Source organism: Micromonospora sp. NPDC051141, from assembly GCF_044455765.1.
GTDB lineage: Bacteria > Actinomycetota > Actinomycetes > Mycobacteriales > Micromonosporaceae > Micromonospora.
The window spans coordinates 168,144-225,814 of the sequence record NZ_JBITFD010000005.1 but is presented as its reverse complement, the minus strand read 5'-3'; the positions used below and the strand labels follow the sequence as shown (position 1 = coordinate 225,814).

Sequence of the window (57,671 nt, the reverse complement as noted above, 5' to 3'; positions counted from 1 at the left end):
GCGCTGCGCCACGAGGTCGTCGACGAGCGTCTCGACGTAGTCCGCGGTCTCCTCCCAGCGGGTCACCGCGACGCTGCGGATGCCCATCGCCTTGACCGGGTAGTCGTTGCCGCCCACGTCCAGCCGGTCCCCCACGAACAGCACGTTGTCGATCTTCAGATCGAGGTGCTCCAGCAGCTTCCGCATGCCGTACGCCTTGTCCACGCCCTGGCGTGTCACGTCGATCGACGTCGAGCCGCCGCCCCGGACCTCCAGGTCGGGCAGCTTCGCGGCGACCGCGTCGCGCAGCCGCTGCTTCTTGCTGCCGTCCGGGTCCCAGCCGTACTTCTCCGCCGGCGGGGCGGACTGCCCGAGCGCGGAGAACGTGATCTGGCTGCCCCGGTCCTCGACGATGTCACCCCACGTCTTCGTCTCCCACAGCCCGAGCGCCTGCGCCGACTCGGTGAGCGCGGCGATCACCCGGGCCTTGTCCGCCTCGCTCAGATCCTCCGCGTAGACCAGCCGCCAGTCGCCGGACGACCAGCGGTAGTAGCGGGTGCCGCAGGTCGGCATCAGGTGCAGCCGGTCGCGCTGCTCCTCGGTGAGATCGAGGTGGGCCAGCACCTGCGACTGGAACTGCTCGAACCGGCCACCGGAGATGATCAGGACGTCCACCTCGGTGAGCAGGTGACCGAGCAGGTCCGCCATCCGACGATCGATCTGGGACTTGGAAATCGCCAGGGTGTCGTCGAGGTCGAACGCCACCACTCGAAGATCGTTCACGAATACCTCATGTGTCGTCGCGGGCTGGTCGGGACTAGCAGGGTACCGATGCGGCCTGACGCGTTCCTGAGCGCCCGGGGCCTCCACCCATTGACGGAGAGTAACAAGCAGGCCGCGTACGACGACCGGAAAGCGCTGGACACGCGGCGTTGTCGACGCCGATGGTGGGCCGATGCGCCAGGACGAGATCTGGGACGGCGAGGCCGCCCGACGCTACGACACGCCGGGCACCGGGATGTTCGCGCCGGAGGTGCTCGGCCCGACCGTCGACCGACTCGCCGCGCTCGCCGGGACCGGACGGGCCCTGGAGTTCGCCATCGGCACCGGCCGGGTGGCGGTGCCACTCGCCGCCCGTGGCGTGCCGGTCAGCGGGATCGAACTCTCCGTACCCATGGTGGAGCGGTTGCGGACGAAGGTCGACGCCGCCACCGTCCCGGTGGTGGTCGGCGACATGGCCGGCGCGACCGCGCCGGGCGAGTTCAGCCTGGTCTACCTGGTCTACAACACCATCGCCAACCTGCTCGACCAGGACCAGCAGGTGGCCTGCTTCCGCAACGCGGCGCGGCACCTCGGGCCGGGCGGCCGGTTCGTGATCGAGCTGTGGGTGCCGGAGCTGCGCAAGCTGCCCCCGGGCCAGCGGGCGACCGTGTGGCACACCGAGGCCGGCTACATCGGCCTGGACACCTACGACGTGCTGCGCCAGCGGGTGGTGTCGCACCACTTCCACTTCGGTGACGGCCGCGAGGCGCGGGTGTTCCGCACCCCGCACCGCTACATCTGGCCGTCCGAGCTGGACCTGATGGGCGAGCTGGCCGGCTTCACGCTGGAGAGCCGGCACGCCGACTGGTCCGGCGCGGAGTTCACCGAGGAGTCCCGCTCCCACGTGTCGGTCTACCGGCTGGCCTGAGCGCCGCGCGAGCGCACTGGCACCGACCCATGCGCTCCGCTACGATCAGCAATCGATACGTCACGATGAGCTGATCTCCCCTGGCTGGCCCGGGGGACGACCCGAGCCGCTTCGGGGGTTGATCCATGCCGGACGTCGCCAAGGTCACCGCGCAGCCGTACCCGTTCAGCCCGCCCGACCGGCTCCACCTCGACCCGCGCTACGCCGAGCTGCGGCGCACCGAGCCGCTCGTCCGGGTGCGGCTGCCGTTCGGCGAGGAGGGGTGGCTCGCCACCCGGCACACCGACGTGCGGACCGTCCTCGGTGACGCGAGGTTCAGCCGGGCCGCCGGCGTCGGCCGGGACGAGCCGCGGCTCACCCCGCGGCAGATCAAGGGCGGCATCCTGTCGATGGATCCGCCGGAGCACACCCGGCTGCGGCGGCTGGTCGCCAAGGCGTTCACCGCCCGCCGGGTCGAGCAGCTCCGGCCCCGCACCCGGCAGATCGCCGACGAACTCATCGATGCCATGGTGGCGGGCGGGCCGCCGGCCGACCTGGTGGAGCACTTCGCCACCCCGCTGCCCATCCAGGTGATCTGTGAGCTGCTCGGGGTGCCCTTCGCCGACCGGCATCTGTTCCACGTCTGGTCGGAGGCGATCGTGTCGACCACCTCGCTGTCGCCCGAGCGCATCCAGGAATACCTCGACAACCTGTACGCGTTCATCGGCGAGCTGGTCCAGCAGCGCCGCCGGGCGCCCACCGACGACCTGATCTGCGCGATGGTGCGGGCGCGCGACGAGGACCAGGACCGGTTCACCGAACAGGAGATCGTGCAGCTCGCCGCCGGGCTGCTCGCCGCCGGCCACGAGACCACCGTCACCCAACTGCCGAACTTCGCGTACGTCCTGCTCACCCACCCGGAGCAGCTGGCCTGGCTGCGGGCCGACCCCGCCCGGGTGCCGACCGCGATCGAGGAGTTGATGCGGTACGTCCCGCTCGGGGTGGCCTCCTCGTTCGCCCGGTACGCCACCGAGGACATCGAGGTCGGTGGGGTGCTGGTGCGGGCCGGGGAACCAGTGATCGGCTCGATCTCGTCGGCGAACCGCGACGAGACCGTCTTCGCCGACCCCGATCGGCTCGATCTCGGTCGGGAGACCAATCCGCACCTCGGTTTCGGGCACGGCGTGCACCACTGCCTGGGGGCCCAGCTCGCCCGGATGGAGCTACAGGTCGGGATCGGCACGCTCGTCGCCCGGCTGCCCGAGCTGCGGATCGCCGTCCCCGAGCCGGAACTCACCTGGAAGACCGGCATGATCGTCCGAGGTCTGGCCCGAATGCCGGTGGCCTGGTGAGCGCCGGCTGGCGGATCGCCGTCGACGCACGTCGCTGCATCGGATCGGGCGGCTGCGTCGGCATGGCGCCGGCCCACTTCCGGCTGGAGGCCGGGTCGGCCACCCCGGTCGCGGCGACCGTCGAACCGGACGAGACGGTGATCGACGCCGCCGAGTCGTGCCCGGTCGAAGCGATCACCGTACGCGACGATGACGGTGAGCTGGTCGCTCCCGCCTGACCGACGATGCCTGCCTCGACGCCCAGGAATCGTTCCCGCGCTTCGTGGGTCACTGAGAGTTTCGGAGAGCGATGCAGATTCATCAAGGTCCTGGTCAACTCTTTTGCTGGGTCAGGACCTTGATTGGCGCCCGGGCAGGATATCCAACCGAGCCAGATTCTTATGTCATGTGTCAGCTACCCGATTCGTCACGCGCCCGAACGCTCCGTCGTCGCCTACCGGAAGCCGACGTACCAGTACCCGTCACCGCTCAGTTTCGAGACGAAACCCTTTGCGCGTCCGCTGCGTGGTGGATGCTGTCGTCCCCTACGGAGACGAAGTGCCCAAGGCCCTCGCAACCACATGTCCCGCCCTGGCGAACTAATGCAGCAGAACGTCCGGGCAGTTGGCCGACATTCCACCAGCAACGGCTGAGGAGATCATCGGCTGAAGCGGGGATGGTTCTCGATGAGCGGGCTGAGCAGACTCGCCGTGTACGCCGTCACACACGGTCTCCCGAAGGGTTCCATCAGTGAGCTACAGCGCTCCGCCCCCCCGGTCATCCAGTTGTGCAGTCGCCGCAGTCTCCGAAGAGGCGCCCCATGAAGCTCGTCATTGGAGCGGCCGTCGGCGCCGTCTTGGTGCTCTGCTGCGGCGGAGTGACCATCGCTGCGGCGGTCGGCGGTGACGACTCGCCGCCCGCAAGAAGCGCCAACGCGGAGAAGACCGCCGCAGTCTCAGTTCCAACAGAAAGCCCCGCAGCGCCGGCGGTGGAGATTACCAGCGCAGCAGCACCTACCACCGCAGCGCCCACCACCGCAGCACCTACCACAGCAGCGCCGAAGCCGAAGACGAAAGCCCCCACCACGACGCCGGCCGAGCCGAAGCTGTCCGTAGAGCAGCAGAACGCCATCAGGGCCGCCTCCAATTACCTAGAATTTCAGGCGTTCTCCCGCTCCGGCTTGATCAAGCAGTTGGAGTTCGAGGGTTACCCGAGGAAGATCGCAACCACGGCCGTGGATTCCCTGAAGGTCGACTACAGAAAACAGGCCGCCAAGACGGCGGAGAATTACCTCGACACCCAGGCGTTCTCCCGTTCGGGCCTGATCAAGCAGTTGGAGTTCGAGGGGTACACGCACGCACAGGCCGTCTACGGCGTCGATCAGGTGATGTGAGAGGGGCGTGCGGGCGCCTGTTGCGGCTCTTTCCACGGCGGGGTGGCGGGCTCCAGCACGACTGGCGCACCAGCTCCCGTCGGCGACCGGTCCGTGCACGGCGTCTGTGTTGCCAGCTCAGATGGCGTTTCGGCTGTGCAGCTTGGTGCCCCCGGCAGGATTCGAACCTGCGACACACGGTTTAGGAAACCGATGCTCTATCCCCTGAGCTACGAGGGCGCGAGGGCCTAGTCTAGCGACCTGGGGGTTCACCTGGGGTGGCAGGGAGTGGCCCGCGTTCACCCACGTCACCCGGACCCCTGTTCGCCCAGCCCAGGACCACACGCCGAGCACACGAACCCCGGGTTGCGACCGGCGGCCGGCCACCGGTGGCCCGCGTTGGCATCGGTTCACCCGGGTTGGCATCCGCTGGAGAGCACACGCCGCTCACATCATCGAAGATCATGTGAGCTGCCCGCTCCCCCCGGCTGGGCACCGCCTCCCATGGGGGATCCGGCCAGGTCGCCATCAGCCGCGCGGTGGCTGGTCGTCGTTGTCGCGAGTCAGGTCCGTCGGGTCGAGGAAGACGACGTCGACGTCGCCCACGGATGACGGGTCGAAGTCGCGTCGTTCGTCAGCGGGTCACCCGCGCTCGGCTGGCTCACGGGGTGATGAGGTCGTCTACGCCGTAGTGGCTCCACCAGGTAGGCCGGTGTCTGCGGAGTTCGCCCCCGACGCGGGTCAGCAGGAGCCAGTTGCCGTTCTGGACCAGCGCCGCGTCCTCGTTCCGGGCGGCCAACACCCGGGCCGCGGCTTTCATCATGTTCGGGATCCCCTTGTCGACCAGGCCGTCTGCCTGCATGGAGAAGCCGATGTCGACGCATGTCTCCGGCTCCCACTCCCAGCGGGCACCGTCGTCGGCCTCGGCATCGAAGTAACCCTGGCTCCCTGAGGAGACGGTCAGCGCGTACCCGCGGGTGTCGTAGAGACGGGCACTGAACAGCGCGGGTTGGTGCCGCTCGGCCTCGGCCCCTCCGCGACGTCCACTGCCACGAGATTAGCCACGTTGTCCTAGGGAATGTCGCCCACCAGGGGTCAACCTGAACTCAATAGCCATCTCAACGACCTCCACCGCCTCGACCAACGGTCTGCACTATCGCGCCAACTCACCGTAACCGAACCGAGTTCCTCCGCAGCTAGGCGCAATGCTGCTGCAGACGACGCCTCGCACGGTGGCGAGCCAGAACACGCACTCGCCGCCCCGATTCATAAGCGCGTCGTACCAGCCGTCGGTGTTGTGCTCGTGAAGGGTGCACGCGACGCGGGTCAGCATCAGCACGTCGCCGTTGAGGTCAGGGCCTCGTCCTCGACCCTGCTAGCGAGGATCCTGGCCACAGCCGCCAGCATGTGAGGTTCACCCTTGGCGGCCAGGGTGTCCTTGCGCATATAGAAACCTGACGTCGACGTAGGTTTCCGGCTCTGACGTTCGGGTCGGCGCTGAGCATCCTGCCCCCGGACACTTGGACGTCTCGACCGCTTCGGAACGGCCAACTCCGCCACCTGCTCCAGTGGATGTCACCCGCCATCGTCAGCCGGTAATCGACAGCCATCTGCGCCCTTCATCAGGCTCGCCTGGTCAGTCGAACAACCGGCCCACAAGCGCGCCCTGGCCGGACTGTAGGACGTGCGCGGCCCGTAACGGTATCCAGAAGCACTCGAACCGGGTGGGCTCCTGCTCGCCGTCATGGTCTTCCTGGCTCGCCCACCGCTCGGGCGTCGCCCCGTGCAGCGCCAGCTCGAAGACGTGGCGACGTTGGATCTCGAAGCGGAGCGGGCTGATGTCGTACTCGATCTCCCCCAGCTTGCGCACGACGGCGAACCCCGTCAGTCCGGTCTCTTCGCGAGCCTCACGCAGCGCCGCGCCCGCCGGGTCCTCACCCGGGCGGACGCTGCCGCCGGGCACCTGGATGCCTACCTCTTCGTAGCTGAAGTCGGTGTGTCGGAAGACGAGCAAACGCCCTTCCCGTACGACGTAGCAGAGAGCCTTGTTGGTAATGATTTTTTCGGGCATGGTGCCTTCCCCGCTCGTTCGTGAGGTGCCTATCTGGGGTGCGGCAGGTTGCGAATCGGGCAGGCCGGAGATGGCTTCCTGGGCCGCTCGGGCGAGGGTGGTCTGGGCGGTGGAGGGTAGTCCGAGCCTGCTCCAGTGGAAGATCACGTGCAATGCGATTACTGCCCGCAGGCCCACGGTGTCGGCGACACACGGGTGGGGGCGCTTCCCGTTGGCGGTGTAGGGCTGCGCCAGCGTTCTGAAGTGCGGTGTGCCGGTCGCCGGTGGTGCGAGGTACGCCGAGCAGCAGGCGCCCGCCGGCCTTCGACGCCTACGCCACCATGTACCAGGCTGACGACGTCACCGCCGCCACCTACGAGCAGGCCCCGTCGAGGGACCTCACCACGCACACCGCCGACCAGCCGTGGTGGTTGGCCTACCTCGACACCGGCGCCCACGACGTCGTCCTCCTTCACACCCCGAGGTGTGTTCCTCTGCTGGAACTGGCCGTACGTGCCGGTCCAGGCTGGCCCCGAGCAAGCCCTCACCTGGCGCACCGACGGGCACATCCGCCACCCTCACGCCGCTCTCCCCGACCCGTTCTTCCCGCCGACCGGTCATGGCTTGTCGGGAGCGGACCCCGTGAGTCGGCTCCGGGACGATCATTCAGCTCGTGCGACTGTTTCTGTCGGCTCCGCCTGAAAACTGACCACGTGGTTCCGGCTGAATCGGGACCACCTCCTGAAGCATCGGGAGGTGCTGAGCGTGGAGGACTGGGCGGAGATCCGGCGGCTGCGGCGGTCGGAGGGTATGGCGATCCAGGCCATCGCACGGCGGTTGAGGATGTCTCGCAACACCGTGAAGAAGGCCTTGGCCAGTGATGAGCCGCCGCGGTATCGGCGGGCGGCGAAGGGCTCGATCGTGGATGCGGTCGAGCCTCAGATTCGGGCGTTGTTGGCGGAGTTCCCGGACATGCCCTCGACGGTGATCATGGAGCGGGTCGGGTGGACCCGCGGCAAGACGGTGTTCTGTGATCGGGTGCAGCAGTTGCGGCCGTTGTTCCGCCGCCCTGACCCGGCTCAGCGGACGGAGTATTTGCCCGGTGAGGTGGCGCAGTGTGATCTGTGGTTCCCGCCGGCGGACGTGTCGTTGGGCTTCGGGCAGGTCGGCCGGCCGCCGGTGCTGGTGATGGTGTCGGGGTATTCGCGGTGGCTGTCGGCGGTGATGATCCCGTCGCGGCAGTCGCCGGACCTGCTGGGCGGGCACTGGACGCTGATCTCCGGCTGGGGCCGGACGCCGAAGGATCTGGTCTGGGACAACGAGTCCGCGGTCGGGCAGTGGCGGGCCGGTAAGCCGCAGCTGACGGAGGCGATGAACGCCTTCCGCGGCACCCTCGGCATCAAGGTGATCCAGTGCCGGCCGGCGGATCCGGAGGCCAAGGGCCTGGTCGAGCGGGCCAACGGCTATCTGGAGACCTCGTTCCTGCCCGGCCGCCGGTTCGCCTCGCCGCAGGATTTCAACGCGCAACTCGGCGAGTGGTTGGTGCGGGCGAACAACCGCCGGCACCGCATGTTGGGCTGCCGGCCCGTGGACCGGTGGGACGCCGACCGGGCGGCGATGCTGTCCCTGCCGCCGGTCGCGCCGCTGGTGGGCTGGCGGCAGAGCACCCGCCTGCCCCGGGATCACTACGTGCGCCTGGACGGCAACGACTACTCGGTGCACCCGACGGCGGTGGGCCGACGGGTCGACATCGTCGCCGACGCTGACCGGGTGCAGGTGTTCTGCGAGGACCGCCTCGTCGCCCGGCATGACCGGTGCTGGGCCAAGCATCAGAGCATCACCGATCCCGCTCACCGCCAGGCCGCCGCCGATCTGCGAACAGCGGCCCGGCAGGCGCCGACGCCGGCGGTCACGACCGAGGTAGAGCACCGCCGGCTGGCCGACTACGACCGCATGTTCGGCCTGGATGTTGAGGTGGCCGCCTGATGGCCACCAAGACCAGCCGCAACGTCACCTCGGAGATCGCGTTCCTCACCCGCGCACTGAAGGCGCCGTCCCTCGCTGCCTCCGTCGAACGCCTGGCGGAGCGGGCCCGGACAGAGTCCTGGACGCATGAGGAGTTCCTCGCCGCCTGCCTGCAACGCGAGGTCGCCGCCCGCGAGGCTCACGGCGGTGAGGGCCGTATCAGGGCGGCGAGGTTCCCGGCCCGCAAGAGCCTGGAGGAGTTCGACTTCGAGCACCAACGCTCGCTGAAGCGGGAGACCATCGCCCACTTGGGCACCCTGGACTTCGTGGCGTCGAAGGAGAACGTCGTCTTCTTGGGCCTGCCCGGCACCGGCAAGACCCATCTGTCCATCGGCCTCGGGATCCGGGCCTGCCAGGCCGGACACCGGGTCGCGTTCGCCACCGCCGCGCAGTGGGTATCCCGCCTCGCTGACGCCCACCACGCCGGCCGCCTGCAAGACGAGTTGGTCAAGCTCGGCCGGATCCCGCTGCTGATCGTCGATGAGGTCGGCTACATCCCCTTCGAAGCAGAAGCCGCGAACCTGTTCTTCCAACTGGTTTCGAACCGCTACGAACGGGCCTCGCTGATCGTCACCAGCAACAAGCCCTTCGGCCGCTGGGGCGAAGTATTCGGCGACGATGTGGTGGCCGCAGCCATGATCGACCGCCTCGTTCACCACGCCGAAGTGATCTCGATGAAGGGCGACAGCTACCGACTCAAAGACCGCGACCTCGGCCGAGTCCCCGCGGCCAGCAAGACCAACGACTAAAGATCAACCAAACCGAGGTGGTCCAGTTTCAGCCGGACCACGGTGGTCCCGTTTGAGGCGGCGTTGACAGTTTCACCGGGCCGTGCCGCTCAGCAACGCGGGCTCGGGATGCAATGGTCACCGGGTGACGTTAGGTAAGGCCTCGCTCGCCAGCGCCAATTTGCGCGCGACCTGCGAGTTGGTCGCCCCGCCATCGGGAAGGATGGGCCGTGAAGCGTGGCTCGAGTCTGGGAGATGCGATCTTGAACCTGTCGTGCGTGTTCTGCTCGGTGACGGCTGGCGTGACTGATCCCGGCGTCTGCCTCGCCGTCAACAACGAGTTCGTTGTCTTTCCAGCACTTCACCAGCGGCCGAACAACCGAGGTCACACGCTGCTCGTTTCGACCGGTCACTTCGGCGGCATCGCTGACGTGCCTCCCGAGAAAGCGGTCCCCATGCTGGCGGCGCTCCAGGTCACGACACAGGCGGTGAAGGCGGCGTTCGGCGCGAGCGGGACAACGGTGCGGCTAAACCTTGGGCCACCCGCTCAGGACATCTTCCACCTGCACTGGCACATCGTTCCGCGGTACGTCGGCGACGACTTCAACAGTGCCAAGTCCACCGAGGTGCCTCTGAGCGAACGTTTGCAGCTTACGGCGAAGCTCGGCCAGCACCTCGCCAGACGGGCTTCGGCCCGAGTCCGTAAGTAATCGGCCGCCGGCGCCACCCCCATGTGCCCTGCCGGCCCACCCGACGAGCATGCACGCGCCGACGATGTAGGCGCATGTCAAGAGGATCGATCGCATCCGCCCGGTCGCCCCCGCCCCAAGCGTCATGTGATCTTGGAGCGCGCCAGTGTGGTACTGGAAGCCGCCGGTGCTGTACTGTCCGAGGGGCTTATGCACGTGCGCATGGAGTCGCTGACATATGGGAACTCGCGGGTCGCCTCAACGCTACCGAGTGGGCGCCGAGCTGCGCCGGATACGCGAGAACCTTGGACTGTCCGGCGAGCGTGTCGCAGACTCGCTCGAGTGGTCCCAGTCGAAGGTCTCCCGGATCGAGACCGGGACGACGGCTTTCACCGTTCGCGATGTAGGCAGGCTGCTCAGTTTTTACGAGGTCGACCCTGACATCCGCGCCGAGTTGCTGGCGGCAACTGCGGAGGAGAACGGCGAGGGGTCCTGGATCACCAGCGCCGGCGGCTGGGGGCGACGACAGGGTGCGATCGCGGCGCTGGAGTCGACGACGCGGGAGATCAGGCAATATCAGCCGGTCGTGGTGCCGGGCCTGCTGCAGACCCGAGCCTACGCGCATGCGATGGCGGTCGCCGTCGGGGCTGGGAGCCCGGACTACATCGCTGACGTGCGCATGGCGCGACAGCAGACGCTGGAGGGGCCTGACGCACCTCGATTCTTGGTCGTGGTGGACGCTCGGGCTCTGCTGTTCCGGGCATTCCCGGTCAAGGTAACCCGAGGTCAGATCCGGCATCTGATGGGCTTGGTGAGCCACCCCAGCATCGACCTCGGGGTCGTTCCGATCGCCGCGCAGCACACCGTTGTGGCAGCCCAGGGCTTCACGATCTTCGACTTCCGTTCCGGCCTCAGTCCTCGCACCGTATGGATCGAGTCGCCTGGGGGTGACTGCTACTTCACTGAGGAGGCTGCTGTCGCCCGCTTCGAGACGGCGTTCACAGGGCTGAAGTCCGTTGCCCTGCGTGGCAATGATGCCGTTGAATACCTCAATGTACTCGACGGTGAGGTCGAGCGCTTCGACGCCCTCGTTGCCGGAGTGGGAGGCAGTTGATGACATCTGCGGGTTTCGCAGGGGTGAGGTGGCGCAAGAGCAGCGTGAGCGGCGACACGGGCTGTGTGGAGTTCGCGGTCGTCGAGAAAGAGGTGGGAGTGCGGGACTCGAAGCTGTCTGACGACAGCCCTGTCCTAATCTTCACGCGGCACGAGTGGATGGCGTTCTTGCAGGGTGTGAACAACGGTGAACTCGGCCTTCCCTCAGCCTGAGAGCGCACAGCCAGCATCTTCGGACCGGTCGGCGGCTGCTGCCGCCGACCGGCGGCGTCAGGTCCGTCCTTTGCTGGCTGCGGTGGCTGTCTCCGTCGCTGGCGACGGAGTGTTCATCGCCGCCGCGCCGCTGCTGGCTTCGACGCTCACACCCGATCCGTTGGCAATCTCCGCGGTCAGCGCGGCTTTCTACTTGCCGTGGCTGGCGCTGGGCCTGCCCGCTGGAGCACTCGCGGACAGATGGCCACGCCGCAGGGTGCTTATGATCGCCGACTTGGTGCGCGCGGCGCTGATCGGGCTATTGGTCGCGGCGCTGGCTCTTGGCTGGGGAAGCATGCCGCTGCTGATCGCGGTCGTCTTCGCCGTGGGTGTCGCTCAGTGCTTCTTCGATGCCGCGTCGCAGGCCGTGATCCCGATGATCGTCGGCCGGGACGGGGACGATCTGAGCAAGGTTAACGGTCGATACTGGGCGCTGGACACCACCGGGAGGTCTCTGGTGGGCCCGCCTCTCGGCTCGTTGACTTTTTCGCTGGGGCGGGCCCTGCCGTTCGCCATCGACGCAGTGTCGTTCCTGGCTTCGGCGGCGCTGGTGCGGATGCTGCCCGATCTACGGTCGGAGCAGCCGACCCGTCAGCCCTTGTGGGCATCGATCCGTCAAGGCATGCACCACCTGATTAGAACGCCGGACCTTCGCGTTCTCGCGGTCGCGATGGGCGTGTTCAACTTCGGCTACTTCATGGTGATGGGGACGTTCGTGCTCTATGCCCAGCGGGCGCTCCACATTCCGAATGCGGCCTATGGGGCGCTGCTGGCTGCGATGGCGGTGGGTGGGATCGTCTCCGCGACCAACGCACGTCGCCTGATCGCGGGTACGGCGTACCGCAAGGTGCAGGCTGTCGCGATGGCTGTCCAGGCGGCGGTGTGGCTGGTGGTGGTGCTGGTGGCCAACGTCTGGGTGACAGCCGCACTGTTCGTGGTCTACGGCGCGGCGGCGAGCCTCGCGTCGGTCGCTGTTGGTTCGGCTCGGCAGGCGCTGTCACCGGACGGCTTGATCGGCCGGGTCGTCGCGGCCTTCCGGATTTTGGGTCTGGGCGGGTCGGGCCTCGGGGCGCTGGTCGGGGGCGCGGTGGCGAAGTTGTACGGGCTGGGAGCGCCTTTCGCCGTCTCCGCTGTGGTGCTGGCCGTTGCCGCGTGGTTTACCTGGCCGAGCAAGCGGCGGCCGAGTCAGGCGAACGATCACGATGAGGCGCGGTCGAGCGCCCTCACGTGAGCGTTGTGCCGCAGTCCGCGTCGAGCAGCCTTAGACCGTCAGCTATCTCGGACAGCCGTGGGTCGTCGCCGTAAAAGATGCCGTGCAGCGAGCCGATGCGGCGGCAAACCTCGGAATACGAGGCCGTCCCCTGGCGTCGGATCATCGGGATGACCGTGCTGGACATGAAGAGGACCGCGCGCTGGAAGCTGACATACGCACGCGGGACGTCGAAGGCTTTCAGCTGCGACTCGACCTCGCTGAGAAGTTCCTCGCACGCGGAGTTCAAGTCGATGCCGCCGGCACGGGGTTGCTGTAGGCCGATGTACCGCAGGCTGTTCAACACCTTCTCGCGCAGCCGTGACGCGCCCACGGTGGCCAGGGCGGCAACGCGGAGATCCTTGCCGAGCGGTGAGGACAGCAGCGCGGCGCGGACGAGGCACGGCTCGACGCCGACCGGCGCGTCGGCGAGTGAGGCACCGTTGTAGCGGGAGAGCTTACGTCCTGCTGTGTCCAGCAGCGTCCCGTGCTGAACGATCATTGCTGGCAGCGCATCGGGGTGGTTGGCGGCCAAGAGCGTCAGCAGCCACTTGCGCTGGATGTCGAATCCGGCTGCGGCCACGATCGGACCGTCCAAGCCGAGACGGCGCAACAGGCTCGGCCCGAGAGCACCGACCAGCCGCGGATCGAGGACCTCACCGTCATGCAGCGGCGAGGCGACGCCAAGGCTCCGCCGAGGGTGACCGACGCGGATCAGCGGATGGACGTTTGTGAGGCTTCGCAGACGGCGGATGCCGTAGTCGGGCACCCATTCGACGGCGGCGGCGCGACGGAACACCTCATCAAGGTTGATGGGGAGGAACCAGTCCCGCGTGGTTCGCAGACGCAGCGGATCACCGCAAGTGAAACAGTGCTCGGCACCGGCGTTCGGCGGAAGGGCGATCCGGCAGACCAGGCACCACTTCTCCTCGGCGGGAAGGTAGCGGAGGACGTCGCTATCGGCGAGCTCGGCGATGACGGCCCGGACATGCGCTCGCACGGACACGTCGTCGTCCCGCAGCGCAGTCTGGCGTGACACCACAATGCCGAAGCCCTCCAACGTGGCGACGGCGCTGCTGACAGCCAGCCCGCAATAGCGTGCGAACCCTTCCGGATCGTGGCCGAACTTCGGTTCCAGGCGGCGGCTCGACATGTTCCACGACTGAGGTAGGTGGGAATCGCCGCCGAAGTGCAGGGCAGTTCGGCGGGCAGCGTCGAGCAGCACCCACGTATAGATGCCGCCAAGGTGCGGCGCGCCGGGCGGTGACGGCGGCGCCAGCAGGACAGTGCTCGGCTCTCGGCCACCCCACGCGATCATCGCAGCACCCGCGCTTCGCCGCCCCGCAGATGGCGGGGCAGCCGCCGCCGCTTGGCGCGGGCGAATTGCTCCATGAATTCGGCGAGTTGGCCGACCGTGTCCAGGGAGATCGCGTTGAACAGCGAAGCGCGTAAGTGTCCGACCTTGCGGTATCCCCACAGTCCGACGAGCCCCTGCCGTGCGGCCTCGGCCTGAAACTCAGCCTCCAGTTCTGCGGTCGGCAGCGCGAACGTGACATTGACCCTTGACCGGTTGTCGCGGTCGACAAGGCCCGTGTAGAAGTCGCTGTCGTCGATCGTGCGATAGAGCAGCTGGGACTTGGCGGTGCTGAGGGTCTCCATGGCCGCGACTCCACCTTGCCGGCTGGTCCAGTTGGCCATGAGGTTCAGGACGAATATCGCGGTGACCGGCGGGGTGTTGAACCGCGAGCCCGCCTGTGCGTGGGTGAAGTAGCTGAGGAAGGGCGGGAGCTGGCGCACTGGTTCGAGAAGGTCGGCTCGGACCACGACGAATGCGACCCCAGCAGTGCCGAGGTTCTTGTGCGAGGTGGCGTAGATCAAGCCGTGCGTGGCGATGTCGAACGAGCGGGTGAGCAGGTCGCTGGACGCGTCACAGGCGAGCCACGTGCCCGGCGGCGCGCTGGGCGGCTGCCTGAACTGCGTGCCCATCTCGGTGTTGTTCGACGTGTAGTGCACGTACCGAGCGGTCGGCGTGAGCGACGTTTCGTCTGGCGAGGGCAGGCGCAGGTAGCCGTCTGCGTGCGTGGAGGCGGCGATGTTGACGTAGCCGTAGACCGTTGCCTCGGTGGCTGCCGCTGCCGCGAAGTGTCCCGTGACCAGATAGTCCGCGACGGCGTCAAGGCCGAGGTGGTTGGCGGGCAGCATCGTGAACTGAAATCGGGCGCCCCCGTGTAGGAGCAACAGCTCGTACCCGGCCGGGACGCCGATGAGCGCGCGCAGGCGCTCGACCGTGGTGTTGTAGAGCTGCTCGAACTGTCCGCTGCGATGGCCCAGTTCGAGGATGCCGAGTCCGGTGTCGGCGTAGTGCTCGATGCTTGCCTGGTACTCGGTCAGCACCTCGTCGGGGAGCATGGACGGCCCCGGGGCAAAGCTGCGTACTCGTGTGGGCATGACGGCTCCTCCGTAGCTGACGTGTACGGGTCCGAAGGGTCGGGGTGAGCTGAGCCCGGCTGGCCGCCGTGATACAGACAATGGTGTAGCCAGCCGGGCGGTACCTCAGGCGATGATGGCGACCTTGATGCCGTCGACGCCGCTGTCTGTGTCCGCTTCGCTGAAGACCGCTTCGTCGGCGCGGGCAGCCACGCGAAGCGGTTCGGCCAGTGCTCGGGCGGTTCGCTGGCCGTCGTCGGTGACGCCCTGCAGCACCACCTTCGCGATACGGGTGTTGCTGCCGAGCTTGAGGCGGCTGCGGAGGACGCGGATCTGGTCGAGGACCGTGGACATGTCGTCGATGAGCTTGCGGTCGGTCCGCCACTGTGGCTGCGGTGCTGGCCAAGACGTGAGGTGAAGGCTGACGGTGTTCTCGTGGGGCCGGAACATCTGCTGGTAGAGATAGTCCGTGATGAACGGGGCGAAGGGCGCGAACATGCCGAGGAGGGCGCGGAACCCGAGACCGAACGCCGCGCGGGCGCTGGCCCGCTCGGCGTCAGTGTGGTTGCCGGGATTGAGGAACCGCTCTTTGACCATCTCGATGTACCGGTCGCAGAAGACCGACCAGAAGAAGCGTGTCACGGCCTGGTAACCCTGCATGAAGTCGTACTGGTCCATCGCCGCGGTGGTCTCGTCGACGGTGGACGCCAGGTGTGACAGCATCCACTGGTCCACGTCGTTGCACAGCGCGGCGGGATCGGGTGCGGCTTGCGGGTCGAACCCGTACATGGTCATCAGCCGGGCAACGTTCCACATCTTCACGGCGAACTTGCGGCCGGTCTTGACGTCCTTCTCGTTGTAGCGCAGGTCGGTGCCGATCCGGGCCTTGGTGGCCCAGATGCGCAGCGCGTCGGCGCCGTACCGCTCGATGACGTGATCGGGGACATAGCGGTTGAAGCCGTCCTGCGTGGTGGACTGGTCGAGGTCCCGCTTGGCGATCTTCTTGCCCTGCTCGTTCAGCCCCCAGCCGGAGATCATCACAGTCTGCCAGGGCAGCCGGTCGAAGTGGTACTGCGACTGCACGATCGTGTAGAACAGCCAGGTTCGGATGATTTCGAACGCCTGTACACGCAAACTCATGGGAGCCAACTGCGGGTCACTGTTCAGCCCGTTGACCGCCCAACCGTCGTTGATCTGCGGCGACAAGGAGGAGGCCATCCACGTGTCCATGACGTCGGGGTCCGGGCTGAGGCGACCAGCGCAGACCGGGCAGGCATCCATCGGCGGCGCGTCGGCGAGGGGGTCGACGGGCAGCGCACCCAGTTCGGCGGTGACCGAGTGTCCGCAGTCGTCGCAGAACCACACGGGAAACGGCACACCGTAGTGCCGCTGGCGGCTGATGTTCCAGTCCCACTTCAGGCCCTCGATCCAGTCTTCGAGGCGGCGCCGCATGTGGGAAGGTATCCAGGTCAGCTCCTTGGCGCGGGCCAGGAACGTGTCCTGGTGCTCGCGCACGCGGATGAACCACTGCGCCCGGATCTGGTACTCCACCGGCGTCAGACACCGCTCGTGCACCCCGACGTTCTGCTTGAGCGGGCGAGTTTTAGCCAACGCGCCGATCTCTGCGAGTTGGGCCACGATCGCCGCTCGCGCCTGGGTCAGTTGCAGACCCGCGAACTGCCCGGCGAGCTCTGACAGCCGGCCGTCAGGGGTGACGACGAGCCGCAGGTCGAGCCTGTCGCGTCGCCACTTCAGGACGTCCTCGCCGTCACCGAAGGTGCAGGCCATCATCAGCCCCGTGCCGAAGGCGGGATCCACGGAGTCATCGGCCTTGATCGGAACCTGATAGCCGAACAGCGGCACGGTCGCCTGGGTGCCGAGCAGATCCTGGTATCGCTCGTCGTTCGGGTGGAAGTACAGCGCCACGCAGGCAGGCAGCAGCTCGGGGCGGGTCGTCGCGATAACCAGCGCCCGACCGTCTGCCGTCGCGAAAGCAATGTCGTACATCTTCCCGGTGCGTTCGAGGTCTTCGACGTCGGCTTGCGCCAAGGCGGTCCGGCACTCGGTACACCAGATGATCGGATCTTCCACCCGGCGCAGATGGCCCGCCTGGTGGAGCTTGATGAAGCTGGTCTGCGCGGTGAGCTGACACCGCCTGTCGATGGTCGAGTAGAGCAGATCCCAGTCGACCGACAGGCCCACCCGGCGCCACAGATCCTCGTACCGGGCCGCCGTCTTGCGGGTTTCGGCCAGGCACAGGGCCACGAATTCCGACCGCGGCATGTCGACGGCTTTGACCCCGTAGGTCTTTTCGACGTAGCGCTCCGTGGGAAGGCCGTTGTCGTCGAAACCCATCGGGTAGAAGACACGGTCGCCTTGCATCCTTCGGTACCGGACCACGAAGTCGGGCTGCGAGTAGCTCATTGCGTGGCCCACGTGCAGGTGGGACGCCGACACGTACGGAGGAGGTGTGTCGATGCTGAACACGGGGCCGGCCGCCGAGCGGTCGAACCGGTAGATGTCGTGCTCCTCCCAGAGTGCCCGGACCGTCGCCTCGACGGCGAGGTGGTCGTACTCAGTGGTGTCCATGTGCGGCATCCTTACTTTCTGTGTTGGTCGTTTTCAGTAGCGGTGTGCCTTGTTGAGCCGGCGCTCGAAGATCAGGCGGGCCTCGGGGGTGAGATCCATCGACAGCACTTCGCCCACGTCGACGAACCGGTAGTTCGAGTGTTCGGTCAGGTGGGGTGCGATGCTTTCCGGCAGTTCCACCTCGAACGAGAACGCGGCCAGCCGGCTACTCACGACGGGCTGGCCGCCGAACAGGCGGCTGACGGCGAGGTAGGTACCGGTCTCCTCCCACACCTCGCGGGCCGCTCCGTCGCGAGGATCCTCCCCGGCCTGGAGGTAGCCGCCCGGGATGGTCCATTGGCCGGGATAGAGGTAGTCGTCGGGACGGCGCTGCACGAGCAGTGCCTGGTTCTCAAACCACAGGATGCTCATCGCTGCCGCCTGCGGCAGCTCGATGTTCCAGCGGACCGCGCAGTCCTGCCCATCCCACCGCACGTCGCTGACGCCCCGGCGGCGGAAGTCGTCGAGCATGCGGCCGTGGATTGCGTCCAGGAAGGTCGCGCCGCGCAACGCGAAGGCCGCGTTGACCCCCTCGAGCCGCGACGCGGCCTTGCGGGTCGCGCACTCTTCCAGGAACTCGATCTCCTCGCCGGTAAGCCGCCCGGTCGCGGTCAGATGGTCGAGGCCGTCGCGGTAACCCAGGCTGAGGTAGCCGTAGAACGCCGCGATGTATTCCAGGCTGATCAGCGGCGTCCGCACGAACTCGGCCTCGCCGTGGGGCGCTATCGAGACATCAAAAAGGAATTTGCGCAGGAAGTAGGAGAAGGACGCGATGGTCCGGATCGCCTCACGGCGGGTGCGCGACGGGGCGGGGTCAGTGAACTCGGCAAAGATGTTTCGTCCGAACAGTTTCACGCTGGTGTATTTTGCCTGGTAGATGAACAGCTCCGCGCGGTTCTTGTGCTGGAACAGCTCGTACCGCCCCAGCGAGGGATGCGCGTCGGCCAGGGTGTGCACGTTGACGCTGATCGGGATGTCGAGCTGCGCGGCCAGTTCGTCGCGGGCATTCGCGATGCCCTCGGCGGCGCTGGTGTCGAGACGTCCGATGATTATTTGGATGTCGACGTTGCTTCTGGCATGGGCGATGCCTCTAGAACGCGAACCCATCAGCATCGCGCCGACCACCGCCGGGACGCCGCCGAATGCTCCACGAATGGCTTCCACGAGATCGGCGTCGACACGACGGGTGATCAGCCGGTCCGACATGAGCAAGTCGGTCATACGAGAGCCGTCCTTTGCACAGCGGCGAGGGAGGGACCGCCGGAAGGCCGATCCGGATCGACACCGATCGACACCTTTCTCAGTGCGAGGGTGAGGTCGATCCAATCGCCGCCGAGCGCAGCCGAAGCGGCAGCGGCTTCCAGGACGGCCACGACCATCGCGCCGTGGATGCCGTCAGTCTGCGGACGCTCACCAGTGCGGATGCAGTCGACGAAGTGGCTCAGTTCGATGTCGAGGGGACGGCGAGGATCGCCGGCCGCCAGGGTCCGCGGCTGCACCCTGCTGCCGTTGACGTGCAGCCGGACGGCCCCTTCCACGTCGTCGTAGACGATGCCACCCGCTGTGCCCGCGACCGTGGCTCGCCGGACCTTTTCCGGGTCGATGCAGCTGAGATGCACATGGCCGAGGAAGTCTCCGAAGTCGAGCGTGAGAAAGGCCAGGTCGGAGATGGTGGGCCGGGTGAACATGTACTCCACGCAGCGCACCGCTGTCGGCGGACGTCCCGCCCAGCGAATCAGGATCGAGACGTCATGCGGTCCGAGATTCCAGATGACGTTGGCGTCCTCCCGGAACCTTCCGTACGCCAGACGTTGCAGGCTGACGTAGCGCAGATCGCCGACCTGTCCCTCCCGGAGAGCACGCTCGACGTCGATAACGTGCTCGGAATAGAGGAAGGTGTGGCCCACCATGAGGATGAGGCCGGCTGTCGCCGCAGCCTCGGTCAGCGTGAACGAGTCCGTGGTCGTCATGGCCAGCGGCTTCTCGACGAACACGTGCTTGCCCTGGCGAATCGCCGCCATGGCGAGTTCGTAGTGGCTCGCAGCGCCCGTCACGATCAGCACCGCATCGAGCTGCGTCTCACTCAGCATGTCCGGTGGCGACAGCACCTCAGGCACGGACGCCAGACGAGCAGCCAGCCTCATCGCAGTCTCGGAGCTTACGTCTGCTACGGCAGTTAGCCGGGCTCCGACGCTTCGTTCAACAGCCGCTGCGACGTTGGCGCCCCACCGCCCGCATCCGATCAGACCGAGTCTGATCGGCTCGGAGGTTCGGCAATCTCGGTCTGCAGCGTCAGGCGTGGCCGCAGCCTGGGGGTGTGGCATCGAACTGCCTCCTACCGCTCTAACAAGATCTGCTATTCATGCACGCATGAATAGCGTTCCATCGAGATCTATCTGATGTCAAGGGAGTCGCTGTGTGGTGAGTGGACTGGCCAGAAGGGAGAATGTCGCGGCCGTCCGACTCGCCGCGGTCGGGCGGCCATCCTGCCGCCTGAGTCGAGATCCCCCGAAGCTGGACGGCTCGCGACATCGCCCGCAGCTCGACTCTGCTGGGGCGGGGACCAGGAGAGGTCATACGGAAGGTGACAGCCTGCGCGTGCGGCAAGTAGCTGTCTGGGCAGCGGTGCCAGGTGGCTAGCGCGAGCAGAGGGTCCGCCGGGGAAGGACGCCGCCCCGGGTTAGCTCCTCCTCATCGGTACGGCGTCCAGGCAGCGTCGAGGTCACCGTTGCGGAAGGTCCTCAGTCGATGCCGCCACTGGTCGGTAAGAGATGGATTCCCTTGCAACACTGGAAGGACGCTGGTCACTAGCTGAAGTTCACGGAGTTCGCGAAAGACGGGAAAGCCTGGCCAGCCGGTGATGTCGAAGCCGTATGTCGTCGCCAACTTCTCTTGCGGGTTGTCGGGGTAGCGGAAGCGCAGCTCTCCGACCGCTACAGGCGTCAGGTCCCATTCACGCGGTCCGTAGGCCGCAGAGTCGAAGTCGCAGATCACTGCACCCTCGGGCCCCGGGATGAGGTTTCCAAGGAAGCTGTCGCCGTGGATTGGCCCGGGCGGAAGTGCGTACACAAGGCCAGCAAGCGCCTCTTCCAGTTGCTCGCACTTCGTCTCGAGGAACGCCACGTCGTGCTGTGGCAGGCCGTCGGTCTCAGCGATGCGCTGTCGGATCGGAGCTAACGGTCGCCACGGTGGGAGCGGCGTCTCCGGTGGCGGAAGGCTGTGGTAGCGGCGCAGGATCCGCCCAAGATCTGCTCCGGTCGGTGCACGTCCCGTCGCGGGAACGCGAGTCCAGAGGGTTGCCAGATGCCCATATGCCTCGACTGGCTGGCCGACCCCCGGAAACAGCTGCACGGCGGGCATACGATGCTCGGCCAGCCACGAAGCAACGGCTATGACCTTCGACACCCGATCGCGAACCGTTCGCGAACCAGCGATCCGGACGACAACCGGTTCGTGGGGCAGATCCAGAACCGCATTGTTGGTAAACTTGATCAGTCTCGCCCCGGAGGGCTCAAGGCCAACCTGGCCACAAATTGCTCGCACGACGGTGCTGACCATGTCGCGGCCGAGGGCGGAGGAAGCACCGCCAGCGCCGAATGAGTTGGTCACGATGCGGTCCGCAGGGTGGTGACCTTGTCCGCAAGATCACGTAAATCCCCATGCTGACTTCGCGCGAGGCGTCGGAGGGGTTCCATTCTGTCTATTGTCCGGACCGACCTCACCGTTGCCGCGCTGGCTACCGCCTCACGACCCGCGTCAAGGCCCCGGTCGCGCTCCCCGACCCGCAGATACGCAACGGCAAGAGCTGTCAGCTCGAAGATCTTGCTCCGGGCCATTCCCGGTCCCCGCATCGCGACCGCCTGTTGTAGGTAGAAGACGCTGCCGTTGAGATCCGCTTCACTGGGCGACAGGAGGGCGGACAAGGTCACACCTATGGAAGCATTGAGATCCGCCTGACCAAAGAACTGGACCCAAGCTGGCACATTCTCCCGATTTGCCCGAGAGAATTCGTCCTGGGCGCGACCGATCGACCGGTGCATCTGCTGCGAATCGTCGAGTAATGCGTATGCCCACGCCTCGTTGACGCAGAGCATGGCGACTGTCAGTTCGGATCCGGAGTCTTGCGCGGCGATCTGACCAAGCTGGAAGAAGCGTAAGGCTTCACGATGCATGCCGCGATGCAGATGAAGACGTCCCATTCGGTATAGGATGTTGGCTGCCAATGAGAGGTCGTCGGCATGCTTTGCCTGTTCGAGGGCGCGAGCGAAGTGCTTTCGTGCAGCAGAGTACATTCCGACGTCGAACGAGGTCCACCCAGCGAGATTGTGAAGATCCGCTAGAGCTAGGTGCAGTCGCGTCAGGGTTTGGTCGTTGCATGTGGCCGTAAGAAGCTGCTGAGCCCATCGGACCTGGGCTGCCACGGCGTCCCTACAGGATCCACCGCCATGGCGATAGTCCAAGGTGCGCATGGTGGCTGTGAGCGCCTCGATTTGCTCAACGTCCCACGTGCCAACGCGAGCCGGGGCAGGGGCGACCTGCCGATCGACCGGCTGCCACCAACGGGCGACCTCGTCAGGAGCGGTTCCCATCGTGACGTTGGCGGCATGGGAGAGGAGGCGCCGCACCTCCTCTCGTTCGTCGACGTAGGTTGAGCATGTGGCAGCGGCGAGGTCGAGCGCGGTCTCGGTCGACTCGTCGTAGGCCACGCCCATGTAGCCGCGGGGGATGCCGAGGCCGTCGGCGATGCGGACCAGGACGTCGTGTGCCATGACCCGCCGGCCCTTGAGCACCTCGTACACCTCGGACGCCGTCTGCCCGGTCAGGCGAGCGATTCTCCGCTGGGAAACTCCGACCCGCTGCAGCCGCTGGTAGGTCGTCCTCAAATCGCGGGCTGCCAGGGCCAGGCGCATCTCGCGGTGTTCCCACACCGCAGGGGATATGGCATCCGTAGGTGCCTGGTCAGCGTTCATGTCGGTCCTCGTTGGCTCGGAAGGCGCGCCCGTCTTCGCAGGCTAGCCGCAGCCCGCTCCGGATGGAATCCCGACGTGTGACGACGACTAGCGCGACTAGGCATCCACCCCGCCTATCGAAGCAGATAGGCGCCCATGCTTTCACGCTGCGTTATCTAGGTGAATCCTGAGGTCGCAACCGGCGGTTGAGTGGTGGGGTTGCTTACGGATCCGGAAGGAGGGCAAGTGAAGCATCCGCCGACCCGGTCACTTCTGGTGCCGTTCTTTATCTAGGGGGTGGCGATATCTCGCCGTCCTCTCGCTCTTACCCCGATGGCCATCGGGGCACCGCCGACGCGGGATAGCTTCGATTGGAGCAGGTGAAGGGCGGCAGGAACTGTCGGTTCGCCCGGGAGTCAATTCTCCACCGCTGCGGTCGCTACTCGGTTTCAGTCGCCAACGGCCAGCCCGTCGCCAGAGTGCATACCAAGCGTTTAGCGCTCGCGCCACAGCGCACCTACGGGCGTGGACCAGACCGGCGGTCGAGACCGTAGCGGCGGCAGCAGCATTAGCTGGATGCGTGAGGGTTGCGCTCAAGATCTGCAGCGGTCGCCGATGGGCGACGAAGGTTGCGGACTGACAACTCACCGAATCCACAAACCTCTGAATACTGTAATCCGAAAGGCTTGCGCAATGTATGACCAAGATGAGCTAGCCCGCTACGGCTATCGCCAGGAACTGGCCCGGAGGCTTCGATTTCGAGACCTGGTCGCCTATGGCCTCGTCTACATGGTCCCGATCGCGCCGATGGCGATCTTCGGCAGCGTTTACGTCGGCTCCGGCGGGATGGTGGCCCTGGCGTACACGGTCGGCGTAGTCGCGCTGGTGTTCACCGCGTTCTCGTACGCGCAGATGGTCAAGGCGTTCCCCATGTCCGGCAGCGTCTACAACTACGCCGGCCGGGGCATCAGCGCGCCGGTCGGGTTCCTGGCCGGCTGGGTGATCCTCCTCGACTACGTCCTCGTACCGGGCCTGCTGTATTTGGTGGCGTCGGTGGCGATGCACTCCACCGTGCCGGCCGTACCGGTGTGGCTGTGGCTGCTCGGGTTCGTCGCGGTCAACACGATCGTCAACTCGGTCGGCATCCGCATGACCGCGATGGTGACCCGGGTGATGCTCGTCGGCGAGCTGATCGTTTTGGCGATCTTCCTCGCCATCGCCGGCTGGGCCCTCGCCTCGGGCAGGGGCCGGCTCAGCTGGGAGGCGTTCTACAACGCCGACACGTTCACCTGGTCCCTGGTAGCCGGGGCAGTGTCGATCGCGGTGCTGTCCTTCCTCGGTTTCGACGGCATCTCCATGCTGGCCGAAGAAACCAAGGGTGGCTCTCGGCAGATTGGCCGGGCGATGGCCGCTGTCCTCGTCCTGGCCGGTGTGCTGTTCATCGCGCAGACGTGGCTGGCCGCGATGCTCGTCCCCGAGCCGGCCTCGTTGCTCAGTGACGGGGATCCGAACGGCACCGCCTTCTACGACGCCGCGCAGGTGGCTGGCGGAGGTTGGCTTGCGACGTTGTGCGCGGTCGCGACCGCGATCGCGTGGGGCCTGCCGAACTCGATGGTCGCGCAGGTCGCCACGTCCCGGCTGCTGTACGCGATGGCCCGGGACCGGCAGCTTCCCGGCTTCCTGGCGAGGGTGTCGATCCGCCGCAACGTGCCGATCAACGCGACCCTGCTCACTGGTGCCGTGTCCCTCGCGCTGGGCCTGTACATGGCGACCCGCGCGGACGGGATCACGCTGCTGTCGTCGCTGATTAACTTCGGGGCGATGGTCGCGTTCCTGGTCCTGCACGTCTCCGTCGTCGTGCATCACCTCATCCGCCAGCGCAGCCGCAACTGGTGGGCGCACCTGGTCATGCCCGGGATCGGCTTCGCGATCCTCGCGTACGTGGTGGTCAACGCGAACATCGCCGCGCAGCGTCTTGGTCTGGCCTGGCTCGCCCTCGGCATGGTCGTGCTCGCCGGCCTGTACTTGACCGGCCGCCGGCCCGCACTGTCGGGCCTTGCGCCGGCGCAGCCGCAGGCCCGCCACGTCGAGCGGGTGTGACGACCATGGATGCGATCAGCTACCGGCCCGCTCGCGACGAGCTGGCCTACACCTTCGGCGGCCGGATGCCGGTGGCCCACGTCCGCTCCGGCGACGTACTGCGGGTGCACACCGAGGACTGCTTCGGCGGGCTCGTGCGCGGCCCGGCAGACCTGCCGTCGCAAGTGTGCCGCGTGCCCTACCTGAACCCGGTGTCCGGGCCGTTCTTCGTCGAGGACGCCGAGCCAGGCGACACCCTCGCCGTCCACTTCGCCTCGATCGTTCCGGCCCGCGACTGGGGAGTCTCCTCGACGTTCCCGCACTTCGGGGCACTGACCTCCACCTCGCACACGGCGACCCTGCAGCCGCCTCTCGATGAGCGGGTGTGGGTGTACGACATCGACCAGCAGGCGGGTACGGTCCGCTTCCACGCCACCGACAGCGACCACACGGTCGACCTGCCGCTGGACCCGATGATTGGCACCATCGGCGTGGCGCCGGGCGGGTTCGAGGCGCGTTCGACCATCGTGCCCGACAGCCATGGCGGGAACCTCGACACCCCGGAGCTGCGCGCCGGTACCACCCTGTACCTGGGGGTGAACGTGCACGGGGCGATGCTCGGCCTCGGCGACGGCCACGCTCGCCAGGGCGAGGGTGAGGCCTGCGGCGTTGGGGTGGAGATCGCCACGACCACCACCCTGACCATCGAGGTCGTCAAAGGCGTCCCGACGGTGTGGCCCCGCCTGGAGACCGACAGGTCGATCATGTCGGTTGGCTGCGCCCGCCCCCTCGAAGACGCGTACCGAATCGCGCACCGCGACATGGTCGGCTGGGTGGGTGAGCTCACCGGCCTGGAGCAGCTCGACGCGTACCAGTTGGTGTCGCAGGCCGGACGGGCGCCGATCGGCAACGTCTGCGACCCGAACTACACGGTCCTCGCCGCCGTCGACAAGCTGCTGCTTCCGCAGCCGCAAGCCGCCTACGACGGGGTGCACGCCCGCCTGCGGCAGCACGTCGGCGGGCCACGGTAGGGGACGGAATCCAGATGACCTCGTCCATCCCGCAGTTGTCGTTGCGGGACGAGTTGTTCCTGCTGGGCCACGACGACGACACCGGCCAGCCGCACATCCACCGCCAGACCCTCGCCCTCGGCCTGGCCGGTGCGGTGCTGATCGACCTGTTCCTCGCCGGTCGGATCGCCCTCGACACTACCGACGACACCGGGCCGGGCGGCGAGCAGCGGCTGCGGCTGCACCTGGACCGGCCGGTCGGGGACCTGATCGCCGACACCGCCTTGGCCTCCATCCGCTACGCCCATCCGACCCCACCCCTGCGGGGGTGGCTACGCGGGTTCGCCGCCGACCTGTACGACCGTACCCGCGCCGGCCTGCAGGCCGGCGGGATCCTGCGCCACGACGTGCGCCGACGCCTCGGCGGACTCGCCCGCACCAACCGCTACCTGCCCACGGACCTGAAGTGGCCGGTCGTCGCCCGCGCCCGGCTGCACTACATCGCCACCGGCCGTAGCCAGCCCGACAACCACACCGCCGCCCTCGGCGGCCTGATCGCGACCCTCGGCCTGACCAACCACCTGTACCTCGCCGACGACACCGCAGCCCTCACCGTGCAGCTACGCACCATCGCCGCGCAGCACCACCAGCAGGTACGCGACATCATCGCCGCGGTCGACGCCGCCGTCGGTGACCTCGCCACCGCCGCCTACCGGTGAGCCCTCACCACCCCACCCGTTTCCGCCGCCCTTGGAGAGACACCTCATGCACGTCGTTCCGCGTATCCGTGCCGCCCGGTGGGCGGACAAGGACCTGGTCGCCGCGCTGATCGCCGACGCCCTGCATGCCGGGCCGCTCGCCCAGTGGCTGGTGCCCGACTCGACCTGCCGGCGGCGGATCCTCACCGACGTGGCGGCCATCTGGGTGGAACACGCCATGTTCTTCGGCGACATCCAGATCACCGACGACCTGAGCGCCGCCGCGATGGGGTTTCACCGCTACCGCAGCATCCCGCCACCGCCGAACTACCGCAGCCGACTGGCCGACGCCGCCGGCCCGCACACGCGGCAATTCGAACTCCTCGACCAGATGCTCACCCCGGCCCGACCCACCGAACCCCACCACCACCTAGCAGTTCTCGCCGTCCTTCCCACCGCAGGGCGGCGCGGTATCGGCACGGCGATGCTCACCCACCACGAGAGCCGCCTCGACCGCATCGACATGCCCTCGTGGACCGAAACCCTTCCTGGCAGCCAGGACGCCTACCGGCGGCACGGCTACCTTCCGAGACCCACGCTCACCCTGCCCGACGGGCCAGTCATCACCCCGATGCGCCGCAACCCTCACCCGACTCGCGGGTCCTGGCCCGTGAACATCGCCAGACCGGCGACCGTCACAGCGCCGACGCGCCCACAGTGCGATGCACAACGCTAGACAAGGTGCGGACGCCCAGGTCACCGCTTCCACCGACCTCCCGCCAGCGGCGGGAGGGTCGGGACGCACGGAGCCGGTCGCCCGCCCGTAGAGGGACGGCAGCGGCGACCGACGTGGCCGGCGACGACGCTCCCCCGCCGTCGTCGCCGGCCACACCCTCCGCCCGAATGCGCAGCCCTCGGCCGCGAACGCCTGCACCAGCCCAGCCGAGCTACCCGCACCCCACGACCCGGACATCAACAGCAGGAAGGAACGCCGATGCCGACGCGGACCCCGGTCCTCGCCGCGTGGACACCCGCCTTTGTCGCCGAGGTCGTCGCCGCGACCCTCGAGCACGCCGCCGTCCACGGCCTGCACCACGCGGCCCGGGACGCCGCCCGCAGCCACGGCCTGTCACCGGCGACCGTCGAGGAATGGGTCTCGCGCGCCCGCGCCGTGCCGGCCGCGCCCGTGCCACCCGACCTCCTGGCCTGCCACACCTGCAGGCGATCCATGATCCTCATCCATCTGCCCGGCTATGACAGGGTCTATCTGTGTACGCCGTCCTGCGGGCGCACACCGGTGTCGGCCGACGAGATCCGCGAAGCCGTCGCCGCGGTGGTCCTGCACCACACTCCACACCTCGTCCCGGCTGGCAAGACGAGCCAGGCCGCCTCCTACGCGCTCGGCCCGATCCAACGCGTCACCGTCGGCGCGACCAGCGCAGACCTGCACATCACCTGGAGAGCCGTCTCCCGGCAGGTCACCGGCCCGATGATGGCCATGGCCCAGCGTCTGCACCTGGCCCAGCGCCACGCCGCCGACAACACGCCCGAGCGTGCCATCAACGTCCTGCACAGCGGCCTCCTGCACATCGACCCCACCAACGGCAGGCTCGCCCTGGAGACCGCGACCGCCCGCGCCGCCGCGCTCCTGGCCGCCCTCACCCTCACCGGCGGCGACCCGGCCGCCGCGCTGCCCTGGGCCCGGTGGGGACACCGCAGCCTGCGCCACCTGCTCCGCGACCCCACCAACCCGGACGTCCGCGCCGCCCTACGCGTCCTGGCCGCCACCCACCGCGCCGCAGGGAACCTCACCGCCGCCGCCGACTGCTACAGCGACCTCATCCGCCACCACACCCAAGCCGACGGACCCTACGCACTACCGACGCTCGCCGCCCAGGCCACCCTCGCCGTCGTCCTGCACGAACACGGCCGCCAGGAACCGGCACGGCAACTCCTCGCCCGGACCATTTCCGATCACCGCCGCGCCCACCCCCACCACCCCGGCATCGCGCGCATGACAGCCGCCCTGCACCGCATGCACACCACAGCTACCGGCCCGCCCGGTCATCCCACACGCAGCGCGACGTCCGCCCCGCCCGACCCCAGCCAGACCACCCGCACCTGACCACCCACCAGGACAACCAGCCCAGGCACACCCGCACCAAACTCCGAAGGACACGAGACACCTTGCTTCGCACTATCCCCGACACGCGCCGCTGGTCGGCCGGCCTGGTCGCCGGTCTCCTCCTCACGGGCTGCCAACCCGGACCCTCCGGCCCGACGTCGACCGCACCAACCCTCGCGGCGCCTTCGGCGCCTGCATCCCCGGCACTCGTGGCGACCGCACCCGGCCTCACCCCACAGCAGCGCCTGCGCCTGCTCGCCGGCGCCATCACGGCCGCCCCTGCCGACCGCACGGTCAATCTGCCCTACACCTACGTGCACATCCAGTCCTGGACCCGTGCCACCAACGTGATCACCCGCTCGGACCTGCAACGCTGGCGCCGCGACGCCGATGACTCCGGGCGCGAGGTGACGCGCCGGCTCCCCGACGGGCGTGGCCTCGCCCACCGCCCGACACCTGACGAGCGCCGCCGCTTCGCCACTGCCGCGACCAAGACGACGCGATACGCCAGCGGCGATCTCGAGCCCTACCTTCCCGAACCGCTGACCACCGACATCGCCGAGCTTGCGGCTGCGCTGGCCCCACGCGAACTGGCCGGCGAGCCCGCATACCCGCGCATCCTCGTTCAGGGCGTCATCGACATCGCCACCAGCCAATACCTCAACCAGAAACAGCGTGCCGCCACACTCGGCGTCCTCGCAGACGTGCCGGCAATCGCCTACCAAGGCGAGCAGACCGACCTCGCCGGACGAACTGGCCTCGGCTTCACCGTAAAAGCCGACAACTCCCAGACGCAGCTCATCATCCACCCCACCACAGGCGAGATCCTCTCCGCCCAAGAACACGTGCACGGTGCGAAGCCTGGCCTGTTCTCCTACGTGCTGATCCTCGAGCGCGGCCACACCAGCACCGACACCGGAACGCCTGGCGGGCGGCCCTGACCTGCCCCGTCTGCCAGGAGCGCGCACCGGCGCGCCGACTCTGTTCGGGGTGACGTCACCTCGACAACGGCCACGTCGTGGCCGGTCAGGTTCGCTCGCAGCCGGCCGTCGAGTTCCACCGCCAGCACCGACGCGCCGGCGGCCACGAGCGGCCGATGCCCGATCCCGGGCCGCTCCCCAGGACGCGCGCACCCAGTCGCAGCTTCCGCTCGGCCAGCACCTCGACACCCGTTGCGAGTACCTCGGCCGGGCCGCGTAGTCGTTGTCCGGGCCCTCGTCGAAACTGCCTCGTCAGCTCCGCCGCTGGTCATCACCGCCCACGTCGCGAGCGCTTCGCACGGGTGATCGGGACCGATCGGGCCGCACACGGTCGTCCGCTGCCGATCCGGTGAGGGCGGGTCTCACCCTGCGGTGCGGCGCCTCTGATTGATCTTCTTGGCGACGGCGTCGGCGGCGTCTTGGTGCAGTTGTTTGGTGACGCTCTGGTAGGTGTCGCGGGTCAGCGTCGTGGTGGAGTGGCCGAGTTGGTCGGCGAGGACCTTGATGTCGACGCCGGCGTCGAGGGCGATGGTGGCGGCGCTGTGGCGCAGGTCGTGCAGCCGGATCGGCGGTAGGCCGGCCTTGCGCACGAGTCGGCGGAAGCGTTGGGTGACGGCGTTGGGGTGCCACGGCTGCCCGTCGGGGCGGACAAAGAACAGTCCGGTGTCGGGCCACGCCGGGCCGGCGGCGAGTTGCCACTGAGCGCGGCGGGCCTTGTAGGCGGTGAGGACCTTGACGGTGTCGGCGTCGAGGGCGACGTCGCGGTTTCCGGCCCTGCTCTTCGGGGGTTTCTGCACGGGGGTGTAGCCGTGGGTGGCGATCTGGTTGTTGATGGTGGTCTCCCGGCGGTGCAGGCGGACCTCGCTGTCGCGCAGTCCGCAGGCCTCACCGCGGCGGGGCCCCCGGTAGGCCATGTAGTGCCACATAGGGTGCAGGTCGGGGGCGTGCCGGGCGGCGTGGTCGAGGAAGTCAGCGACTTGCTCGTCAGTCCACACCATCACCGGTCCGGGCACCGCGCCGGTGTCCTTCCAGCGCTGGACGCGTTCGTCCTCCCACACGATCGGCAGCGGCCGGTCACCCGGGGTTTTGACCAACGCGGCCGGGTTGGAGCCGACGATGAGTTCGTCGGCGAGGGCGTCGTTGATGGCCTTGCGCAGGCAGGCGCGGATGCGCTGCCGGGTCGTGGGGCCGGTGGGCCGCACCCCGGCCGCGGACCTGCGCACCGCCGGGTCGGGGCTGCTCTTCGCGGCGCGGATGTCGTCGTTGCGGCGTTCGATCGCGGCGAACATGGCACGGACGTGGCTGGTGCGCAGCTTGTACAGCGGGACCTCGCCGAGGTGCGGGATCAGGTGCACCCGCACGATGGACTCGTAGCCGTGCAGGGTGTTGCCGTCCACGCTGAGGTGGGTCAGCCAGCCGGTGAGGTAGTCGGCGACGGTGGGGGCGTCAGCGAGAGGGCCGTCGCCGCGCAGCCGCTGGCGGATCCGGTCGACCTCGGGCAGGGGCCGTTTGGCGCGTGCGGCGTTCTGGAGCAGGTCGCCAATCTCGGTGCGGCGGCGCCGGTCACCCTTGGCGAGGGCGAGCAGATCGCGGGCGTGGTCGAGTTCGTCGGCGGCGGCCCGCCGGGTGGGTAGACCGGAGCGGCGTAGTTGCCGACGCCCGCCGTCGGCGGTGGGCGGGAGTTCGAGTTGATAGGTCCAGTGCCCGTGCTCGGAACTCCAGGCGCGGTTAGGGCGGCGCAGCTTGGGACAGTCGTTTCCGAAGGGCTTGCCGGTTTCCGGGTGGCGGCAACCGCAGCGTTTGAAGATGCTTCCGTCAGGCATGGCAGGTGGTGCTCCTCGATCAGGTGGGCGCATCGGTTTCGTCGATCGACATCCACGCGTGATCCGCGGACACGATCAAGTCGCCGGGACCGTCGTACGACGGTCCCGGCGCAAGGTCGGGGCTGAAAGAGAACCGCGGGCGTTGGCGCGGCGTGAGAACTGGGGCGGAATGGGCGCCCGCCAGCGCGCGAAAGGCGCCTACGGTGGGGCACTCGTGGCACCGGCGGCGCGCTCCGGGGTGGTCCCCGGTTCGTGCAGGTGCAGGGCGGCAAGCAGCGGCGCCGTCGGTATCCGGTAGTGGGCGCCGACGCGGAAGTGCGGCACCGGGAACGCGTCACGGCGAATCAGCTTGTAGGCGGCGGAGCGGGACATTCCGAGCACCGACGCGGCGGTGGCCAGGTCGGTGCTGACGCCGAGAGCGCGGATCCGCTCGGCCGTCCACGCGAGCTCCGCATCACCGGCTGCCGTTCCTTTCCGGGACGGCGGTGGCACCATTCGAGTGCGTCTGGACGTTCTCATGGTCAACTCCTCAACGCTGAGTACGGGAATACCGAATTCAGGCGCGGCGCACACGACCGGTCGGCCGCTTGTCTGGAGGCGGACTCGGCCCAGCCACCGGATCGCGGGAGCAGCCCAAGAGGTGCTCGACCCGGACGACATCCAGCCACGCCGGACGGTACGACCGAAGCGGTGCCTACTTGATTGCTCGCACATGTCGATGTCGGCTCCGGGTCGCGTCGGTGGTGCGCTGACACCGGTAAACCCGTCTTTGTGTGCTCAGGCGAACGCCTGCCCGACTCACCGCCGCTCACAGGGGCTCACGCGGCCGTCCGAACGCTCGCCCAGGTGTTCTTCGCCTGCTCAAGGTTCGCCTGCTGCCTGTGCGCGGGCGGGGCGTGAGGTGACCGGAAGGCTCTCCGTCCAAGGGCTTTACCTTGGCGGGCGTCGCTCGCGCATCCACCGGACCACCGCATCGGGGCACCTGGTCTCTGACCTCACGGATCGAGCTGCCTCACAGGGCCAGCCGCAGCGGTGTCGCCGACGGCATCTATGGCCGAGCCGCGGCGCGCAGGGGGTCGAGAAAGCTGGGGCTTCACGTCGACACGCGGCCAGTCAGCGCGGCGTGGCCGACCTGCCGTCCGCGTCCCACCGCCTGATCCGCTGCGCCGCACGCCTGCAACCAGGGCCGAACGCCGCGAACAGCAAGCGCGGTCACCCGGCCGCCATCGTGTCATCAGTCATCGTCGATGACACAGATGATGTCGAGGTGTCCGCGGCGCAGGGACGCGTCGGTGTCATGGCGCTCACCCTGACCGCCTCCCTGAGGCTTGCCGCAGGGCGACCCACGGCTTGACCGCCATGACCAATCCGAGCGGGGCCCGCCGCCGTCACCGCCGTCGGCGCTGCCACCCTCGCCCGGTCGAGCCACGCCGAGCGCCCTCAGCCCGTGTCAAAACGCTGGCCAGCGCCCTGAGCGGACAGAATGTCAACGAGACCAATCGATGTCATCATGATGCGGCGCGGCCGGCGCATGTCCTGCACGACGACCCCGGCCCGGACATGCGGCAGCACCGTCGTCGTGACCGCCGGAGGTATCACTATGGCCGATGACAGCGACACACATCGCTGCCACTGTCATCGCGACGCGGCGCCACTGGCCACGAAGACACACCCGCCGACGCTCGGCCGATGACCCGACCACCGTGACCGCCGGCAGTGAAACCGTGTCCGACGCATCGACTCATGTTGTTGACACGGACATCACGTCGTGGTGCCACCGGACAAGGCGTCGGATCCTGCAACGCCGCTCGGAGGCCACTCCCGGTCATCATCGGGACACCGGCCTGGGGCCGCCGAGCGTTGCCGGCCAGATCGCGGGGACGGCTGCTCGGGATCTGCTAGTGGGCCGGGCGGCGGGGCGGTCCGCGTCAGGGCCTGCATGTTCCGGCTCCCGGCCCGTCCCGTGCTGATTCGATGGCGGAGCGTTGATGACCACGCCAAGTCGGTCGCACCGGGCACGGCCCAGCCATAGCCGTGCCAGTGGCCTGACCCGAGACGCTCCAGGGCAGCATCGACGCGACGACTCGAGCGCGCGCAGGGTCAACGAATCGCGTCCGTCACAGGCCCGCGACCACTTTCGCCGGAGCCGAGATCACGTTGGCTGGCATCCGACAATGCCGTCGGGAGCGGCCGTGAGTTCGTGTGAGCGGCCGTGAGTTCGTGTGAGCGCCCCGGCGACCTGCCGGCAGGAGCCGCCGAAGCGCAGGCCGTCGACTACCGCGAAAGGGGTGCAACCTAGCCTGCCCGCCACTCACAGTCCTGCTCAGGGCACATTCGCAGTCGCCGGGAGACTGGTCAACGCGCCGGTTCGAGCGCGACAGCGCCGGCCGCGGCGACGAGGCGTCCAGCTACGGCATACCGGCATTGACCTGCGCTGTGAGCGGTTGTGAGCCGGTCGTGGCGCAATCGGTACTCCCCGCGTCGCCGCGACACGGCGGTGGCGCTCGATGGTCTTCCCGACCAAGGAGTGTTGATCATGAGTGTGTCCGACACAATCTGGCCCGCCGCGCCCCTGGACGCCGTCGAGGTCGCGTTCGCGGCGCTGAGCGGCGACCCGGCGCCCGTGTCCATCGACCTTGACATGTTCAGGCCGGCTGTGGGCCTACCGACGGGCGTCCTGGAACTGCCGGCGCTACGGGACTGGCTACTGGCGAACCCGCGCGCCTACACCGCCCGCGACGCGGTGTGGCGGGAGCTGATCCGTCGCGCCCGCCTGGACGGGCCGCAGTGGGTCATCGCCGCAGCCGGCATGGCGATGCCGGCGCTGCGGCGCTACGCAAGACGGCTGTCCGACGGCTACCGCGGCGATCCCGACGACATCGGCGCGGAGATCCTCGCCGGTTTCCTGGCGGCGCTACGGAACCACGTGGACGTGAGCCGCCGGGCGCCGTACGCATCGTTGTGCCGGGCCGGATGGCGCGCCGGACACGCGTTGCGCCAGCAGGCCAGCGAGTACGTCACCGTTGAGGATGTGGAGCGCGTCACCGGACCGCGGACCCCGCGGGTGCCCTACGGGCATCCGGACGTGCTGGTGCGCCGCGCGGCGCGCCTGGGGATCCTCGACGCCGAAGACGAACAGCCCTACATCGACGTGCGGCTGGGCCAGCGGGCCATGGAACCCATAGCGGCCCGGATTGGCATCAGCACCGACGCCCTGCGCATGCGGCTGTGCCGCATCGACACCCGCCTCGCCGAAGCCCTCGCCAACGGCATGCTGACCGGCGCGGCGTCCCCGCAGGCCGCCCAGGCGTTGGCGGCACGAGCCGAACGCCGGGCCAGCCTGCGTGCCGCCAGCCGCCGCCGTATGCCTACCTCCACGTCGACGGCAGCGGCGTAGGTCCGTGACCGCGGGAGTCCCGCCTCGCGGCGCCGTCGCACTCCCCAGTCACAGATGCCGGGCCGGATCACCTCAACGGCACGACGAAACGTCCGGCGTGAGTGGCGGTGAGCGGTTGTGAGTGGGGCAGGCGTTCGCGAGAGCACACAAACGGCGATTTCTTAATGACGGCACCGGAGCTGCGGGGCGCTCGGATGCAGGCGGTGCAAACCTCAGCCGTCGATCCGATCCCGCGGGCCGGCCGGGCGGCGCTCGGGGACAAAGCCAGCGAAGCCGGGGCCCGCTGTCTACCCGCCGCAGCCCAGTCGCTGTGCGGACGCGTGACCCGCCCGCTGTGCCGTCTCAACGCGGCCGCACGGAAGTCATCCACCCAGCCATCCCCTCGAGGGGATGGCGCCATTCCGGAGGTACCGGTCATGACGACCACCTACCATCCCCAGTTCACTGTCCCGTCCACCCGACCGATCCCGGCGGAGCTACTCCTGACCGAGAGTGACCGCCTGCGCCTGCCCGACTGGTGGGCCGTCGAGATGCTCGCCGAGCACCGTGTCCTGACCACCGCGCAGCTCACCGCACTCGGTTTCGCCACCACCACGGCGTCGGCCACCCGACGCCTGGCGCTCCTCGCCCGCCGCGGCTGGATCGACCGCCTCGTCAACACCGGCGCCGCAGCCACCGCCGACACCTGGTGGTGCCTGGGCCCGATCGGCGCCCAACTCACTCCACTCCCCGAAGACCGCGACGTCACGCCGGCGCAGGTGTACCGGGCCCGCGACCGGCTCCGCGAGAGTCGCGACCTGCCCGGTCTACTGGAGGCCAACGACTTCTTTGTCGACCTCGCGACCCGCGCGCTCACCGAGCCCGGAAGTGACCTCCGCATGTGGTGGTCACCGCGCACCTGCCGATACGTCACCGGAACGCGGCATGTCGCCTGGCACGGCGAGTACATCCACGAGCGCAACCGCCACGCGTTCTGGTACCAGCCCGACCCCGGCCAGATCCGCCCCACCGACCTCGCCGACCGCGTCCATACCTACCGGCGGCTGGCCGAACACACCGGCCTGGCGACCCTGCTGTTCCATGCCACCGACCCGCAGCGCGAGCAGGAACTGCGCCGCCACCTCGAGGGCCGCAACACGCGGCACCTCACCGTCGTCACCAGCAACCCCGAGCACGGCCACCCGGCCGGGCCGGTCTGGCAGCCGATCGGCGAGACACACCATCTCGCCCTGACCGACCTTCCTTACACCCCCGAGCATTGGCCGCCCGACACCGTGACCTCCAAGGAGGTACGGCCCCGAGCCCCACACCCCATCTACGATCCCGAGCGCCCCTACGAGGAATCCATCGCCGAAGGCGGGTACCACTACCCGCCGCGCCCCTGACCAACCGACCACTGCTCCTCGACCGGACCGACCGGGCCGGTCGAGGAGCAGACCGGGGCGACCCAACGAAGCGCCCACCGGTCACTGTCAGGGGACTGTCAGAGGTTGCCGTTCGCTTCGAACCCGAACGGCAATGCCTGCGGCTCTCACACCGCAGGTCGCAGCCGCTGTAACCAACTTCGGTCGGGCAGGCGACTGACTGCCCGTGCCACCGAGAGCTCGTCACACGCGCGAGACCAGACAGGTTGGCGTGTTCGACCAGGCTGCCGGACAGCGACCGCTGACCTCCGGTTGCTTCGGCCCGCTGCGGCCCGGGGGCACCAACCTCACACCCACTCGCACTGCAACCTTGGAGCAACAACGATGATCACCGCGCACCCCGAACCTCACCAGCGTCACCGGCCCGACTCACGCCCACCCTTACTGCACCGTCTGGTCGAACCCGTTGTGCCCGGCGCTTCAGCAGTCAGTGCCGATCTCCGTTCTACCGTCCGTCTTGATCCTGACCCCCAACCTGACCCCTCACGGCCGCTCACAGCCCAGGTCAGCCCCGCTGTCAGGAGTCTGAGACCGCTCCAGACAGACCCTCCAGTCTCGGGTCTCTCCCCAGGGGTTTGTGCCCATGCGTAAACACCTACCGACCGCAGATCCGCTGCTGCGCCTGCAGGCCAGCATCACCGCCCGCGACGACCGGCTCCTCGGCTGGCTCTACGACCACGGCGTGCTCACCACCGACCAGATCGCCACCGCCCTGTTCCCATCCCTGGACTTCACCCAACGCCGGCTGCGCCGCCTCACCGCCCTGCGGGCAGTGGACCGATTCCGACCCAACAAGGCCGACGGCGGCTCCTACCCCTACCACTACGTCCTGGACCAACTCGGCTACGACCACGTCCACGCCCAGCGCGGACTCCCACGAGGCCGCCGGGACCAAGCCCGTCGCCGCAAACAATCGCTGACCTCCCGGCCAGACCTGCCGCACCTGCTCGGCGGCAACCAGGTCTTCATCGACCTCGCCGCCCACGCCCGCACCCACCCCGACACAGAGCTGGCCCGCTGGCAGCCCGCATCGGCCTATCACGAACCCGACACCCTCTACCGCAAGGGCGGGGACCCGCAGATCATGCTCGCCACAGCGACCGGCTTCCCCCGCCCGGACGGCGCCGGGATATGGATCGAGCGGGAACGGTCCGTGCCGTTCTTCCTCGAATACGACACCAGCGGTGAGAACCTGCGGGTCCTCATCGACAAGGTCATCAGGTACGAGCGGCTGTACACGATGAGCACCTGGGCGTGGCCGGTGCTCTTCCACCTCCCCTCTGCACGAAGGGAGGCGAACCTGCACCACCGCATTGCCGGCACCGGCCTGGCCACCGTCGTCGCCACCACCACCGCCGAACTACGCACCGCCCTCGCCGCCAGCCCCGCCCACCAGATCTGGCAACTACCCGGCCACGCCGGCCGGCACCGCCTCATCGACCTGCCCTACACCGACACCGACCACGACGACCAACACCCCAGCCACGACCAGTCAACCTCGGAGGAGCAGGCCGACTGAGGAAGGGAAAGGAAACACGACGCGTGCGGCGGCCCGCAGGTCGCGCACGCCCGCCGAACTCACTCCACCCGCCAGCTCACCGGGCCGGTCAACCGCCACTCGCCGTACGGCGCACCGAGGCAACCGGAGAAAACTGCGCCTCGATTGGAACCCTTCGCCGATCCGGGCGAACCTCACTTCACTTCACTTCGCTTCACTTCACTTCGTGCACGAAGCGATCATGCTGTGCGCCCAGCGGTGGACCCTGGAGATCCTCACGGCACTCGGCCAAAGGCCGATGCGATTCTCGGAGCTGCTGCGCGAGATCCGACCGGCGCCGAGCTCGAAATCGCTCAACGGCGCCCTGCGACGCCTGCGCGACGGTGGCCTGGTGCACCCGACCGACGACGCGGAGGGCGGAACCTACTCCCTGACCGCCGCCGGCACCCACCTCCCTGTCGCTCCTCTCGTGGTTCGTACGCGAGATGCGCCGCTGGTCAGACACCTACCGCGACGGCTGCGCCCAGCCGATCGCTGCCGATACCTTCACCGATCTGCTGCACACCATCAGCCCTGCGCCCAGCTGAAAATCGCTGAACGAGGCTCCGCGGCGGCTGCAGGAGCACGGCCTCGTCGGGCACGTCGCGAGCACCGAGGGCAGCCGCTACGCCCTGACCGAAGCCGTGAGGAGCTACTGCCGGTGCTCATGTCGTTCATGGCCGACCTGGGACAATGGCTCGATACCTACGGCGACGAAACCACTCAGCCCTCGGCCAACAACCGCACCCGCCCCTGAGTAGCGTCGAGGACGCGAGGGCTCGGTCGTGGTGGGTCACCTCGACGCGGCACTCTTCTTCGGCAGCGCCGGGCTCACCGGTGCGCTGGTCGGCGCGGTGCTGCCATGTGCCACGCGGCTGCTGGCGGTGCCTACCGGCCCATCTGGCGGCACCATGGGAGCGGCAGAGGACGCGCTTTCGGGACGTCGGCAACGCTTGCCACCTGTCGGTGCGTGGCTGTGCCCGGTTGGCTGCTTGGCAGCGTCAGCCTCGCGGTCGCTTCGATCGGTATCGGTCTGCGCCTACGATGCGCAGAGGTATCCGGCCTCGCGACCTTGGCGGTGTGGTTGGTCGTCCTCTACAGCGGGCCGCTGCTCGCGGCCGTCGACATCGCAGCGCGCCGTCTGCCCACTCTGGTCATCGCCGTCGCGGCGGCAGCGGTCTTCGCCATCCTCGCTGCCGAGGCGGCCATGACCGCTGACGGGCGGCGGCTCGTCATCGCTGCCGCCGCCAGCGCGGCGCTCGGCGGCGGATACCTACTGCTCGCACTCCTCGCCTGCAGCGGTATGGGACTCGGCGACGTACGGCTCGCCGCCCTACTCGGCGCCGCCCTCGGCACGCTCGGCTGGGAGGCGGTTCCTTTTGGCGCGGTCCTGCCGTACTTGCTCGCCGCGCCCGCCGCGCTCATCCGCCTGGTTCGCCGCGATGGGCTAGCCTTCGGGCCGTATCTCGTGGCCGGCGCCCTCGCCGCACTTCTTTTCGCCCCGCTATGAGCGGGCTGTTGTGATGCAGCTGGGAGCGCGACGGTTACTGGCACCTGGACTGGTAGTCGTGGCAAATCCGGACGGAGAGCGGTACGTTGCAGTGTCGATAGTGCGCAGAAGAACGGTACCTGTAGATGAGCCGACGCAACTCGGACGGCACCCCTGTGCCGCCCATGGCCGCGTCTTCCTCCAGGGTTTCCGAGCAGATGAGCCGGCTGCCGCGGAAGAACACAACACCCGAGATGGCGCTACGGCGGCTGTTGTTCGCCGCAGGGTTCCGGTACCGGGTGCATGAGCGGGTACCCGGGATGCCGCGTCGGACGATGGACATATCGTTTCCGCGAGCCAGGATCGCCGTCTTTGTGGACGGGTGTTTCTGGCACGGCTGTCCGGAGCACGGCATGACTCCGAAAGCTAACAGGGAATGGTGGCGCCAGAAACTGGATGAAAATCGTCGACGGGATGCCGAGACCTCCGCACACCTTTCCAGCCTCGGCTGGGCCGTTCTTCGATTCTGGTCCCACGAGGAGCCGGGCGTTATGGCCGAGTCGGTTGGTGAGTGCGTCCGATCGCGTCGACCTGGCTCGCGGCCCTAAAATCTCCGTCGGCCCGGCGGATGCGCCGCGAACGGCACTCCATCGTTTTTACCGTCTCCCCTATACGCTCCGCGAGTAAGCTGGGAACCGCATTGCCTACCTGCAGAGCCATCTTCTCAACGCCCCCGTGGAGACGGGCTCCCTCGTCGAAGGTCTGCAGAAGCATCGCCTCCCGCAGCGTTATGGCCCGGTCTTGCTCGGGGTGGGCGAACCGTCCTCTCGTAACGTTGGTGCAACCGGATGTGAGAGTGGGGGCGACTCGATCCCACCACATCCTGCCGTAGATGTCGTAGTGGCCCTTGTGGTCTTTGTGGCATGCGAGGACAAGGTGCTCGGGAAGATTGAGACGACCGCCGCCCTCCGGAATACAAGCCAGGCGCTCCAGGGCCAGCTGGCTGTGACGGCGAGCCTTGTGGAACTCGTCCGCCGGATCCTGTTCTCCTGATGCCAGAACCGGGCAATCCTTGATTGCGTCCCGTACCGTGACGAAAGGCAGTCGCCTTTTCCTACCTGTCTCGTTGTTGCCCGTCGCACTATGAGTCGGGAGGGGAAGTTCGGGTTCCGTTACCCTGCTGCCGATGACGAGGACTCTGCGCCGCCTTTGAGGGACTCCGTACTCCGCAGCGTCGACGACTTTTTGCTCGACCCGGTAACCGAGATCCGACAAAATCTTTTCGAAATTATCGTAGTAGGGGCGCCAGCGCCCCTCGACCAGACCCGGAACGTTCTCGAACGCTATATGTCGGGGATTGAGTTCCTCAACGAGTCGCAGGTACTCGTATATCAGTTCACGACGTTGCTCGTCGTAATCCAGAGGCTTGGCGGCACGACGGAGCACGGTGAAGCTTTGACAGGGCGGGCACCCGAATAGAAGCGTGAGGTCGCCGCGGCGCAGGCCGGCTGGAGCGAGAATGTCTTCGCCGCGAACGTCTCGGATATCCTTCACAATGGGCGTGACTCCGACATTCATGGTGAATGCTGTCGCCGCGTCTTCATCGATCTCCACAGCACCGACGGTGCGGAATCCGGCTCGGTGGAAGCCCATCGATCCACCGCCGCAGCCGCAGAAGAGATCCACGACGGTGTGCACGCGCGCTCCTCCCGTCCAGCCCGATCATGCTGGTATGGATCAGGACAATAGCGCCCCCAGGCGGGTGCCGTACAGGCACCCGCCAGCGCGTCGACTGCAGCGTTGTGTTCGCTGCCACTCGGTCCGTTCCAGCGGCTCCCTCCGGGAAGTCGGACGCGGCGATCGTATCGGGCGGCCGGGGAACAGCCCGGTGCCGGCTGCCGCGGGTCATGACTTGGCCATGACCCGCCTCGCCGTGCATGGCAGAAGTCAGGTGATCGATCCGGAGGCCAAGGCGGGGTCCCAGTATCCAACGGTGGTTCCTTCGGGAGAGCCGTAGAGGTGCCACCGTGAGAGGTGCCGGTTCCAGCACTGGCAGGCTGTCTCAGGTAGGAGCAGGCAGCCGTGGTCGGCTCCGCGGTTTGCGGTCATGCAGTTGGGGTCGTACAGGCATGTGTCGTTGTCGACGGCCCGGTTGACGACTGCGTCGAGGTTTTGTTCGAGCACCGTACGTAGCGCGCCGATGCTGGACTCGCCCCGTCCACCGTTCGGATGTACGGCGAAGGCCAGTTCGTACGGGAACAGGTGCTCCGACAGAGAGGTTTCCGAGTAGCCGGAGTCGACGGCCAGGGCTCGCAGGGTCTGATGGGCGAGGGTGTGCAGGAGGCTGAACAGTTGATGAACCGGCCAGTCGGGATGCCGTTCATCGATGTCGGCAGGGAAGTCGGGAACCTGCCCGGTTCTGGGGTCCAGCCGGGTGGCAAACCACCGACGCAGGTCCGTTGCGCTGCTGATCTCCGAAGGGTCCGCCAGTCGGTTGGCGTACATCCATCGGCGCACCCGGTCCGGGTCGAGGGCGAAGAGCAACGCTTCGGTGGTGGAAGGGTGCGCGTAAAGGAGAGTGGTGGCAGGAGCTCCTCGGGTGACCCGACCTCGGTAGGGCACAAGGTCGGCTTCGGCGGGGCCGAAGCCGGCCCGGGAGTAGCCGACGGCGAGGTACGTGACGGGGAAGTCGCCGAGCAGGCAGGTACGGGTGGGGTCGAATCCGGCCCGGTGCAGCACCGCGGGGTAGGTGTCGTACAGGGCCTTGCGGGCCGGTGTTCTGGCCTGATCGGCGAGCCGGTCGAGCAGCAGGCGGTCCAGGTGCAGCACCCGCTGGTAGGTTGACAGGCTCGCCGCCAGGTCCGGTCCACGCGGGTCCTGCACCGGGTCGTAGCCGAGGATCTTGGTCACGGCGCCGGAGAGTCGGTCCAAGTCCACCGGGACGAACCGACGACGCAGGGCTTCGGCCTGCTCCGTGAGACCGGCCTGCTCCATGGCGTCGATCGAGTCGAGGATTTCCTGCGGTACCGCCGGACCGGCGGACGCCGACATCAGCCGGTCGTAGTCGTCTTCGCTGCACTCGCCGAGCCAACGGGCCAAGGTGGCCACCACGTAGCCGGGTCGGGTGGTGCTCAGCGCCGCGTCCTGAGTCATGACGTTGACCAGGCTGAGCCCTTGGGGGACGTATGCGGACCCGGCGGTGTGCAGCAGCGGCACCATCGCCTTGTTCGGCCAGGTGCAACCGGCGGTGTTCGGGCAGAAGCCCTGCACGTTGAGACTCATCCCGCAGTCGAGGCACTCCCAGCGGAAGTCCTTGAATCGGCTAACCCGGTCGTTGAGGCGGAAGGCGGTGTGCCCGCGGCCGCACTTGCCCGGAGGCTTGAGCGGCTGCAGTTCGCCGCACTGGTGGGCGAGGACGAACTGCAGCTGCCGGTTGCCGCCCAAGTTGCCGCAGGTGGGGCAGGGTGGCGGCCAGTCCTGGCCGTGCCGGGGCTCGGGGGCCTCCCAGACCCGCCCGCAGCCAGCTTTCGCGCACCGTACGACGCGGGGCCAGACCCGGCAGAACACCTTGCCCGGGATGACGATTTGGTAGTGGCTGGCGGCCAGGGGCGCGTCGGACGGGAACTCGGGTGCCCGTTCGTCACCGCCTGCGGCCTTGCCCTCCAGCCGCCACCGTCGGACCAGTCGCATCGCCTGGCCGACGAGATATTCGCGGTCCAGGGCAGGGCCGTCGTAGGTGTCGTCCGGTGCGTACTGACGGACTTGGGCGATGAAGCCGCCCGCGTGGTCGAAGGTCTGGTCGGGTCGGTAGCGGAACAGGACCTGGCCACGGTCGCGGGACATCTCGCGGTCGTGCGGGTTGAAGGCCATCATCGGCTCCGATCCGACAGGGTGATGAACGGGATTCCTTCGGCGACGTCGCGGAGGCTGGTCATCGGCTGGTATTCCAGACCGAGGTTCTCGGCGGTCGCCCGGTAGGAACGGGCGCCGCCCGCCGCGGCGCTGGCCGCGCCGGCGGCCCGCAGCGATTCGACCGCCAGCCGGACGCGTTCGTCGAGGTCCGCCAGGAGTTCCAGCGCCTCGGGGCGGTCGGCGAGGTAGGCGTGGTGCAGCGCGTCGAGCAGTGCGGGCAGTTGGGCCTCGGGGATGCCGCCGGCGGCCGGCGCGCGCATGGCAGTTTTCATCCGGCCGAGTTCATGCAGGTGGGTCGGCGCCTTGCCGGCCTCCCACCAGGACCGGTTCGCCACCTGGAGCACTTGCCCCATGAGCACACCGGGAAGCGTGCGGCGTACGGCGAAGCGGCTCCACCGGTTGATCGCCACCGGCTCGACCATACGATCCAGGTATTCGTGGAACTTGCCGTGGTAGCGGAAGTGCGACCGGTCGCGTTCCCGTACCGCGTTGAAGATCATGAAAACGATGCCGAGATGCGCCCGGCCGACGCGGGAGCTGGCCTGGATGTACTCGGCCATCGCCCGGGGCATGCCGTTGAAAACCATGAGGTTGAGCCGGTCCACGTCCACCCCGTGGCTGACCATGCTCGTTGCCACTACGGACTCGATCGCGCCGCCCCGGCTGCTGAGGTCTTTAAGCGCCGCAGCGACCTCGTCGAACTTCGTCTCGCCCTTCATCTCTGCGATCTTCAGCTCGTCCCAGCCGGCTTGACGCAGCTGCTCGTTGACCTGGGTGTCCATCGACCGGCGGATCTTGCCGAAGTCGACCAGGCTGGTGACGTAGGTGAGACTGGTGCGGTAGAGGTCGATGAGCGTGTCGAGGTCTCCCGGCGGCAGCCCGGTCAGCGCTGCGGGCACGTCGAGGCGTGCCCGCAGCTTGCGGATGGCGGTGTGCGCGGCGGTGAGGATCCGCACGAGCGTCATCTCCGCCGTGGTGCGGGTGGGCAGGACACCGACGAACCGGCGCAGCGGGGTATCGGGGGCGATCTTCCAGTAGAACGACTGGTCCAGTTCCGGGCCGGGCAGCGGTACCACCACCGAGCGCAGCCCGAACAGGTGCTCGCACTGACGGTCCTCGCCACGGATGGTGGCGCTGGTGGCGATGACCTTCATGCGGACTGGCCGGTGGTCGGCGCGTGACCGGGCGGACAGAGCCTGCTGCACGGCGGCGAGCAACCCCTCGTAGTGGCCGCTAAAGGTGCCCAGTTCCTCGTCGACCATGTGGAGTTCGTCGACGATTTCGAGCGTGGGCGATGGGTCGTACAGCGGGGCGGGCAGCGGCTGCACCGGGTGTTTGGTGCCGCGTTCGTGGCATTTGCCGCCACGGCCGTACCCGTGGGTGGGGCAGACGCAGTCCACGTCGCCGAGCAGGGAGCCGAAGCGGTCGGACAGGCCGATGCCGGCGAGCTTGTCGAGGGTGCCGACGACCACCGACGGCAGGTAGCGGTAGATCTCCCGATCCGTGACGTAGATGGGAAGGACCTTGCGGCATCTGCCGCATTGGTGTTCTAGCGTGAGCTTGTCGGGGTCCGGAGGCATGACCCGCACTTCGTCGCCGCCGCAGTAGGGGCAGGTATCCACGAGCCGGTAGCGGTTTCGCTGCTGCTCGTCGCGGCGCAGCAGGTCGACCAGTGCGGGGTCGAGCGCGTTGGGCGTGTTCGAGCCGCCGGCGTAGAAGCCGACCCGGAAGGGGGCGCCCCTGCCGCCGCCGACCTGCCGGAGCGCCTCAGCTGCCTCGACGCGGATGGTGTCGGCGGTGGCGACGACGTCGAGCTGGCGCTGGGTCTGCTGCAGCGACAGCAGGCGCAGCGGGAACCGGCACCAGGCGCTGGTACCGCTGGACTTGCCGCGGGCGCGGTCGTAGAACAGGCAGCAGACCGTCAGGCCGAGGTACGCCTCGGTCTTGCCGCCGCCGGTGGGGTACCACAGCACGCTGACCGCTTCGGTGGGATCGGCGGAGTCCGACCGGCCCCACAGGCCGGGGGTGAACTCCTGCGGCGGGTGTTCTCGCCAGGCCAGCGCCGGCAGTTGGCTGACCAGGAAGACCACCTGGAACAGCCGCCATCCGGAGTTGCGCCGCCCGGATTTCTCGGCCAGCCGCTGCATCGTCCTGTTGGTGAGCCGGAACGCCAACAGCAACCGCGCGTCGCGGCGCAGCCACCGCACCCCGTCTTCGAACCTGGCCACCTCGCCTTCGAACGCGGCGCGGTCGAGTTCCTTGCGGGCGGCCAGCTCCGGCTCCAACCCGTCGACGCTCCACGCCTCGTCGGTGGCATACGCCCGCAGATCGGCGGCGAGTGCGTCCAGCGCCGGCAGCGGGTCCGATTCCAAAAGGGCGTAGCGGGCGGACCGGTGATCGCGGGGACGGGCACGGGAGGTCTGGTGGACGGGGGCGTAGACGCTGCGCAGTCCGGTAACCGTTCCGTCGTCGGTGTGGACGGCCTCGACGCCACAGTTGGTCGCGTAGGCCGGAAGATCGCGCCGGTAACGGTAGGCGTCCGGTCCGAGGTCCATCAGGATCGGACGCAACACACCCGGCTTCGATGAAACCTTTAGCTGCGCGCGGAACAGGAAGTGGTCGCGGGACTCGTCGTGCCGCCGTTGTCCCGCCGAGCGGCCGCGGCCCTGGACGACCACGGTGGGGTCCTGTGACAGGTTCGCCAGGCTCGCGACGACCCGTAGACGGCCGTCGACCGGCCGGGCGGCCAGGTGCACGTGTGCGGAGAAGGAAGGAGCGACGGGTTCGCCGACGTTGGTCTGTGCCAACCACGCCTCGAACGCCGCCTCGTCGGTCAGAGCGTCGGCAGGAACGGCACGCTCGCGCCGTTCGTCGCCGACCCGTCGCTCGACGCGCGGGTCACGGACCGCCGTGTCGCGTACCCGGGCGAAATGGGCGGCGAACTCGTCGCGCCCGACGGTGTCGGTCGAAGCACGGCTGCCGTCCACGTGCACGGAGAGAGGGCCGACGCCCACGTCAACACGCTGAAACACGGGCGCAAGCCGGTAGGCGTCCGCGGTACCCAACCGGGAACCGAGGTACGCGACTTGTTCGGCGAAGGTCGGAACCCGCCGGTAGTAGCAGCTGACCGAGGCGCCCACCCGTAGGCTCACGCCCCGCCCGCCCGTGGTCTCGAACTCGAAACCTAACGAAGAGGGGGTGGCCCTGCCCATCCGCACGGCGTTGACGGCGAGGTCCAGATCGCCTGGTGCGAGGCTGGCCAGGTAGTACCTTGCCGACGGGGGCTCGCCGACGCAGGTGTCGCCGTCCGCGACGCCGGTGGCGTCGTCGACTACCGCCGCGACCAGATGGTCGGCGACGGCCTCCTGCTGTTCGCGGGTCGGGACGTAGGCCGGTGCGGCGGGAGCTGTCATCGGATCTCCTCGGAGTCGCTCAGGTGAAAGGAGTCGGCGGGTTCGTCGGCGGGGCGGCGGGGCCCGGTCATGAGCGCGGGGACCGCCGGAGCGGGTTCGATCCGGGCGACTGTGAGGACGACGACGGCCGTCTCGACATCGGCCGCGGTCAACCCGCTGGTCGCGTCGAGGACCTCGTCGGCCGGCAGAGCCCCGCGGCTGCCGGCGGGCCCCAACGACCGGGTCAGCGCGGCCAGGCGCCTGCCCAGACGGACATGGGCGTGGCGCAACGTCTGCATCGCGCGCCAAACCGCCTCGTGGCGGGTGGTCAGCGCATCGTCGTTCAGCAGCAAGCCAAGCCGCCGCAGGTCGGCCGGGTCGTCCGGGCCGAGGGTGACACCGATGCACCACAGCCGGACGGTCTGTGCCTGCACGGCGCAGCCGTGAGCGGCGAGCTGGCGCGCCAGGGTGGCGTAGGAGCCGCACCGGGCGTACGCCCGCGCCAGAGCGGTGCGCCAGTGGGACACCCACGCACCCGCCACCGCCAGCTCCGGCACGTCTTCGGCGACCTCCAAGATCTTCGCGAGTAGCGTCTTGTGGGCGTCACCGTCGATGAACACCAATTCGTCTCCGACGGCGATGCGGCCCGCGTCCACCGGCTCGGTCCGGCGGGCGTGCGACCGCCAGCGCCAGACCGGGCTGTCGGCGCGCAACCAGGCCCAACTGCCGTCGTTGAACAGCACCCTCAGCCCAGCAACCACATCCGTGCCACCGGCGTCCGCCTGTTCGTCGACGGAACCGGTCGCGCCCCTCGGTTCCAGCTGGGCGGTCCAGCCGTTGCCGTCCCACAGGCCGGGCGGCACCTCCGGGGGGCGGGCGGCGATAAGGCCGACGTCGTCCAGGCCCGGCTCCGCTGCCTCCTCATGCACCGTCGCGCCGTCCGGAAAGGATCCCACCCGCACGGCCGTCCACGCCCTGCTCCGTTGTCTCGGTAACGACAGGCGTAGCCCGGCCGCCTTCTGCATCCGGACGGCGTCGGCCACGACGGCAACCTCGTCGAAAGGTCCGTCGCCCCGTGACCGGTGAGGCGCCGGAAGACTACCGTTCTGGGCCTCGGGTGCGTAGGCGAGGACGACGAACTGCCGGGCGACGCGCGACCGGTAGACCCACCGTCCCCAGGTCGGCGGGGCGCCGAGCAGGATCGCGACATCGGCCGGCTGGCAGGTGGCGAGCGCGCCGAGCGACGTGACCCTGACGGCGGGAAGGCTGTCGCGCAGGTAGTCGGTGTACAAGCGGGCGAGGGCAGCGGTGCGAGCCACCAGGAGCGCGTCCTTGCCGGCGGCGAGGACGTCCGCGGCAACCTCAAGCAGTGCGTGGGCCTTCGTCGCCGGCGATGCTCCGCGACGGGTCGGGAGTTCGCGCTCAGCAGCGTTCAGCGCCAGCAGCATCCCCGCCAGCTCCACCTCCACCATCGGTAGCCAGTCGGCCCGCAGCTCCCTGTCGGCGACGACGCGGGCGGCCCGGGCGAGCGCGCCGATGCGTTCCCGCAGCGGCACGCCGGCCAGCCGGTCGTGGGCCGAAACCGGCACCGCCAGACCGACCAAGTCGTGGAACAGCCCGAACGCCTGGGCGAGCAACGTCGACACGTATGCCGACCGGCGTCCCAGCCGCGCCAGTGTGGAGATGTCGGCCCAGAACAGGCCGGCGTCCGCGCACAGCTCAGGACATGCAACGGGACGCACACCGATGCGTGTCCCGCCATCGCCCGCCGACAAGGTGCCGTCGGGCGGGGCGGTGTCGGCACGGAAGCCGTCGCTAAGTACCCAGTCGTACCCGAAGGCCGGCATCCGACGTGCGAGGCGGACCACCGCCGGGTCGGCAGGGTCACGGGCCACCACGACGGTCGGCACACCGGCCTCGCAGACCGCGTCGGCGTCGCCGACCGGTAGATCGACGACCAGAAGATCGAGACTATCCAGTGCGCGGGCGGCGGCGACGGAGTCGACGAAGACCGTCGACCAGCGCCCGTCGTCGCGGTCGATGACGCTCAGCCGCCCGTTCCGCCCGACGGTGGCGGCGGCGACGGTCGACCGCAGCGGCTCCCCCGCGCCGCCCGGCCGTGGGCTGACGGCCAGGGCACGGTAGAAGCCGCGGAGCCGGGGATCGGTGGCCACCACACCGATACGCAACGGACTGGGACCGGCCCGCCCTGTGCTAAGGCTGTCACGGATCATCGCTTCGATGTGCGCAGCCGCGGGAACCAGCGCAGGAAGAGGCGAGAGCGGATCCGCTGGGCAGATCAAGACCGATCCCCGGCGCAGAACGGCGTGCTCGACCGCGCGCAACGCGTCGACGTCGAATACGGAAGGCTGGATCGGGATCCTGCCGAGGGTGAGACGCCCTTCGGACAGGCAAGAGGACAGGTCCGCAGCGACGGCGGACGGAAGAGGGACCGGTGGGCAGCCTTCGCCCACGGTCCCGTAAGGGACGGCGTCCACGACGAACTCCAATGCCCTGGTCCCCAGCGGGAACGCGGGCACGACGCCCGCGTTGCGACCCGCCAAGGTTCTTCGGCACCCTCAGAATCTCGCGCCGGCCGCGTCAGCGCAAGAGCCATCTATGTCCGGGCGTCCGGGATCAAGAGGAGGCCCAGCGATCGGGCGGTCAGGACCTGCCCGTCCTCGGCGTCCGGCACAGACCTGTCGGTCGAGTCCGACCCCGGCGTTCGGCTGAACCACCCTTCCGACGTCTGTCCGCATGGACTTGATCGCAGATGGTGTCGGAGCCCTCGCCTAGGATGACCGAGGCTCAGAACCTGCAGAACCGGCCCGGAAGGACTCCACGAGGTGTCGACGACCCGCAAGCTCATCGAGGTCTCACTCCCACTGGAGGACATCAACCGCGAGTCGGCGAGGGAAAAGTCTATCCGGCATGGGCACCCGTCGACGCTGCACCTCTGGTGGGCTAGGCGTCCGCTCGCGGCGGCTCGTGCCGTGCTATTTGCTCAACTGGTCGATGACCCGTCTTCACATCCCGATCGATTTCCTACCGAGGAGCAGCAGAAGGCCGAGCGGGACCGTCTGCACGGGCTGATCCGGGACTTAGTCGTCTGGGAGAACACTGGCGACCGCCGGCTGCTGCGGCAAGTACGCGAAGAGATCTTGCGATCTACAGGGGGGAAGCCGCCTACGATCCTCGATCCCTTCGCTGGCGGGGGCACGATCCCGCTGGAGGCGCAGCGGCTGGGCTTGGAAGCGTGCGCGAGCGATCTAAATCCCGTTTCCGTGCTAATCAACAAGGCACTTATTGAGATTCCGCAGCGCTTCGGCGGCCGCTCTCCGACATTTCCAGGTGTGGGTGAGTCCCGCCTTGGCGATTGGCCGAGCACAACTGGCCTGGCTGAAGATGTGCGTCGCTACGGGGCATGGATGCGTAAACGTGCAGAGGAACGTATCGGACATCTATACCCGAGAGCGGAGTTGCAGGATGGTTCCACCTCGACCGTCGTGGCCTGGCTCTGGGCGAGAAGCGTCGGTTGCCCTAATCCTGCATGCGGAATCGCTATGCCGCTGGTGCGCTCGTGGTGGCTTCGCAAGAAGAAGGGCAAAGAGGCATTTGTGCTGCCCCACATCGTGCCGGACAGTGGAAGTTCGGCAGGCCGCCGAGTGGCATTCGAGGTTTGTCACGACAAGACTGCAGCTCCAGCAAGCACGAATAATGGAACAGTCGGGCGTTCGGGCGCGATATGCGTAGCGTGCGGCACGGCCGTTGACCTGGGGTACATAAGAACTGAGGGCAGGGCCGGGCGCATGGGGGCTCAGCTCATGGCCGTAGTCGCGGAGGGAAACCGGCAGAGAGTCTACCTATCTCCCGACGAATCGCATGAGCGGGCAGCGGCGACGGACCGGCCGCAAGATGCGCCCAGGGAGCAGCTTGCCTACATGCCTCGTGACATCAAGGCGCCGACTTACGGCATGACCGCCTTCGCCGACCTCTTCACGAACCGCCAGCTAAGAGCGATGATGACATTTAGCGACCTCGTTCTTGAAGCACGCGAACGGGTGCTGGAAGACGCGGCGTCAGCAGGCACGCTGCCTGGCGAGAGGCTCGCGGGAGGCGGCGCGGGCGCTGCAGCGTACGCAGACGCGGTGGCAACATACCTGGCATTCGCAGTTTCAAAACTAGCAGACCGCGGATCAACCATAGTTACGTGGTTCCTCGAACGTGAGTCCACTCGCAACACATTTGCCCGCCAGGCGATTCCGATGACATGGGACTTCGTTGAGCCGAACCCATTCGCGTCTGGCACTGGAAGCTGGATCGGCGCTGTCGAATGGACGGCCGACGCTCTCCGGAGCGCTGCGATCGACGCGACCCCTGGCACAGCCAGTCAAGCAGATGCCGCCACGCGCGACTATACGAATTTGGTTATTTCTACCGATCCGCCCTACTATGGGAATATCGTCTACTCGGACTTGTCCGACTTCTTTTACGTCTGGCTGCGTCGATCCTTACGCGATGTGCACCCGTCTCTCTTCTTCACTCTACTGGTCCCGAAGGCGGAGGAGCTCGTGGCCAATCCGTACCGCCACAGCGGGGAAGAGGAGGCGTCCCGGCATTTCGAGACAGGCTTTGAACACGTCTTCGCGCGAGCACGAGCGGGCGCATCCGACGACTATCCGATAACCGTGTACTATGCATTCAAGCAGACGGAACTTGAGAGCGAGGGTGTCCTCTCAACCGGATGGGCGACCTTGCTTGAAGGAATGATCCGGTCCGGGTGGGCGATTACAGCAACTTGGCCGGTCCGTTCAGAATTGAGCAACCGAATGCTGGCATCTGGGAAGAATGCCCTCGCTTCCTCGATTGTCCTCGCATTGCGACCTCGGCATGAAACGGCGTCTACCACCAACCGTCGCGGCTTCCTCAGTTCACTCAAGGCCGAACTTCCCCGAGCTTTGACCGAGATGCAGCAGGGGGCTATCGCCCCGGTCGACCTCGCGCAGGCGACGATCGGACCGGGGATGGCTGTGTTTACCCGGTACGCCCGCGTGGTCGAGTCCGACGGCTCGCCCATGACGGTCCGCACCGCGCTCGCGCTCATCAATCAGGCACTCGACGAGGTGCTCGCCGAGCAGGATGGCGACTTAGACGCCGACAGCCGGTTCTGCCTGAAGTGGTATACCCAGTACGGGTGGTCGCGCCAGCCGTTTGGAGAGGCGGATGTGTTGGCCCGAGCGGTCAACACCGCCGTGGACGGGCTGGCCCGTGCCGGGGTTTTGACCTCCCACGAAGGAAAGGTCGCGCTAACCAGACCGGCGGCGTTGCCGTCCAAGTGGAATCCGGCCACGGACGACCGGATCTCGGTTTGGGAGGTCACCTGTCATCTCGCGCGGTCGCTTGCCACTGTCGGGATCGATGACGCCGCGCATTTGATGGCTGCAGCGAGTTCCCGGATCGATCTGGACGCCGTCCAGCTGCTGGCTTACCGGCTGTATGAGCTTGCGCAGAACAAAGACCCGGACGACGCTCTGCTGTTCAACGCCCTCGGCACTTCGTGGGCGGATCTTTCCGCCGTATCTCGGACCAAGCCCGCCACCGTCGGGCAGCTCGCGCTCGATTTAAATAGCGCCGGCTGAACGTGCAAGGCGCATCCCGTCTGCTCTGCATCTACTGAGGGGAATCAGTGGCTATCAGCAACCGTGACCAAGTTGGTCAGGGCCTCGACCTGCTCGCCCAGGCCCTTGAACCGTTTGTCGCCCGGGTTCTCGCGCCGCTGATCCCGGCCGGGCGGGACTGGACCGCGCTGCTGGCGATCAAGGACGGGGTGGACGGCAGATCGGATCGGGAATACGCGCCCACAGATCCGCAGTGCCAACTTCGCGTCATCACGGAGCGACTGGGTGATCATGGCTTCCCGTTCGACCGGGCATTGTCCCGGGCCGAACGAAACCTGGCGAATGAACTACGCGAGGTGCGTAACAAGTGGGCACACCGCGAGCCCTTCTTCCCTGACGACGCGTACCGGGCGTTGGACACGACGGAGCGTCTGCTTCGCGCCGTCGGTGCCGTCGCCGAGGCCGATCGGGTCAAAGGTATGCGGCTGAACGTCCAGCGCGGCGCATACGAGCAGGAAACCCGGCGCGCCGCGCGTGCCGCTGGAACCCCGGACACCGCCGATCCCGACCTGCCGTCGTGGCGAGAGGTGCTTGAACCTCATCTCGATGTGCAGAGCGGCACATTCGCGGCCTCGGAATTTGCCGCTGATCTCTACCGGGTGGCCGTCGACCCGACGGGGGTGACCGATGAGTACGCCGATCCAGTGGAGTTCTTCCGGCGGACCTATCTCACCGAAGGGCTTCGTGACCTGTTGCGACGCGCTGTAGCCCGCGTCGCCGGTAACGCCGACGCTGAGCCGGTGGTCAACCTCCAGACCACGTTCGGCGGCGGCAAGACGCATTCCATGCTCGCCGTATGGCATCTGTTTTCCGGCCGCGCGTTGTCCGAGTACCCGCAAGAGGTGCAGGACAATCTCGGGGCCTCCGATCCTGGTCGCCTCACCGTTCGCCGGGTGGCCTTGGTCGGCAACGAGATCGCGCCCGGCCAGCCGGTCACCAAACCGGACGGCACGGTAGTGCGCACCTTGTGGGGGGAGCTGGCGTGGCAGTTAGGCGGGTCGGGGGGGTACGCCCATGTCGCCGAGGCGGACCGCACCGGCACGAACCCCGGGGCGGCGTTGCGGGACTTGCTCGCCGCCTACGCACCGGCCGTCGTCCTCGTTGACGAGTGGGTCGCGTACGCCCGTCAGCTTCACGGTCGGGACGATCTTCCTGCCGGGACGTTCGAGACGCAGTTCACCTTCGCCCAGTCCCTGACCCAGGCTGTGGCTGCGGTGGCTGGCGCATTGCTGTTGGTCTCGGTCCCGGCCAGCGATGTGCGACGTGAGCCGGGTGAGCGCGGCGACGCATCTGCCGAGGCGTCAGAACTGGAGGTTGGCGGCGCCTACGGCAGGGAGGCCCTGCAGCGCCTGGACAACGTCGTGCGCCGCGTCGCGTACCAGTGGGCCCCGGCCTCCCGGGACGAGTCCTACGAGATCGTGCGACGCCGACTGTTCCGCGAGCCGGACAACACCGCGATAGGCGCGATCAATGCCACCGCACGGCGGTTCGTCGAGAATTACCGTCAGCATCCCGGGGAGTTTCCAGGCGGGGTGACAGATAGCGCGTACGAGCAGCGGATCCGGGCCGCTTTCCCCATCCACCCGGAGCTGCTCGACCGCCTCTACATGGATTGGTCGCCGCTGGACCGGTTCCAGCGCACCCGTGGCGTGCTTCGCCTGATGAGCACCGTGGTCCACCAACTGTGGACGAGAGGCGACAGGTCTCCGCTGATCATGCCGGCGTCCGTGCCGCTGGACGCCACCGGAGCCCGCAGCGAGGTCGTGCAGTACGTTGACCCCCGCTGGGCCGAGATCATCCAGACTGACATCGACGGTGAGGACTGCGTTTCCCGGCGCATTGATGTCGAACGGCCGTTGCTCGGGAAGCGTTCGGTGACCCTGCGGGTCGCGAGGACGCTGTTCCTCGATTCCGCGCCGACCCTCGATGCCGCGCGGAAGGGTGTGGACCGCAAGCGCATCGCGCTCGGGGTCGCGATGCCCGGAGACGTGGTTGGCAACTTTGGATCGGCGCTGGACGGCCTCGTCAACCAATCCAGCCATCTCTTCCGCGACGGCGACCGCTACTGGTACGACACGCAGCCTTCCCTAAACCGGCTCGCCGCCGAGCGGGCCCGGGACATCGCGCTGGACGGGGTTCACACGGAGGTGCTCGCCCGGCTGCGGCGCACCGTCACAGGCTCGACGCCGGAGTTCACGGCCGTGATCGTCGGTCCGGAGAGTACCGGTGACGTGGCCGAGGACGAGAACGTCCGGCTCGTCGTGCTGCATCCGGAGCACCGGCACAACGGCAAGGACAAGGACAGCTCCGCCGCCCGGTTCGTTCTCAACTTGCTCCGGCACCGGGGAACGGCTCCGCGGTTACGGCCTAACACCTTGGTGGTTCTCGCGGCCGATGACGCCCGGTGGCGGGACCTCGAATCGACCGTCCGCAATCACCTCGCCTGGCGGTCGATCACGGATCAGAAGCGGGTGCTGGACCTGACCCAACAGAACGCCGCGCAGGCCGAACGCCGTACCGAGGAAACCAGCCGCACCATCGACGACCAGATCCCATCGACATGGATCTGGGCACTTCACGCTGTTCAAGGGGAACCGGCGGAACCGCTGACGGTCGGCCAGATCAAATGCGACGGCACGGAGAAGCGCCTAACCGTCCGGACGGGGGCAAAGCTGGTCCGCGAGGACGCACTACGGACCCAGGTCGCGCCGGCCGCGCTGCATGTCGACCTTGTAGGCCCGCTGCGGGCCCGGTGGAACCAGGGCCACATCGCCGTCGGTGAACTGTGGGACTTCTACACCCGCCATCCCTACCTGCCGCGGATGCGCGACCGACGCGTGCTCATCGAAGCCCTCCGCGACGTGCTCCACGACCCGGGGTGGCAGCAGCAGGGTTTCGCGCTCGCCACCGGCTACGACGAGGGCACCGGGGTGTTCGCCGGGCTGGCCGTTCCACTGCACGACCTCGACTTCCCGGACATCGCCGACAACACGCTGCTCGTCCGACCGGACCTCGCCACGCAACAGCGCCGCGACGAGGAGGACCGACAGCGGCACACGCGGGAAAACGGCGGTGCCGACGACGAAGGCGGCAGGCCGAGCCGGCCGACCGGTACCGCGCGGCACCCGGCAAGGGGTACGACTGCCGAGGAACCACGCCAGCGGGCGAACGTCCGCTGGACGGGACGGTTCGACGTCGATCCGGACGCCGATGTCGAGACCGTTCTCGCAGCCGTCTCGCGGGAAGTCATCGCGCATCTGCGCGACGCGGGGCCCGAGGTCTTGGAGATCACCCTGGAGGTGACCGCCGAACGCCGCGACGGATTCGACACATCCGTCGTCCGTACGGTGACGGAGAACAGCCGCACGCTCGGTGCCAGTCGGTCCCGGTTCGAGGACGCCTGATGGCGCGCCCCGTGCCGGTACCGGTCACGGTGCGTCGGGTCGAGCCGGATCCCTCGATCACTTCGGCGATCGGACGCCACCATTCATTGCCGACGGCTGTTGCCGACCTCGTCGACAACAGCGTCGACGCCGGGGCCCGGCACGTGCTCATCCGCATCGTTCAGCGGGACGAACGCGCCCACGGGTTGATGGTGATCGACGACGGCGAGGGGATGGACGGCGACCGCATTGACGCCGCGATGACCTACGCACGGCGGCGCGAGTACGGCGCGAGCGATCTAGGGCACTTCGGTATCGGTCTGAAGGCGGCGTCACTGAGCCAGGCCGACGTGCTGCTGGTGTGGTCCCGCCGCTGGGGCTCACCGACGGTAGGCCGCGGCCTGGAACGTTCCTCGCTCGATTCCGGTCCGATGGTGCAGTCCTTCTCGACCGACGACGCGTCGACACGTCTGGAAGACGTCGACCCCGGCTTTCCGATTGACACCGGTACGGTCATCGAATGGCGCAACGTGCGGACGTTCCTGCAGTCCCCCGATCCCGATGAGCAGCGGCACTGGCTGGAACGGACCGTGGAAGACCTACGCAACCACTTGGGGCTCGTGCTGCACCGTATTCTCGCCGGGGCCCGGGTTCAGGTCCGCATCGACGTCGTCGAGGAGACCTGCCTCGAGTTCGGCGTCGGCGCCGCCCGTACCGTCGAGACGCTGGATCCGTTTGGCTACGACCGCAGTGGCCACCCCGAGTACCCGCAGGAACTACGGGTGCCCTTGGCCGACGGCAGCGCTCGGGCCACGATGCATATCTGGCCGGCGCAAGGGCGCGACGACATAGGCTTCACTTTGGGAGGCCGCAGTCCCCTGGAGTCGCAGGGCCTGTATGTCTACCGACGCGACCGGCTCCTGCAGGCCGGCGGCTGGAACGACCTGGTCTCACCGTCACGGGACCTGTCGTTCGCGCGAATCGCGGTCGAATTGGACCCCGTGCTCGAACCGCACATCACCATCAACCCCGAGAAGACCGGGGTGGTCTTCGACGCGGAGCTATCCGACGGCTGGCACACCACACGCTCCGCATCGGGCGGCAAGTTCGCGGACTACCTGGACGCCGCCCGTGCCGGCGCTAGGCAAGCCCGACGGCGCAACCCCCGTCCAGTTCACGTGGTCGAGCCCGGGCGCGGAATGACCGCGAAGGTGGCCGAGGCGTTCGAGGACCACGCCACATACCTGCCGGGTGAAGACCCGGTCGACATACGGTGGCGCGGCCTTGCTGCCGACGAGGTGTTCCGGATCGACCGCGGCTCGCGCACCATCTGGCTCAACAGCCGGTACCGTACGGCGCTGGGCGGCTCTGTCGGCTTGGCTAACGACGACGCTCAGGTGGTCAAGACGTTGCTGCACCTGCTGCTGGGCAGCCACCTGCGCGGCAGTTACGCCGGACCCCGCGAACGACGGCTGGAGACGGCCTGGCAGGCAATCCTGCTCGCCGCGGCGCAAGAGCAGCAACGGGCGGTCGACCGGCGTCGCGGAAGCGCGACAGGAGAGGGGGACGAATGACTTCCACCGATGACCGCCCACTCGAACGCCTGACGGCGGAATCGCTCGAGACGTACTTCCGCGCCGCCGTCGCGACGGTGCACCTATTGTCCCGGGCCCCACGCTGCGAGCTACGTATCGATCCCCGCGCGGAAACGTACGAACTGCTGACCCCGGCAAAGGGGCCGATGCCAGACATCCGCGGCATGGAGCACATCGACGTGGACATCGTGGAGGTCGACGGCGAGGAGTGGTACCGGCTGCTAGTGGCGGCCAGAGACCTGCGGTACGAGGCGTACGGATTCGTGATCTCGGTAGTGCAAGGCATGCGGGGCGGGGCCAGCTTCGCGAGTGCCACCGGCGCGGCCTTGACCAATCTGCGCTCCATTATCGCCGCCCGCCGCCGCCTGAGCTCCGAACAGCAACTCGGGCTCACCGGAGAACTGCTCCTCGCACGGCATCTCCTGCGCTCGACTCCGGAGCGCGACGTACTCGACTGGTGGCTCGGCCCGCTCGCCGAGCAGCACGACTTCGCTCTTCCAGACGTAGACATCGAAGTGAAGACGACCACCTCGGAACGTCGGATGCATATCATCTCCGGCACCGGGCAGCTACGGCCGAACCCGGGCCGCCCGCTGTGGCTGGTGTCGATCCAACTCACCCGCGCAGGTGGCGGGGACGGCATCAGCCTCGCCACTCTGGTGGCACAGGTCCGTTCGCAGCTGTCCGA

41 protein-coding genes, 1 tRNA gene and 2 pseudogenes (2 of these 44 cut by a window edge) are annotated in these 57,671 nt (G+C 68.0%); 27 read left to right on the top strand and 17 right to left on the bottom strand.

The window, feature by feature from the left end; translation table 11 throughout:
• Positions 1–762, bottom strand: the 5' portion of a protein-coding gene (locus tag ACIA6B_RS12190; RefSeq protein WP_396772745.1) for an HAD-IIB family hydrolase. It extends 15 nt beyond the left edge of the window; only the first 762 of its 777 coding nucleotides appear in the window; its start codon is at positions 760–762; its stop codon lies beyond the left edge, outside the window.
• Positions 763–934: 172 nt separating this feature from the next.
• Here ACIA6B_RS12190 and ACIA6B_RS12185 point away from each other — a divergent pair, with 172 nt between their 5' ends.
• The 4 genes from ACIA6B_RS12185 to ACIA6B_RS12170 all read left to right on the top strand — a co-directional run bounded on the left by ACIA6B_RS12185 (position 935) and on the right by ACIA6B_RS12170 (position 4,372).
• Positions 935–1,669: a class I SAM-dependent methyltransferase gene (locus ACIA6B_RS12185; protein WP_396772744.1), complete on the top strand. Its 735-nt coding sequence runs from the start codon at positions 935–937 to the stop codon at positions 1,667–1,669.
• A gap of 125 nt (positions 1,670–1,794) precedes the next feature.
• Positions 1,795–3,000, top strand: a complete 1,206-nt coding sequence (locus ACIA6B_RS12180) for a cytochrome P450 (protein WP_396772743.1) — start codon at positions 1,795–1,797, stop codon at positions 2,998–3,000.
• Entirely contained in the window at positions 2,997–3,218 is a 222-nt protein-coding gene (locus ACIA6B_RS12175; RefSeq protein ID WP_396772742.1) for a ferredoxin, read from the top strand. Before ACIA6B_RS12180 ends, ACIA6B_RS12175 begins: the two co-directional genes overlap by 4 nt.
• 581 nt (positions 3,219–3,799) lie before the next feature.
• Positions 3,800–4,372 (top strand): Ltp family lipoprotein, encoded by a 573-nt coding sequence (locus tag ACIA6B_RS12170; RefSeq protein ID WP_396772741.1) that lies wholly within the window; start codon positions 3,800–3,802, stop codon positions 4,370–4,372.
• Positions 4,373–4,515: 143 nt separating this feature from the next.
• Here ACIA6B_RS12170 and ACIA6B_RS12165 read toward each other — a convergent pair.
• The 3 genes and pseudogenes from ACIA6B_RS12165 to ACIA6B_RS12155 all read right to left on the bottom strand — a co-directional run bounded on the left by ACIA6B_RS12165 (position 4,516) and on the right by ACIA6B_RS12155 (position 6,569).
• Positions 4,516–4,591 (bottom strand) — tRNA-Arg (locus tag ACIA6B_RS12165).
• 421 nt (positions 4,592–5,012) lie between these two features.
• A pseudogene (locus ACIA6B_RS12160) lies at positions 5,013–5,468 on the bottom strand (SitI3 family protein).
• A gap of 519 nt (positions 5,469–5,987) precedes the next feature.
• The gene (locus ACIA6B_RS12155) at positions 5,988–6,569 is read right to left on the bottom strand and encodes an NUDIX domain-containing protein (protein ID WP_396772740.1); all 582 of its coding nucleotides are present in this window, start codon (positions 6,567–6,569) and stop codon (positions 5,988–5,990) included.
• A gap of 588 nt (positions 6,570–7,157) precedes the next feature.
• Here ACIA6B_RS12155 and istA point away from each other — a divergent pair.
• The 6 genes from istA (at position 7,158) to ACIA6B_RS12125 (ending at position 12,439) form a co-directional block, all read left to right on the top strand.
• Positions 7,158–8,387 (top strand): IS21 family transposase, encoded by a 1,230-nt coding sequence (istA, locus tag ACIA6B_RS12150; protein WP_396772739.1) that lies wholly within the window; start codon positions 7,158–7,160, stop codon positions 8,385–8,387.
• Complete coding sequence (istB, locus tag ACIA6B_RS12145) at positions 8,387–9,175, top strand: IS21-like element helper ATPase IstB (protein WP_396772738.1); 789 nt, start codon at positions 8,387–8,389, stop codon at positions 9,173–9,175. Before istA ends, istB begins: the two co-directional genes overlap by 1 nt.
• A 209-nt stretch (positions 9,176–9,384) precedes the next feature.
• Entirely contained in the window at positions 9,385–9,864 is a 480-nt protein-coding gene (locus tag ACIA6B_RS12140; protein ID WP_396772737.1) for an HIT family protein, read from the top strand.
• Between the two features lie 250 nt (positions 9,865–10,114).
• Positions 10,115–10,957 (top strand): helix-turn-helix domain-containing protein, encoded by an 843-nt coding sequence (locus tag ACIA6B_RS12135; protein ID WP_396772736.1) that lies wholly within the window; start codon positions 10,115–10,117, stop codon positions 10,955–10,957.
• The gene (locus ACIA6B_RS12130; RefSeq protein WP_357293345.1) at positions 10,957–11,169 is read left to right on the top strand and encodes a DUF397 domain-containing protein; all 213 of its coding nucleotides are present in this window, start codon (positions 10,957–10,959) and stop codon (positions 11,167–11,169) included. The genes ACIA6B_RS12135 and ACIA6B_RS12130 overlap by 1 nt, the downstream gene beginning before the upstream one ends.
• A gap of 82 nt (positions 11,170–11,251) precedes the next feature.
• On the top strand, positions 11,252–12,439 hold the full coding sequence (locus ACIA6B_RS12125) for an MFS transporter (protein WP_396772735.1): 1,188 nt from the start codon (positions 11,252–11,254) through the stop codon (positions 12,437–12,439).
• Here ACIA6B_RS12125 and ACIA6B_RS12120 read toward each other — a convergent pair.
• From ACIA6B_RS12120 to ACIA6B_RS12090, 7 genes are all read right to left on the bottom strand, one after another.
• A complete protein-coding gene (locus tag ACIA6B_RS12120) occupies positions 12,432–13,775 on the bottom strand; it encodes a hypothetical protein (RefSeq protein WP_396772734.1) in 1,344 nt (447 codons plus the stop codon). The genes ACIA6B_RS12125 and ACIA6B_RS12120 overlap by 8 nt on opposite strands.
• Entirely contained in the window at positions 13,772–14,905 is a 1,134-nt protein-coding gene (serC, locus tag ACIA6B_RS12115; protein WP_396772733.1) for a 3-phosphoserine/phosphohydroxythreonine transaminase, read from the bottom strand. The genes ACIA6B_RS12120 and serC overlap by 4 nt, the downstream gene beginning before the upstream one ends.
• A 105-nt stretch (positions 14,906–15,010) precedes the next feature.
• Positions 15,011–17,473 (bottom strand): valine--tRNA ligase, encoded by a 2,463-nt coding sequence (locus tag ACIA6B_RS12110; protein ID WP_396772732.1) that lies wholly within the window; start codon positions 17,471–17,473, stop codon positions 15,011–15,013.
• A gap of 33 nt (positions 17,474–17,506) precedes the next feature.
• Positions 17,507–18,733 (bottom strand): NUDIX hydrolase, encoded by a 1,227-nt coding sequence (locus ACIA6B_RS12105; RefSeq protein ID WP_396772731.1) that lies wholly within the window; start codon positions 18,731–18,733, stop codon positions 17,507–17,509.
• Positions 18,730–19,836, bottom strand: a complete 1,107-nt coding sequence (locus ACIA6B_RS12100; protein WP_396772730.1) for a Gfo/Idh/MocA family protein — start codon at positions 19,834–19,836, stop codon at positions 18,730–18,732. The genes ACIA6B_RS12105 and ACIA6B_RS12100 overlap by 4 nt, the downstream gene beginning before the upstream one ends.
• A 367-nt stretch (positions 19,837–20,203) precedes the next feature.
• Positions 20,204–21,121 carry an aminoglycoside phosphotransferase family protein gene (locus tag ACIA6B_RS12095; RefSeq protein WP_396772729.1) on the bottom strand — a complete coding sequence of 306 codons (918 nt, stop codon included), beginning with the start codon at positions 21,119–21,121 and terminating at the stop codon, positions 20,204–20,206.
• On the bottom strand, positions 21,118–22,482 hold the full coding sequence (locus ACIA6B_RS12090) for a transcriptional regulator (RefSeq protein ID WP_396772728.1): 1,365 nt from the start codon (positions 22,480–22,482) through the stop codon (positions 21,118–21,120). The genes ACIA6B_RS12095 and ACIA6B_RS12090 overlap by 4 nt, the downstream gene beginning before the upstream one ends.
• A 672-nt stretch (positions 22,483–23,154) precedes the next feature.
• Between ACIA6B_RS12090 and ACIA6B_RS12085 the strand changes: the two genes are divergently transcribed.
• The 6 genes from ACIA6B_RS12085 to ACIA6B_RS12060 all read left to right on the top strand — a co-directional run bounded on the left by ACIA6B_RS12085 (position 23,155) and on the right by ACIA6B_RS12060 (position 29,314).
• Entirely contained in the window at positions 23,155–24,561 is a 1,407-nt protein-coding gene (locus ACIA6B_RS12085; protein WP_396773144.1) for an APC family permease, read from the top strand.
• Positions 24,558–25,571, top strand: a complete 1,014-nt coding sequence (locus ACIA6B_RS12080; RefSeq protein ID WP_396772727.1) for an acetamidase/formamidase family protein — start codon at positions 24,558–24,560, stop codon at positions 25,569–25,571. The genes ACIA6B_RS12085 and ACIA6B_RS12080 overlap by 4 nt, the downstream gene beginning before the upstream one ends.
• A gap of 14 nt (positions 25,572–25,585) precedes the next feature.
• Positions 25,586–26,269, top strand: coding sequence for a GPP34 family phosphoprotein (locus ACIA6B_RS12075; protein ID WP_396772726.1), 684 nt, complete (start codon positions 25,586–25,588; stop codon positions 26,267–26,269).
• Positions 26,270–26,315: 46 nt separating this feature from the next.
• Entirely contained in the window at positions 26,316–26,984 is a 669-nt protein-coding gene (locus ACIA6B_RS12070; RefSeq protein ID WP_396772725.1) for a GNAT family N-acetyltransferase, read from the top strand.
• A 258-nt stretch (positions 26,985–27,242) separates the two neighbouring features.
• Complete coding sequence (locus ACIA6B_RS12065; protein WP_396772724.1) at positions 27,243–28,373, top strand: tetratricopeptide repeat protein; 1,131 nt, start codon at positions 27,243–27,245, stop codon at positions 28,371–28,373.
• A gap of 209 nt (positions 28,374–28,582) precedes the next feature.
• Positions 28,583–29,314, top strand: coding sequence for a hypothetical protein (locus tag ACIA6B_RS12060; RefSeq protein ID WP_396772723.1), 732 nt, complete (start codon positions 28,583–28,585; stop codon positions 29,312–29,314).
• A 401-nt stretch (positions 29,315–29,715) separates the two neighbouring features.
• On the opposite strand, the gene ACIA6B_RS12055 is transcribed toward ACIA6B_RS12060, so the two are convergent.
• Positions 29,716–31,176, bottom strand: coding sequence for a tyrosine-type recombinase/integrase (locus ACIA6B_RS12055; protein WP_396772722.1), 1,461 nt, complete (start codon positions 31,174–31,176; stop codon positions 29,716–29,718).
• Between the two features lie 198 nt (positions 31,177–31,374).
• A complete protein-coding gene (locus tag ACIA6B_RS12050) occupies positions 31,375–31,695 on the bottom strand; it encodes a helix-turn-helix domain-containing protein (protein ID WP_357293494.1) in 321 nt (106 codons plus the stop codon).
• Between the two features lie 604 nt (positions 31,696–32,299).
• On the opposite strand from ACIA6B_RS12050, the gene ACIA6B_RS12045 reads away from it, so the two are divergent.
• The 7 genes and pseudogenes from ACIA6B_RS12045 (at position 32,300) to ACIA6B_RS12015 (ending at position 39,631) form a co-directional block, all read left to right on the top strand.
• Positions 32,300–32,530 carry a hypothetical protein gene (locus ACIA6B_RS12045; RefSeq protein ID WP_396772721.1) on the top strand — a complete coding sequence of 77 codons (231 nt, stop codon included), beginning with the start codon at positions 32,300–32,302 and terminating at the stop codon, positions 32,528–32,530.
• A gap of 1,182 nt (positions 32,531–33,712) precedes the next feature.
• Positions 33,713–34,573 (top strand): hypothetical protein, encoded by an 861-nt coding sequence (locus ACIA6B_RS12040; RefSeq protein ID WP_396772720.1) that lies wholly within the window; start codon positions 33,713–33,715, stop codon positions 34,571–34,573.
• Between the two features lie 164 nt (positions 34,574–34,737).
• On the top strand, positions 34,738–35,958 hold the full coding sequence (locus tag ACIA6B_RS12035) for a replication-relaxation family protein (RefSeq protein WP_396772719.1): 1,221 nt from the start codon (positions 34,738–34,740) through the stop codon (positions 35,956–35,958).
• Between the two features lie 622 nt (positions 35,959–36,580).
• On the top strand, positions 36,581–37,516 hold the full coding sequence (locus ACIA6B_RS12030) for a replication-relaxation family protein (protein WP_396772718.1): 936 nt from the start codon (positions 36,581–36,583) through the stop codon (positions 37,514–37,516).
• A gap of 220 nt (positions 37,517–37,736) precedes the next feature.
• A pseudogene (locus tag ACIA6B_RS12025) lies at positions 37,737–37,889 on the top strand (winged helix-turn-helix transcriptional regulator); the annotation flags it as partial.
• Between the two features lie 621 nt (positions 37,890–38,510).
• Positions 38,511–39,044, top strand: a complete 534-nt coding sequence (locus tag ACIA6B_RS12020; RefSeq protein WP_396772717.1) for a hypothetical protein — start codon at positions 38,511–38,513, stop codon at positions 39,042–39,044.
• Positions 39,045–39,169: 125 nt separating this feature from the next.
• Entirely contained in the window at positions 39,170–39,631 is a 462-nt protein-coding gene (locus ACIA6B_RS12015) for a very short patch repair endonuclease (RefSeq protein WP_396772716.1), read from the top strand.
• On the opposite strand, the gene ACIA6B_RS12010 is transcribed toward ACIA6B_RS12015, so the two are convergent.
• The 4 genes from ACIA6B_RS12010 to ACIA6B_RS11995 form a co-directional block, all read right to left on the bottom strand.
• Positions 39,573–40,721 (bottom strand): DNA cytosine methyltransferase, encoded by a 1,149-nt coding sequence (locus ACIA6B_RS12010; RefSeq protein WP_396772715.1) that lies wholly within the window; start codon positions 40,719–40,721, stop codon positions 39,573–39,575. The two genes, ACIA6B_RS12015 and ACIA6B_RS12010, sit on opposite strands and share 59 nt — an antisense overlap.
• Before the next feature lie 249 nt (positions 40,722–40,970).
• Positions 40,971–42,896 (bottom strand): hypothetical protein, encoded by a 1,926-nt coding sequence (locus ACIA6B_RS12005; RefSeq protein ID WP_396772714.1) that lies wholly within the window; start codon positions 42,894–42,896, stop codon positions 40,971–40,973.
• The gene (locus tag ACIA6B_RS12000; protein WP_396772713.1) at positions 42,893–46,348 is read right to left on the bottom strand and encodes a helicase-related protein; all 3,456 of its coding nucleotides are present in this window, start codon (positions 46,346–46,348) and stop codon (positions 42,893–42,895) included. The genes ACIA6B_RS12005 and ACIA6B_RS12000 overlap by 4 nt, the downstream gene beginning before the upstream one ends.
• Complete coding sequence (locus tag ACIA6B_RS11995) at positions 46,345–48,837, bottom strand: DrmE family protein (protein WP_396772712.1); 2,493 nt, start codon at positions 48,835–48,837, stop codon at positions 46,345–46,347. The genes ACIA6B_RS12000 and ACIA6B_RS11995 overlap by 4 nt, the downstream gene beginning before the upstream one ends.
• Before the next feature lie 336 nt (positions 48,838–49,173).
• Here ACIA6B_RS11995 and ACIA6B_RS11990 point away from each other — a divergent pair, with 336 nt between their 5' ends.
• The 4 genes in view from ACIA6B_RS11990 to ACIA6B_RS11975 are tightly spaced (at most 47 nt apart) and all read left to right on the top strand, a layout consistent with a single transcriptional unit that may run on beyond the window.
• Complete coding sequence (locus tag ACIA6B_RS11990; RefSeq protein WP_396772711.1) at positions 49,174–51,966, top strand: DUF1156 domain-containing protein; 2,793 nt, start codon at positions 49,174–49,176, stop codon at positions 51,964–51,966.
• A gap of 47 nt (positions 51,967–52,013) precedes the next feature.
• On the top strand, positions 52,014–55,409 hold the full coding sequence (locus tag ACIA6B_RS11985; protein WP_396772710.1) for a Swt1 family HEPN domain-containing protein: 3,396 nt from the start codon (positions 52,014–52,016) through the stop codon (positions 55,407–55,409).
• A complete protein-coding gene (locus tag ACIA6B_RS11980; protein ID WP_396772709.1) occupies positions 55,409–56,962 on the top strand; it encodes an ATP-binding protein in 1,554 nt (517 codons plus the stop codon). Before ACIA6B_RS11985 ends, ACIA6B_RS11980 begins: the two co-directional genes overlap by 1 nt.
• Positions 56,959–57,671, top strand: the 5' portion of a protein-coding gene (locus ACIA6B_RS11975; protein WP_396772708.1) for a PD-(D/E)XK motif protein. The gene runs 277 nt beyond the window's last position; only the first 713 of its 990 coding nucleotides appear in the window; it begins with the start codon at positions 56,959–56,961; its stop codon lies off the right edge, out of view. The genes ACIA6B_RS11980 and ACIA6B_RS11975 overlap by 4 nt, the downstream gene beginning before the upstream one ends.

Excerpts from the sequence above, each read along its gene's own strand:
- ACIA6B_RS12185 (WP_396772744.1), top strand. The coding sequence starts at position 935 with ATGCGCCAGGACGAGATCTGGGACGGCGAGGCCGCCCGACGCTACGAC.
- ACIA6B_RS12180 (WP_396772743.1), top strand. The coding sequence starts at position 1,795 with ATGCCGGACGTCGCCAAGGTCACCGCGCAGCCGTACCCGTTCAGCCCG.
- ACIA6B_RS12170 (WP_396772741.1), top strand. The coding sequence starts at position 3,800 with ATGAAGCTCGTCATTGGAGCGGCCGTCGGCGCCGTCTTGGTGCTCTGC.
- istB (WP_396772738.1), top strand. The coding sequence starts at position 8,387 with ATGGCCACCAAGACCAGCCGCAACGTCACCTCGGAGATCGCGTTCCTC.
- ACIA6B_RS12130 (WP_357293345.1), top strand. The coding sequence starts at position 10,957 with ATGACATCTGCGGGTTTCGCAGGGGTGAGGTGGCGCAAGAGCAGCGTG.
- ACIA6B_RS12120 (WP_396772734.1), bottom strand. The coding sequence starts at position 13,775 with ATGATCGCGTGGGGTGGCCGAGAGCCGAGCACTGTCCTGCTGGCGCCG.
- serC (WP_396772733.1), bottom strand. The coding sequence starts at position 14,905 with ATGCCCACACGAGTACGCAGCTTTGCCCCGGGGCCGTCCATGCTCCCC.
- ACIA6B_RS12110 (WP_396772732.1), bottom strand. The coding sequence starts at position 17,473 with ATGGACACCACTGAGTACGACCACCTCGCCGTCGAGGCGACGGTCCGG.
- ACIA6B_RS12105 (WP_396772731.1), bottom strand. The coding sequence starts at position 18,733 with ATGACCGACTTGCTCATGTCGGACCGGCTGATCACCCGTCGTGTCGAC.
- ACIA6B_RS12100 (WP_396772730.1), bottom strand. The coding sequence starts at position 19,836 with ATGCCACACCCCCAGGCTGCGGCCACGCCTGACGCTGCAGACCGAGAT.
- ACIA6B_RS12090 (WP_396772728.1), bottom strand. The coding sequence starts at position 22,482 with ATGAACGCTGACCAGGCACCTACGGATGCCATATCCCCTGCGGTGTGG.
- ACIA6B_RS12085 (WP_396773144.1), top strand. The coding sequence starts at position 23,155 with ATGTATGACCAAGATGAGCTAGCCCGCTACGGCTATCGCCAGGAACTG.
- ACIA6B_RS12075 (WP_396772726.1), top strand. The coding sequence starts at position 25,586 with ATGACCTCGTCCATCCCGCAGTTGTCGTTGCGGGACGAGTTGTTCCTG.
- ACIA6B_RS12070 (WP_396772725.1), top strand. The coding sequence starts at position 26,316 with ATGCACGTCGTTCCGCGTATCCGTGCCGCCCGGTGGGCGGACAAGGAC.
- ACIA6B_RS12065 (WP_396772724.1), top strand. The coding sequence starts at position 27,243 with ATGCCGACGCGGACCCCGGTCCTCGCCGCGTGGACACCCGCCTTTGTC.
- ACIA6B_RS12055 (WP_396772722.1), bottom strand. The coding sequence starts at position 31,176 with ATGCCTGACGGAAGCATCTTCAAACGCTGCGGTTGCCGCCACCCGGAA.
- ACIA6B_RS12050 (WP_357293494.1), bottom strand. The coding sequence starts at position 31,695 with ATGAGAACGTCCAGACGCACTCGAATGGTGCCACCGCCGTCCCGGAAA.
- ACIA6B_RS12040 (WP_396772720.1), top strand. The coding sequence starts at position 33,713 with ATGAGTGTGTCCGACACAATCTGGCCCGCCGCGCCCCTGGACGCCGTC.
- ACIA6B_RS12035 (WP_396772719.1), top strand. The coding sequence starts at position 34,738 with ATGACGGCACCGGAGCTGCGGGGCGCTCGGATGCAGGCGGTGCAAACC.
- ACIA6B_RS12030 (WP_396772718.1), top strand. The coding sequence starts at position 36,581 with ATGCGTAAACACCTACCGACCGCAGATCCGCTGCTGCGCCTGCAGGCC.
- ACIA6B_RS12015 (WP_396772716.1), top strand. The coding sequence starts at position 39,170 with ATGAGCCGACGCAACTCGGACGGCACCCCTGTGCCGCCCATGGCCGCG.
- ACIA6B_RS12005 (WP_396772714.1), bottom strand. The coding sequence starts at position 42,896 with ATGATGGCCTTCAACCCGCACGACCGCGAGATGTCCCGCGACCGTGGC.
- ACIA6B_RS12000 (WP_396772713.1), bottom strand. The coding sequence starts at position 46,348 with ATGACAGCTCCCGCCGCACCGGCCTACGTCCCGACCCGCGAACAGCAG.
- ACIA6B_RS11980 (WP_396772709.1), top strand. The coding sequence starts at position 55,409 with ATGGCGCGCCCCGTGCCGGTACCGGTCACGGTGCGTCGGGTCGAGCCG.